The following is a 40458-nucleotide window of genomic DNA, read 5'->3' as shown; positions in this document are numbered from 1 at the left end:
CCGCCGTAGGCCTCCGGGACGTGCACCGCGTGCAGGTCGTTGGCGACCAGCGCGTCCAGGGCCTCCCGCGGGAACCGGCCCTCCTCGTCCACCGCCGCCGCGAACGGAACGATCTTCGCCTCCGCGAGGGCACGCACCGACTCCCGGAGCATGTCGTGCTCCTCGGAAGGCCGGTACAGGTCGAAATCGGTGGAACCCGCCACGCTCATCCACTCCTCTGCGTGCTAACTACCGTTAAGTAACCCAAAGGGTAGGGCGCGCCCGGGCCCCGGACCAGCGCACGACTATGCTCGGGCAGGCATTCCGCCCGACGTTCCCTGGAGTCCCGCATGGCCCTCAAGATCACCGTGATCGGCACCGGCTACCTCGGCGCCACCCACGCCGCGGCCATGGCAGAACTGGGCTTCGAGGTGCTCGGGCTGGACGTCGTCCCCGAGAAGATCGAGATGCTGTCCGCCGGACGGGTCCCGATGTTCGAGCCGGGCCTCGAAGAACTGCTCGCGAAGCACGTGGCCGGGATCGAGGGCTCCAGCGGCCGGCTGCGCTTCACCACCTCCTGGGAGGAGGTCGGCGCCTTCGGCGACGTGCACTTCGTCTGCGTGAACACTCCGCAGAAGCACGGCGAGTACGCCTGCGACATGAGCTACGTGGACGCCGCCTTCGCCTCCCTCGCCGGGGTCGTCCGCGCCGGAGCGTTGGTCGTCGGCAAGTCGACCGTGCCGGTCGGTTCCGCCGAACGGCTCGCGGGGCTGCTCCCGGAGGGCGTCGACCTCGCCTGGAACCCGGAGTTCCTCCGGGAGGGCTTCGCCGTCCAGGACACCCTGCACCCGGACCGGATCGTGGTCGGCGTGCGCGGCTCCGACGACCGGGCGGAGAAGACGCTCCGCACGGTGTACGCGGTCCCCGTGGGCGAGGGCTCGCCGTTCGTGGTGACCGACTTCCCGACGGCCGAACTGGTGAAGACGGCCGCCAATTCCTTCCTGGCCACGAAGATCTCCTTCATCAACGCGATGGCGGAGGTCTGCGAGGCCGCCGGCGGCGACGTCGCCAAGCTCGCCGAGGCCATCGGCCACGACGACCGGATCGGCGCCAAGTTCCTGCGCGCCGGCATCGGCTTCGGCGGCGGCTGTCTGCCGAAGGACATCAGGGCCTTCATGGCCCGCGCGGGCGAGCTGGGCGCCGACCAGGCCCTGACCTTCCTCCGCGAGATCGACTCGATCAACATGCGGCGGCGCGGCCAGATGGTGGAGATGGCCCGCGAGGCCCTCGGCGGGGGCACCTTCCTGGGCCGCCGGGTCGCCGTGCTCGGCGCCACCTTCAAGCCGGACTCGGACGACGTCCGCGACTCCCCCGCGCTGAACGTCGCCGGCCAGATACACCTCCAGGGCGGCCAGGTGACCGTCTACGACCCGAAGGGCACGGAAAACGCCCGCAAGCTCTTCCCCACCCTCGGCTACGCCTCCTCGGCCCTGGACGCGGTGCGCGGGGCGGACGTGGTCCTCCACCTGACGGAGTGGCGGGAGTTCCGCGAGCTCGACCCGGCCGAGCTGGCCGCGGTCGCCGCCACCCGCACGGTCCTGGACGGCCGCAACGCCCTGGACGGCGAGCGGTGGCGGGCCGCCGGCTGGACCTACCGGGCGATGGGCCGCCCCACCGCCTGAGCCGTGGGGACGAACGGGGAGGGGCGCACCGCCGGGCGGTGCGCCCCTCCGTCGTCCCCCTGCGGTCAGGCCGCGACCGGCCGGATCCGGTTCGTCCGGGACAGGAACTCCGTGTCGCGCAGCGCCCGGGTGGCATTGGCATGGGCGAGGCCGACCAGCTCCCGGGCGGTCCAGCCGCGACGGAGCAGTTCCGCGAAGAGCGGGACGTAGCCGAGGGCCGGGGCAGTGGTGTGGGAGACGCCCGTGCACTGCGGACCCGCCTCCGCCCGCACCCGGTCGAGGAGGTCGGCGGCAGCGGCCGGATCGTCCGTGACCGTGACCATGAGGACGGCGCCGTTCTCCCCGAGGAGCCGCAGGACGTCATCGGGGAGGGCCTCGGGGGTCGCCCGGGTCAGCAGGGCCGGGGCGCGGGTGACGGCGAGGGCGCGGCGGACCGTGTCCTGGTCGGCGCCGGAGAGGTCGACGGCCAGGCCGATGCGGTTCATCTCGCGCACCGCCTCACGGGCGAAGCGGTCGAAGCGGGTGAGGTTGACGGCCCGTACGCCCAGGGCGTGGTAGGCCCGCAGGGTGGCGGCGGAGCCGCCCAGCGCCGTCCAGCTGACCGGGCCGAGCAGGGCGGCGACGCGCCCGCAGTTGCGGGCGTGGGCCAGCTCGGTGGTGGTGTGGGCGAGGCGCAGGTCCTCGGGGCAGGCCGCGACGAGGGCGCGGACCGCGTCGATCCGCCGTAGGGTGCCGATGACGCCCTCGTCGGCCTCGACGTGCAGCGACCAGAGCTGGGCCCCGGCTTCCGCGACCCGGGCGGGCGGCAGGTCCTCCGGGTCGAGGGCCTTCGGGAGCTCCGTGTGGCCCTCGGTGACGGGCTGGGCGGCCAGGATGGCCCGGGCGCGGGCCGTCTCGTCGAGCGGCGGGGGTGGCTCTGGCGGGTCGGGCTCGCCGGCGGCGGCAGGGACGCTGGTGAGGGTGGGATGGTCGTCTAGCAGATCCGCCATGGTCTTACTCCGAACTCGGCGATGCAGTACCGCCCCGCCGAAGGCGACGGGGCAGTACCGTCCACCGTGCCACCGGCCCCCGCGTGGAGGCGCGGTGGGCTGGGCCGTCCGGGTGAGCGGCCGGTGCGGCGACCCCGGCGGCCCGGAGCGGTCCGGGCCGCTCCGCGACGCCCGCGGGACGCGTCCCGTTCAGTCCTTGGTGCACCAGAACCATGCGAGGCCGAAGCCGTACGCCTGGTCGATCAGTTGCTGGGTGCTCACCCCGTACACCGGGGTGAACCAGCGGACCTCCCGACGCACCGCCAGGCCCCCCGTGCCCGATTCGATCAGGGCGACCGCGCAGGCCGTCGCTCCCCGGGGGGCGTCGTCGAGCAGGATCCGGAAACCGGCCGACGGGGCCGTGACCGTCACCATCGCACCCAGGCTCCGGAAGTCCACCGCCCCTTCGTAGACGTAGGTGTAGACGAGCATCCGCCGGATGCGGGAACGGTGTTCGAGGTTCGTCCGCAAGGTCTCGCCGTCCGAGGAGGCGCCGCTGCGGTCGTCCTGGTCGAGTTGGACGTACGGCGGTGCGGTGAGCGCCCCGAAGGAGTTGCCGAGCGCCTGCACCACGTCCCGGCTGCCGTCGGCGAGTTCGACCAGACAGCCGAGGTCCAGGTCCGCGCCGGTCGAGGCGGACCAGTTGAGGTTGGCCTGGAGGATCCCCCGCCCCGCCACGAGCCCCCGGGGGACCCGCTCGGTCAGCAGGGTGTCGGGCCGCTGGGCGGGGTGCTCCTCGGCCCGGCCCGTCGGCCGGGCGTCGGGGCCGCTGTGCACCGGGCGGTCGCCGGTCAGCGGTTTGAGGCGGATGACTCCGCGACGGCGCTCGTCGCCCATGGCGACTCCCCCTCCTGGACGGTCACTTCACCTGTGCGCACAGTAGCGGCACGTGGGCTACGATGCCTTCCCGTCCGGGGGATCCGAGGGGTGCCGCACCAGCGCCGGGGGGCGCGGGGGCACGACGGCTCGACCCCCGTTTCCTTCACCTGGGGGTGGGCATGCCCGTTGGGGCTTCGGCAAATCGTCACCGGCTGGCCCAGGAGGTCGAGGACCTCTCGCGCGAGGCGGCCCTGGCCTCTCGGGCCGAGGAATTACGGCAACTCTCCGAGGCGTTGAGGGCCGCGAGCAGTGACACCCGCCCGTTGGACCCCTGGACCGACCTCGACCTGTTGCACGCCTACGCCCGCCCGGAAAGCATCGCCCACGGCGCCGTCGCGCACGAACACCCCGCGTGGAGCCGCCTGGAGGCGCTCCTCGGCGGTCTGGTCTTCGTCCCGCTCGCCCTCACCTGGATGGGTCTGACCCAAGCGTCCAGCGCCTACGGGGCGTTGACGGGGGTGGACCCGAAGGCCGCCTCCCGACCCTTCCTCCAGCTGTGGCAATCCGGCTTCGAGGGACACCTGACCGGCTTCTTCACCTTCGGGCACGTCGCCGGGACCGCGACCGGCGCCATCCTCGTCCTCCTCGCCCTGGTGCTGGTGCACGGATGGCGGCGCGCCGAGACCTCGCGCCGTGCGGCGGAGTCCGAGCGGCTCGCCGACGAGCTGATGCGCCGGCTCGTGCCCGTGCTGACCAGGGTGCAACTGGTGCTCAACTCCCACCGGCTCTCCTCCCCGCGCCGTTTCACCGCCGAGTTGACGCAGTCCGCCGAAACCCTGAAGCGGCTCGGAGACCGTGCGGCGACGACCACACAGGAACTGACGCAGGCGGCGCTGCTCGTCGGCAACTCGCTGGACAGCGCGGAGAAGCGACTGGCCGGCGTCGACGGTTCGGTCCGCCCGCTGGAGTCCGCCGCGACCAGGATCGAGGAGGCGGTGCGGGGCAGCGGCAAGGAGGTCGAGGCCGCGGTGAGCGGCAGCGGGGTCATGGTCCGCAAGGCCCTGGAGGACGTGCGGGGAACGAACGTCGAGGTGAAGGACGTCCTGGCGAAGGCCGGGGAGCGGGTGGAGGACTCCGTGACGGTGCTCGCCGCCGCGCAGCGCTCGTTCACCACCGGCATCGAGGTGACGGGCGACCTCTCGGCCCAGGTGCTCGGCAGGTTGACGGAGGTGGTGGAGGCCTCGGCACGCGGCAGTGCGGAGGCCCACGCCCTCATCGGCAGGTTCGCCGACCAGGCCGATGCCCTGGGCCTGGTGGCCGAACGGCTCGGGAAGTCCGTGGAGGCACTGCACTCCGCACTCGCGGACACCGGCGCCCACGACGCGGTGCCCGTGCTCACGGCACGACAGCAGGCCGGGGCGGACCGGACCGAGGTCCGGTGAGGGCCCCCCGGTTCAACGCCCTCCACCTGGCGGGCTGGCTGTTCGCGGACATGCTGCTCGTCCTCGCGCTGGTCGCGATGGGCGACCAGGGCGACCCGCTGGCGGCGGAGCGCGCGGGCACACCGACCGGCACCGCGGCTCCGACGCCGGCCCCTTCGAAGAGTGCCGCGCCCAAGGGGCCGCGCGCGGTGAACCGTACGCCGGTCAAGGTGTCCATCGACGCCGCCCCGGGAGACGGCGCCCGCATCCTGGCGCAGCTGAAGGCCGTGACCGCGCGGTACGAGGGGCGCCAGGCGGCGTTCGTCCTCACCTTCGGCCGCCACCCCGATCCCGGTCCCGGCGGCGCGTACGCGGGCGAGGTCAACTCGCTGCTCCCGAAGGCCCGTCCCGACATGTTCGAGGGCGCGACCACCCGCGACTTCTGGAAGGGCGGGACCTCTGGCGGGCACGCCGACATCGAGATCTACTTCTACACCTACTGAACGGCGGCCGACGTCCCGCCGAGGAGGACCATCCATGCAGATCCTTCCGTTCTACCTGCTGTGCGACGAGTCGGGTTCGATGGCGGGCCCCAACATCGACGCGCTCAACGACGCTCTGCCGAAGCTCCACGACGAGATCAGCACCAATCCGACCGTGGCCGACAAGACCCGCTTCTGCCTCATCGGTTTCTCCACCGAGGCCAACGTCCTCCAGCCCCTGGTCGACCTGAGCGACATCGAGGAGGTCCCGGCCCTCGCGGCCGGTGGTCTCACTTCGTTCGGCAACGCCTTCCGGACGCTGCTGCGCTGCCTTGAGGCGGACGTCGCCCGCCTCAAGGCCGAGGGCCACGAGGTGTACCGCCCGGTGGCCTTCTTCATGTCGGACGGCGTCCCGACCGACGACGACTGGCAGCAGGCGTACAAGGAGCTGTCGCAGTCGCGCTACTGCCCGAAGATCATCGCGTTCGGGGTGGGCGACGCCGAGGAGTCGACCATCGCGCAGGTGGCGAACTTCCGTGCCTTCATCCAGCAGGACCAGAACGTGTCGCCCGCCGCGGCCCTGCGGGAGTTCGCCTCCAGCCTGACCAAGTCCATCGTGCGCTCCGCCACCAGCATCGCCGCCGACGGCAACTCCGACTTCACGCTCTCCGTGGAAGAGACCGTGCCCGGCTTCGCGACCGTGTCGCTGGACAAGCTTTGAGGGCGGACGGCATGACGGAGCACGAGAACCGAGCGGAAGCCGTACCGGTCCACGGGCCGGCCCGGGAAGGGACCCCGCCCCCGGTCGCACCCGCGGCGGAGCCGACGGCACCGCCCGCCACCGCCGCGGAGCCCCGGGACGCCCCCGCCGCACGGCACACCGCCCCCTCCGGGCCGGCGGGAGACTCCCGCCCGCCGACCCTCGGTCCTCCCGCACACAGCGGGGCCAAGCCGCCGCTCTACCCCTCGGTGCCGCAGGGACGCCCGTGGGTCTCGGACGGCAACGCCGCCGCGTCGATCGTGCCCGACACCGTTCTGGACGGGGCCTCCCACGGGGCGCTGACCGTACGGGCGGCCTCCGTGCGCGGTGACGCCCACCGGTACCTGGGCGAGCCCCGGCAGGACTCGACCGCGGTGGCCTTCGTCGGGGAACCCGCCACCGGCCGGCTGATGGTGCTCGCCGTCGCGGACGGGGTCGGTTCGCAGCGGCTCTCGCACGTCGGGTCGACCCAGGCCTGCCGGATCGCCGTCTGGACCCTCGCCCTCCACGCCGGCGAGGTCCACGACGCCCTGGCGGCCGGACGCGAGGACCGCTTCGCCGAGGTGGCGGAGCAGACCGTGGAGCGGGTCGCCACCCGCCTGCTGCACCGCGCCCAGAAGAGCGACACCGACCCCCTCGCGTACTCGACCACCCTCCGCGTGCTCCTCGTCCCGCTCGATCCGGAGGTCCGTGCCCGCGGCCTCATCACGGTCGGGGACGGCGGCACCGCCCTGCTCCGGGACGGGACCTGGGACCTGGCACCCGGCGGGGCGGCCCGGGAGTCCGGGGACGGCGTCATCGACACCCGTACCGCCGCTCTGCCGGCGACCCGCACCGCTTCCGCCCGGCTGCTGACCACCCGCCCCGGGGACGTCCTGGTCCTCTCCACCGACGGCCTCTCCACTCCGCTGGCGGGCGAGCCCTCGATGCGGGAGTTCCTCGGGGCGGCCTGGAGCGGTGGTGCCCCGGAACCCGCCGACTTCCTCTGGCAGTTCCAGTACCGGGTGAAGTCCTACGACGACGACCGCACCGCGGCGGTGCTGTGGGAGGCACGGACGTGACGGTGCACGACGGCACCGACACCGAGCGGTCCGACCTGAAGCTGCTGGGGGAACTGGCGACCGGTGGCCAGGGCAGGGTCCATGCGGTGGGCGGGCCCGGAGGGCTGCTGTTCAAGGAGTACCTGGACCCCCGGAAAGTGGACGGGGAGGCCCTGTCGGCCCTCGTGCTGCTGCGGCAGGGGCTGGGCGGGGAGGACCGGCAGCGGCTGGACCGGGACGCCGCCTGGCCGCTGTGCCGGGTGACGGACGGCGGCCGGGTGACCGGCTTCCTCATGCGCCGGGCGCCCGCCACGATGACCTGGCGGTCCTCGAAGGGGGACGAGAGGCTGATCGAACTGTCGTACCTGCTGCGCCCGCCGAAGGCGGCCTGGCAGGCGGTGCGACAGCCCACGCCGTCCGAGCGGCACGCACTGGTGGTGGCACTCGTGGAACTCCTCGGCTGGCTGCACGCGATGGGGCTGGTGATCGGCGACCTCTCGCAGGCCAACGTGCTGTGGTCGCTCGCGCCGAGACCGGGCCTGCACCTGTTGGACTGTGACGGCGTGCGGATCACGGGACGGCCACCGGTCCTCGCCCAGGCCGACACCCCGGACTGGTGGGACCCGAAGGCGCCTCCCGGGGTGGTGAGCGTCGACAGCGATCGCTACAAGGCGGCGCTGATGGTCGGCCGGATCCTCGCTCAGGACGCGTACGTCGCGCCGGGACGGCCCTTCTCGCCGCTGGCGGGGGTCCTCGACGAGCGGCGGACGGCCGCGGTGCAACGGCTGTGGGGGCTGGCGGACGGCCCGTACGGGAGCCGGCCCGACCTCGGCCAGTGGCGCACCGCGCTGGCCGGTCGGGACACGATCAAGTTGGTCGCCTCCACACCGGCGCTCCGACCGACCGTCGACCGCTCGCTGTTCGACGGCGGAAGGGACCGCCGGCGGGGAACCATCCGGTTCCGCGACGCCCCGTAGCTCGCGGAGGGGCCCCGGTCGTGCGGGGCCCCTCCGCGCGGACGGTCACGAGCCGTCGAGCGCCTCGATGGTGGCGTTCGACGGGGCCGTACGGCCGCTCAGGTCGCGGGAGACGGCTTCCGCGTCCCGGAGGACGCGGACCGCGTTGGACCAGGTCAGCTTGGCCAGGTCCGGGTGGGACCAGCCGCGGTGCAGCAGTTCCGCGATCAGGTGGGGGTAGCCGGCGACGTCATCGAGACCGGCCGGGGTGAAGGCGGTGCCGTCGTAGTCGCCGCCGATGCCGATGTGGTCGATGCCGGCGACCTCGCGCATGTGGTCGAGGTGGTCAGCGACCGTGGCCGCGGTGGCGATCGGGCGCGGGTTCGCCTCTTCGAAGGCGCGGTGCAGCGCCATCGCCCCGGCCGTGGTGTCGAGGTGGTCGAAGCCGTGCGCCCGGAGGTTGTCGTCCGCCCGCGCGGTCCACTCGACGGCCGCGGGGAGGATGAACTTCGGCACGAAGGTGGCCATCGCGACGCCGCCGTTGGCGGGCAGCCGCTCCAGGACGTCGTCCGGAACGTTGCGCGGGTGGTCGCAGACCGCCCGGGCCGAGGAGTGCGAGAAGATCACCGGCGCCGCCGTGGCGTCGAGCGCGTCCCGCATCGTCGTCGCGGCGACGTGGGAGAGGTCGACGAGCATGCCGGAGCGGTTCATCTCGTGGACGACCTGCCGGCCGAAGGCGGAGAGGCCACCGACCCGGGGCCGGTCGGTCGCCGAGTCCGCCCAGTCGTTGTTGTCGTTGTGGGTGAGCGTCATGTAGCGGACGCCCAGGGCGTGCAGCGCGCGCAGGGTGGCGAGGGAGTTGTTGATCGAGTGGCCGCCCTCGGCGCCCTTCAGGGAGGCGATGCGGCCCTGCTTCCGGGCCGCCTCCATGTCGTCCGCCGTCAGGGCCGGGGCCAGGTCGGCGGCGTACCGGTCGAGGAGCTGGTCGACGACGTCGATCTGCTCCAGGGTCGCGCTGACCGCGTGGTCACCGGCCAGCCGGCAGGGCACGTACACCGACCAGAACTGGGCGCCGACGCCGCCGGCCCGGAGCCGGGCGAGGTCGGTGTGGAGCGCCCCGGTCTGGTCGGTGCCGATGTCCATCCGGTCCAGGTCGTAGCGGACGTGCTCGCGCAGCGCCCACGGCAGGTCGTTGTGGCCGTCGACCACGGGCGACGAGGCCAGGAGCTCCCTGGCCTCGTCGAGACGGTCGGCCGCGCTCACTTGGCGAAACCGAAGGACGCCGCGCCCTCGACCTTGGTGCGCAGCCGCTTGCCCTTCTCGGTGGCCTGGTCGTTGAGCTCCTGCTGGAACTCGCGCATCCGGGCGAGGAGGTCGGCGTCGTGCGCGGCGAGGATCCGGGCCGCGAGCAGGCCCGCGTTGCGGGCGCCGCCGACGGAGACCGTGGCGACCGGGACGCCGGCCGGCATCTGCACGATGGAGAGCAGCGAGTCCATGCCGTCGAGGTACTTCAGCGGCACCGGGACGCCGATGACGGGGAGCGGGGTGACGGAGGCGAGCATGCCCGGCAGGTGGGCGGCGCCGCCGGCCCCCGCGATGATCGCCTTGAGTCCGCGGCCCGCGGCCTCCTCGCCGTACGCGATCATTTCGCGCGGCATCCGGTGTGCGGAGACGACGTCGACCTCGTACGGGATCTCGAACTCGTCCAGGGCCTGTGCCGCGGCCTCCATCACGGGCCAGTCGGAGTCGGACCCCATGACGATGCCAATGATCGGGTTACTCAACGATCGTTCCTCGCAGATAGCCGGCGGCGTGACGGGCGCGCTCCAGCACGTCGTCGAGGTCGTCGCCGTAGGTGTTGACGTGGCCCACCTTGCGACCGGGCTTCACGTCCTTGCCGTACATGTGGATCTTGAGCTGCGGGTCCCTGGCCATGCAGTGCAGGTAAGCGGAGTACATGTCCGGGTAGTCGCCGCCGAGGACATTGCACATCACGGTCCACGGTGCGCGCGGGCGCGGATCGCCGAGGGGCAGGTCGAGAACCGCCCGAACGTGGTTGGCGAACTGCGAGGTGATCGCGCCGTCCTGGGTCCAGTGGCCCGAGTTGTGCGGGCGCATCGCCAGTTCGTTGACGAGGATGCGGCCGTCCGTGGTCTGGAACAGCTCGACGGCGAGGTGGCCGACGACGCCCAGCTCCTGGCCGATCCGGAGCGCCAGCTCCTGGGCCTGCCCCACCAGCTCGTCGTCCAGGTCGGGCGCGGGCGCGATGACCGTGTCGCAGACGCCGTCGACCTGACGGGACTCGACGACCGGGTAGGCGACGGCCTGCCCGTGCGGGGAGCGGACGATGTTCGCCGCGAGCTCGCGGACGAAGTCGACCTTCTCCTCGGCGAGGACCGGGACGCCGGCGAGGAAGGGGTCGCGGGCGTCCTCCGGCTTGCGGACGAACCAGACGCCCTTGCCGTCGTAGCCGCCGCGCACGGTCTTCAGGATGATCGGGAAGCCGCCGACCTCGGACGCGAAGGCCTCCGCGTCCGCCGGGTCGGTCACGATCCGGTGGCGGGGGCTGGGCGCACCGATCCGGTCGAGCCGGGCACGCATCACCCCCTTGTCCTGGGCGTGCACGAGCGCGTCCGGGCCGGGCCGGACCGGGATGCCGTCGGCCTCCAGGGCGCGCAGGTGCTCAGTGGGGACGTGCTCGTGATCGAAGGTGATCACGTCGCAACCGCGCGCGAAGTCACGCAGCGTGTCCAGGTCGCGGTAGTCACCGATCACGACCTCGCCGGCCACCTGCGCCGCGGAGTCCTGTGGGGTGTCGCTGAGGAGCTTGAACTTGATGCCGAGGGGGATGCCCGCCTCGTGGGTCATACGGGCGAGCTGCCCGCCTCCGACCATGCCTACTACGGGGAACGTCACCCTCTTAGGGTATCCGCACCATCAGGGAACACTCGTCCGGCTGTGTTTTGGCACAAGATCCGAGCGGTTCCGGCGCGGACGGGGGAGAGGTTCTCCACAGCTTTGAGCGGTCCACGGGTGGGTGAAGGGGGCGCTGGTTAGCATGGTTGGGTTGACGTCGCCCGGACGTCACCCGGACGGACGGGACAGAGCGATCACCATGAGTGAACCCGGCGTGCTGCGCACGCGACTCCAGGGGCTCTTCCGCGAGGTCGCCAAGTTCGGGGTGGTCGGCGGCCTCGGCGTGCTGGTCAATCTCGGCGCCTTCAACCTGGTCCGGAACATGACGGAGATCCCGGTGGTGCGGGCGAGCCTGATCGCCACCGCGATCGCGATCGCCTTCAACTACGTCGGCTTCCGCTACTTCACGTACCGCGACCGGGAGAAGTCCGGGCGCACCAAGGAACTGACGCTGTTCCTGCTGTTCAGCCTGGTCGGCCTGGTCATCGAGAACGGCATCCTGTACGCGGCGACCTACGGCTTCGGCTGGGACGGGCCGCTGGCGAGCAACTTCTTCAAGTTCTCCGGCATCGGCATCGCGACCCTCTTCCGCTTCTGGTCCTACCGCACCTGGGTGTTCCGGGCACTGCCCGCGAAGGAAGCCGTCCAGACCGCCGAGTCCTTCCTGGAGCGGGCCCCGCGGCAGGCGACCCGCCGCCAGCCCGACCGCGTCTGACCCCGGCGCCGGGGCCGGGTGGCCGTCGGGCGGCGCCCGACGTCGACCGACGGCGCCCGATGTCGACCGGGTCGGGGCCGGGTGGTCGCCGGGCGGGCGTTCACCGGGCGGGCGTTCACCGGACAGGCGTTCACCGGACGGGGCGCTCCCCTGCTTCGTCCTTGACGCTCCTGACCTCCCGGCTCAGGAAGAGCGCGAAGACCGGCGGCTGCTGCTGGAGCAGCTCCAGTCGGCCGCCGTCCGCCTCCGCCAGGTCACGGGCCACCGCAAGGCCGATGCCCGTGGAGCTCCGACCGCTGACGGCCCGCTCGAAGATGCGTGCGCCCAGGTCGGCGGGGACGCCGGGGCCCTCGTCGGTGACCTCGATCACCGACTGGTTGCCGGTGACGCGGGTGCGCAGGGCGACCGTGCCGCCGCCGTGCATCAGCGAGTTCTCGATCAGGGCGGCGAGGACCTGGGCGACCGCGCCGGGGGTGCCGACCGCCCGCATCCCCTGCTTCCCCGAGTGGACGATGGCCCGCCCGGCGCTGCGGTAGGCGGGCCGCCACTCCTCGATCTGCTGCTTGACGACCTCGTCCAGGTCGAAGGCGACGGCGGAGCCGGTGCGGGGGTCCCTGGCATTGGTGAGGAGCCGCTCGACGACGTCCGTGAGCCGCTCCACCTGGGTGAGTGCGATCGTCGCCTCCTCCTTGACCGTGTCCAGGTCGTCGGCGAGGGCGACCTCCTCCAGGCGCATGGAGAGGGCGGTCAGCGGGGTGCGGAGCTGGTGGGAGGCGTCGGCGGCGAGCCGGCGCTCGGCGGTGAGCATCCGTGCGATGCGCTCGGCGGAGGCGTCGAGGACGTCCGCGACCCGGTCCAGCTCGGGCACCCCGTACCGCTTGTGCCGGGGACGCGGGTCTCCTGAGCCGAGGCGCTCGGCGGTCTCGGCGAGGTCGGTCAGCGGGGACGCCAGCTTGTTCCCCTGTCGCACGGCGAGGAGGACGGCGGCGACGACCGCGAGGAGCGCCACCGCACCGATGATCAGCAGGGTGCGGCCGACCTCGGCGGTGACCACGGAGCGGGACTCCTCCACGACCACGGTCTCGCCGCGCTCGCCCTCGGCGAGGCCGCGGATCACGTCCCCCTCCGGGCGGGTGCCGATCTCGATGGGGTTGCGGCCGGGGATGCGGATCTGGGCGTACCTCTTGGCACCGCTCTGCTCGGCGAGGATGTCCGGGTTGACCGGCTCGCCGCCGATCAGCCGGCTGTCGACGATGGAGACGATCCGCAGCGCCTCGGAGTCCACGCTCTCCTGGGCGCTGTTGGAGATGGTGCGGGTCTCGACCAGGACGAGGGAGAAGCCGAAGACGGCGATGACGACGAGGACGACGGCGAGCGTGGAGTTGATCAGGCGGCGGCGCACGGTGCGGTGCCTTCCGGGGCGGGGTACGGGGCGCTCCCGAGCGTACGGGGCGACCGTCCCGCCGGGCCGGGGCCACGGAGCCGGGGGCTCGCCGTGCGGGGTGCGGGGCGGCACCGTCGGGCCGGGGGCGCGCGACGGGCGCCCCGGGACCCCTGCGGGATCACCCGGCAGGGCTCGCCGCCCGCTCCGACCGACCCGGTGGACCGCGGTGCGGGGCCGCCTGTCTCAGCTCTTCTCGAAGCGGAAGCCGACGCCGCGGACCGTCGCGATGTAACGGGGGTTGGCCGCGTCGTCGCCGAGCTTCTTGCGGAGCCAGGAGATGTGCATGTCGAGGGTCTTGGTGGAGGACCACCAGGTGGTGTCCCAGACCTCGCGCATCAGCTGGTCGCGCGTGACGACCCGACCGGCGTCCCTGACCAGCACCCGGAGCAGGTCGAACTCCTTGGCGGTGAGCTGGAGCTCCTCGTCCCCCATCCAGGCGCGGTGGGACTCGACGTCGATCCGCACGCCGTGGGTGGTGGGGGCGGCGACGGGCTCGGTGGAGCCGCGCCGGAGCAGGGCCCGGACCCGGGCGAGGAGCTCGGCGAGCCGGAAGGGCTTGGTGACGTAGTCGTCGGCGCCCGCGTCGAGCCCCACGACGGTGTCGACCTCGTCCGCCCGGGCGGTGAGGACCAGGATGGGGACCGCGTGGCCTTCGGCGCGCAGCCTTCGGGCGACCTCCAGGCCGTCCATGCCGGGCAGGCCCAGGTCGAGCACGACCAGGTCGACGCCGCCCTGGAGTCCGGTGTCGAGGGCGGTCGGCCCGTCCTCGCGGACCTCGACCTCGTACCCCTCTCTCCGCAGGGCGCGGGCCAGCGGTTCCGAGATGGATGCGTCGTCCTCGGCGAGCAGTACACGGGTCATGGGGTGATGGTAGTCCGCGCGGCGCCGGAGCCGGGGCGGGATCCGTCGGGCCGGAATGACGCCTGGGGATCGTGTGGACATCCTGCACATGACCTTCGAATGTCCTTGTCCGGTTCCACACCTACCTGTGATCCATCTCTCAAGTCCTTTCATATCCGGCACTGTCGTGTCGTATGGTGTCGAGACGTCAGTCGCGGTAAACAGGGACCTTTGGCCAGCTTCATCGCCAAGGTCCTCTTTCTGCGTGAGGCCGGCTCCGCCGAAGCCTCAAGACGGTGAAAGACCTGTGGGTCGGGTCCCGGGACGCGAAGACGCATGTTCCGGGGCGTGGATCCCGGCGGAATCACACGAATCCACCGGTGCCGGCCTCCCCCACCGGGCGCACCACGCTCACAAGGCGTGCGTCCCGACAGAGCAAGGATCGACATGGCGTCCAGCCTGACGACGACTTCGACCGGAACCCCTGGCTCCGGGAAGACGTTCTTCGGCCACCCCCGTGGTCTGGCCACCCTCTTCATGACCGAGATGTGGGAGCGCTTCTCCTACTACGGCATGCGGGCCCTTCTCGTCCTGTACCTGGTCTCCGGCGGCGCGGACGCCGCGACGGGCAGCCAGGGCGGCGGCCTCGCCATGACGGCGGCCACGGCCACGGCCATCTACTCGGTCTACGTGTCGATGGTCTACCTGATGGCCATGCCCGGCGGTTGGTTCGGCGACCGCGTCTGGGGCGCCCGCAAGACCGTCACCATCGCCGGTTTCGTGATCATGGCCGGTCACGCCTCGCTGGCCATTCCCGGCCAGGCGATGTTCTTCGTCGGCCTGGCGCTGGTCGCCGCCGGCTCGGGCCTGCTGAAGGCCAACATCTCCACGATGGTCGGCCACCTCTACGACGGCCCGGACGACCCGCGTCGTGACGGCGGCTTCACGCTCTTCTACATCGGCATCAACCTCGGCGCCTTCCTCGCCCCGCTGGTCATCGGCACCGTCGGCGAGAAGCACAACTGGCACCTGGGCTTCCTGATCGCGGCCATCGGCATGGCCCTGGGTCTGGCCCAGTTCCTGTTCGGCACCCGCCACCTGAGCGAGAAGAGCAGCGTGGTCCCGAACCCGCTCTCCGCCGACGAGCGCAAGTCGATGCTGGTCAAGGTCTGCGCGACGGCCGCCGTCATCGCGGCCTTCTACGGCGGTGTCGTCGCCGCCGGCCTCTACACCCTGAACTGGGCGCTGGTCCCGATCACCCTGGCCGGCCTGATCATCCCGATCGCCGTGATCGTCCGCATCAAGCGGGACAAGGACCTGACCAAGACCGAGCAGTCCAAGGTCTCCGGCTACATCTGGTTCTTCGTGGCCGCGGCCATCTTCTGGATGATCTACGACCAGGGCGGCTCGACCCTGTCCCTCTTCGCGGACAGCAAGACCGCCGACCACATCGGTCCGCTGAGCTTCCCCGCCACCTGGTTCCAGTCGCTCAACCCGCTGTTCGTCATGGCGCTGGCCCCGGTCTTCGCCTGGCTGTGGCTGTGGCTCGCCCGCCGCAACCAGGAGCCGAGCACCATCGTGAAGTTCTCGATGGGTCTCCTCGGCATCGGCGTCTCGTTCTTCGTCTTCCTCGCCCCGATCGGCATGGCCTCCGGCGACGCCAAGGTCAGCCCGATGTGGCTGGTCAGCATCTACATGATCCAGACCATGGCCGAGCTGTGCCTGTCCCCGGTCGGCCTGTCGCTGACGACGAAGATGGCCCCGAAGAAGTACGCCTCGCAGATGCTGGGCGTGTTCTTCCTCGCCGTCACCGCCGGCGACTGCACCACGGGTCTGCTCTCCCTCGCGGGCGTGGACCTGAACGGCACCGGAATCATCGCGCTGCAGGCAGCGGCGGCGACCCTGGCCGCCTTCGCGATCTTCATGTACCGCAAGAAGGTCCGGGCGCTCATGGGCGACGTGCACTGACGTCCCCCGCACGCGGCCGGAGGGCCGTCGCACCGATCCGGTGCGGCGGCCCTCCGTCGTTCCCACCCGGTCACCTGCGCAGCCGCGCCCACGGGGTGAAGGTGAACACCGCGCCGCCGACCAGGATGATCGTGCCCGCGACCAGGGCGAGCGCCCGCAGGGCGCCGTCGTTCTCGGCTCCGGTCTCGGCGAGGTTCCCGCCGGAGGCGCCGCCCGAGCCCGAAGCGGAGCCCGTACCGCCGGCGGAGCCGCCCGAGGCCCCGCCGGCCTGCTTGCTCGTGTCCAGCTCCAGGGAGGCCTGCACGGAACCCTTGACCTGGCAGGGGATGACGATCGGTGAGCCGCCGAGCGAGACGCTGATGGTGAGCGCTCCCGGGCTGAGGGTGGACCTGCCCGTCGCCCCCGGCGTGTAGGTGCCCTTCATGTCGGACAGGTCGACCGGCTTGCCCGCCTCCAGCGGGGCCGCGTTGGCGGGACCCGTGACCTTCACCGTTCCGCTGTCGGCGCCCCCGATCTTGACGTCCATGGAGGGCTTGAGGGCTCCGGCGGGCAGGGCCGCGGGGCTGTTCATGACGCCCTTGGCGGTCTTGACCGTGAGCTCGTAGCCGCCGCCGTTCTTCTTGGCGTCGATCGTCACCTTGGAGGCGATCGACGCGGGGCCGGGGGGCTGGCAGGAGAACTGGACCGCGACCTGGGTGCCGGGGAAGTCCGTCTGCCCGCCACCCCCACCGCTGGAACCGCCGGAAGCCCCGGAAGCCCCGGAAGCCCCGGAGCCGCTGGTGCCGCTGGTGCCGCCGGAGGAACCCGTACCGCCGGAAGCCGTGGAGCCGCCCGAGGAGGTGGTGGTCCCGCCGGAGGAGGTCGACCCGCCCGAAGCCGCGCCTCCCGAGGAGGTCGACCCGCCGGAGGAGGTCGACCCGCCGGAGGCCGTGGTACCGCCGGAGGCCGTGGAGCCTCCCGAGGAGGCACCCCCTCCCCCGTCCGTCACCTTGATCGTCGCGCCGACCGGCACCGTTTCCTTGGGGGAGCACTTGGTGTCCGTCGACAGGGGCTTGGACACGTTGATGGTGTACTTGCCGGGCGTCAGCGTGACCTCGCCCGCCTTCTCCAGCTTCAGCCTCCCCTTCATGTCGGGGAGCAGCATCGGGCTGTTCTTGGGGATCGGCGGGTTCTGGCGCGGCCCCTCCATCGCCACGGTCCCGTCCGCCGCGCCGCCCACCGCAAGGACCCCGGTGGGCTTCACCGTGTCCTTGCCGAGGTCGAGCACGTCCGGGTTCTTCGAAGCGGCCTGGACCGTCTTCCACACGATCTCGACCTCGTCGCCGACCTTGGCTTCCGCAGGCGCGGTGATCAGCACCTTCGTGGTGCCCTGCACGGGCGGAAGCCCCGAGATCGGCGGCGGGACGCACTCCGTGGCGTACGAGGTCTCGGCCGCCCGGGCGGGGCCGGCGGCGCACAGGATTCCCGCACCGCCGAGCACCAGCGCCACCCCGGCCGCGCTCATCCTCCGTTGCGTACTCACGCATGTCCCTTCGTCGTCGGGCTGCTGTTCTCTGGCGCTGACGGTGCGGAGTCAGGGCTGAACCACGGCAGGGCCGCGATCGTCCCCCCGTCCCCCGGGTCCACCGGCGGGGCGGGGGTACGGGTACGGGCCCGGCGGCGCGGGCGCGGTGCGGTCCGGGGCCCGGGGCTGCTGGGCCCGGGGGTGCGGGCGGCTCCGTGGGCGGGCCGCATGCGGTCGACCAGGGCCATGCCGATCCGGAACAGGGCGGCGGGCACCACGACGGCGAGGAGCACCCAGAAGAACGTCACGCCCCAGGGCCTGCCGACCCCCCAGGGCTGCTCGACGAGGACCTTGCCCGCGTACTTCACGGACACGCGGTAATCACCGTGGGCGCCGGCCGCGAGCTCCGCGGGAAGACGGACCAGGGCCTTTCCGCCGGGTTCGATCGTGCCCCGCCAGGGGCGTTCCTCGTACTGGGGCGCGAAGACGCCGTGGCTGGTGCCCACTTCGAAGACGGGGTCCTCGACGGGGGTCGGGCCGAGGTTGCCGACGGTGAAGACGACCTCGCGGCGCGGGGGCGCACCGAACCAGACGAGGAGGCCGCTGGAGCCGTCGAGCCGCACGGCGGCGAGGACGGCAAGGCGGCCGTCGCCGGTGGCCTCGGGGAGCGGAGCGGTGGGGTGTCCGGCGACCGTGAACTCCTTGTCTACGGAGTCCTGTTGGCCGGTGACTCCGGCGACGTGCACCACGCAGGGGCAGGGCTCGGGCGGTTCGGCGACGGGGAGCTTGGTGCTGAACGCGCCCCGGGAGTCGACGGTGGCGGCCCGACCCGCGGTGTTGGCACAGGAGTTGGTGCCGCCGATGACCCCCCGGTCCGGGGCGCCCCGGCCGCAGATCAGGATCATGAGCAGCGCGCCGGGTTTCCAGCCGCTGCCGCTGACGGTGAGCTCGCCGCCCGTGCCGCCCTCCGTCGCGGAGAGTTCGACCACGGGCCCCGGTGCCGCCGTCGCGGGGACGGTCGGCAACAGTACGAGGGCGAGGGCGGTGAGGAGGGCTGCGGCCGTGCGGATCGCGTTCATGGTGTCGCTCCCCCCGGGGATCGTCGGGCGCGGGACCCGATGCGGCGCCGTGCCGCGTGTCCGACGCCGCCCGCGGCCGCCAGGAGCAGCACGGTCGCGCCGGTGGGTGCGGGGCCCGGGGCGAAGGCGGCCCGGACCCGGGCGGTCGAGGGGGCCGCGCCCGGGGCGGTGGCCGTGAGCCGGACGGTGACCGAGTCGAGGGCGGGCGGATCGGGCCAGGGCTCGGTGCGGGCGGCCCGCTCGCCGGGGCGGAGGACGAGCTGCAGGGAGCGCTCCGGGCGGTCGAGGACGGTGCCGAAGAGCCCTTCGGCACGGACCGCGAGGCGGGGTGCGAGGACCGTGCTGCCGCGGTTGACCAGGGTGTACCGGAGGCTTCCGGCGACTTCGTCGAAGCGGACGTCCTCGACGGTGAGTGCCGCGAGGCGGGGGCCGCTGACCCTCAGCCGCAGGTCGACGCGCACCTCGCGACCGGCGGCCTCGGCCCGCACGGTGCCGCGGTGCTCGCCGGGCGGGGCGTCGGCGGCGAGGGTGACGGCGAAGGGCACGTCGGCCCGGGTCCTGGCGGGCACGGTCACGGTCGGCTCGGCGAAGGACACCGGGGCGCCCTGCCCGGTGAGGCGCACGGTGAGCGGGGCCCCGCCCGGGTTGGTCAGCGACAGGGTGTCCTGGAGGACGCTGCCCGCCGGACCCTCCAGATAGGCGTACGGCCGTCCGGCGGCGGGGGTCGCCGTCCAGTCCTGGGGGGCGGGGGGCGCCGCCGCGACCGCGAGCAGGGCGGTCGCGGCGGCCACCAGCCCGGGGCGGTTCGCCTTCCGGCGCACGGCACGGGCCGTCGCCTGGCGATCGGGACGGGCAGCCGTCCGCATCAGCGTGCCGTGCGCCGGGTGAGCCAGAGGACTCCGGCCGCGCCGGTCAGCAGGACGGTGCCGCCGAGGGTGCCGAGCGCGACGGCGGAGTCGAGCGGGCCGGTCCTGGGGAGTTCGCCACCGGTGCCGCCGGTGCCGCCGGCGGCGGGGGGCGGGGTGTCGCTTCCCGTGCCGCCGATGACACCGGTGACCTGGAGTGCGAGCGACGGTCGGGGGGTGTTCTTCGGGGTGCAGACGGCCGCGTCCATCCCGAGGGCGTGGACGGTGAGGGTGCCCGCCGTGAAGGTGACCTCGCCGTTCTGCTTCGGGGTGAACGTGCCGGTCAGGGTGCCGATCTTGATGGGGGTGTCGGGCGGGATGGCGGCCGTGTTGGGGGTGCCCTTGACCTTCAGCGTGCCGCTCGCGGCCCCGCCGAGGAGGAGGTCGGCGCGGGGGGTCATGACTCCTTTGGGGAGCTCGACCGGGCTGTCGGACACGCCCTTCTCGAAGGACATGGTGATCGTGTAACCGCTGCCGCTCTTGACGGCCTTGATGTCGACGGGCGAGACGGCGCTCTTGGGGCCGATCTTCGTCTCGCAGGCGTAGTCGACGTCGATGACGGCCGCGCGGGCGGCTGGTGCGCCGGCCAACACGGTCGTGCCCGTCACGACGGCCGTGGCCGCGAGCGCGGCGCCCGTCCTCCTCCGCTTCGACACCTTGGACACCGCGAACACCCCTCACCGCAAGACAACTGACGGTCTTTCAGATTGGGCGTCAAGGTACGCCTCCGGCCGTGCGGAGGGAAGGCAGGGGAACGAGTGGACTTGTGGATCCCCCCTTCCCGCCGGAAGGGGCGCACCCGGGGAAAGCCGGGCGACGGCCCTACGCCGGCGAGGCCAGCTCGGCCCAGACGGTCTTGCCGGGCGCACCGGGCATCCGGTCGATTCCCCAGTCCAGACAGAGGCGCTGCACGATGAACATGCCGTGCCCGCCCGGGCGGCCCGACCGGTGCGGGGTCCGCGGCGCGGGCTGCCCCGCGCCGCGGTCGGTGACTTCGAGGCGAAGCGTCCGGGGCATCCGCAGCACGCGCAGCCGCTCGGGCCCCTCGGCGTGCAGACAGGCATTGGTGACGAGCTCGGAGACGACGAGCAGGACGTCCTCGGCGGCGGCCCTGCGGTCCGCGGTGCCGGCCGGCAGCCAGCCCCAGGCCTGGAGCGCCGAGCGGGTGAAGTCCCGGGCGAGCGGGACCGTACCGCTGGTCTCGCCGAGGGCGAGCGTGCGGACGTCGCCATCCTGGTCCATCAACGCTTCACCTCACCGATCGACGGGACAGAGGGGGACAGGACGCACGGCGGGACCGTGCGGGACGGTGCGGAGTGCGGGGTCAGCCGGGGAGGGCCGTGTCGAGCGTCTCATGGACGATGAAGACGGCGTCCGCGCCCGTGATGTGGAACACCCGGGCGACCGCCGGCCGCATGCCCACCAGATGGACCCCGCCACCGCCGGCGGTGGCCCGCAGGCGGGCACCGAGCAACACGTTGAGCCCGGTCGAGTCGCAGAACTCCAGGCCCGAGCAGTCGACGACGAGCCGTGAACGGCCCGCGTCCAGCGCACCGTCCAGGGGGTCGCTCAGCAACTCGGCCGTGTGGTGGTCGAGCTCGCCCACCGGGGTGAGGAGCACGCTCTCGCCCACGTCCCGGACCTCGACCCGCAGCCGCGCGGGCGGCGCGCTGCCGATGTGCTCGCGGTCCATGGCCGTGCCCTCTTCTCGCTCTCGCGGATGCCGCCGGATGTGCCCCGAACCCTACAAGCGCGACACCCTTCGATGCACGCGAGGTACTTCACATATCGGCACGCAGCGGATTATTGGCACTTGCAACCATCAGGGTCTTCCGGGTAGGGCTAGAAGGGAACGTCCGACCCGGCCGGCTTTGGAGGCGCCGCAAACCGCAGCGAGCAGCACCAGAAGGAGACCCATGTCACCCCGGCTCGACGCCCCGCGTACCCTCGACGCGCCGTCGGCAGCACTTCCCCCCTCACCCGTCGTCGACCTTCCCGACCAACTGCACGGCACGCCGCTCGACCGGGTCGCCCCGGCCGATGCCCGTGCCCTGTCGAAGGAGCTCTTCGCCCGGCTCTCCGAGCTGGAGGAGGGCACCCACGACCACGCGTACGTCCGCAACACCCTCGTCGAACTCAACCTCGCCCTGGTCCGGTTCGCCGCCGCCCGGTTCGGCACCCGCAGCGAACCGATGGAGGACATCGTCCAGGTCGGCACGATCGGCCTGATCAAGGCGATCGACCGCTTCGAACTGACCCGCGGCGTCGAGTTCCCGACCTTCGCGATGCCCACGATCATCGGCGAGATCAAGCGCTTCTTCCGTGACACCTCGTGGTCCGTGCACGTGCCCCGCCGGCTCCAGGAGCTCCGGCTCGAACTCGCGAAGGCCGGTGACGCGCTCGCCCAGCGACTCGACCGCGCCCCGACCGTCGCGGAGCTCGCCGAAGAGCTCGGCATCACGCCGGAAGAGGTCGTCGAGGGCATGACCGCGAGCAACGCCTACACCGCTTCCTCGCTCGACGCCCAGCCCGACGAGGAGGACGGCGCGGGCGGCGAGGCGGCCCTCGCCGACCGGCTGGGCTACGAGGACAACGGGCTCGCGGGGATCGAGTACATCGCCTCCCTCAAGCCGATGATCGCCTCACTGCCCGCCCGCGAGCGACAGATCCTCTCCCTCCGCTTCGTCTCCGGGCTGACCCAGTCGGAGATCGGCGCGGAGCTCGGCATCTCGCAGATGCACGTGTCCCGGCTGCTCGCCCGCACCCTGGGGCGGCTGCGCCGGGGGCTGACTCTGGAGGAATGACCTCCCTCCGCCTCCCGAAGCCGCCAAGAGGCTTGCGGAACGGGCCCGTTCACGGTCTGCCGACCCTGAGCGGGCCCGTTCCTTCGCCCGCTGCGCTGCGCAGCGGGCGAAGGAACGGGAGCCAGGAGCGGGCCGTCCGCACGGACCCGGGGCTTCGGGGGACCGCACGGCTCCTGCGTACGCAGAACCGGAAGACCGGTTGCACGAGCGGCTCGGGGACCGGGCAGCCCTCGCCCACGTCGATCACCGGCAAGGCGAAGGCCCGGAGGACGGCGCCCTGGCTGTCGGAGACGCCGAAGCCGATGGCGAGCCCCCGGGCGCGCGGGAGGTCACCGGCCTGGTCGACGTGTACGAAGAAGACGGTGTGGTGCGGGGCGGAGCCGCGGCGGTCCGCACCGGGGGCGTCCGACCCGGGGGCGTCCGTGTCGGGGGCGTCCGTGTCGGGGGCGTCCGGCCACGGCCCTCGCCAACCGCTGTCCGTGGTGCCGTCGCCGTCGGACCGGACGAACCCCGGCCCGCCGACCGCACGGCCGGCGGCCATCGCCGATAACCGGTGGCCACGGGTCGGAACGGGCCGTTACCGTCGGCCCTCCCCGGCAGCCGGATCCGACGGCCGCCCACGTCCTGGAAGGCCCACCGCGATGACCGGCCGCACCCGCCCGACGACGACCCTGTGGCGCCCCACCGGTCCCGTCGAACTGGAGCTGGTCCGGGGACTCGACTGGCGCGCCTGGCCGCCCCGGCTACCGGAGCAGCCGATCTTCTACCCGGTCCTCAACGAGGAGTACGCGGTGAAGATCGCACGGGACTGGAACGTCAAGCACAGCGGCGCCGGCTATGTGACCCGCTTCGAGGTCGACGCGGAGTTCCTCCGCAGGTACCCGGTCCGGCAGGCGGGCGGGCGGACGATCCTGGAGCTGTGGGTGCCGGCGGAGGACCTGGACGAGTTCAACGCGCACATCGTCGGCGAGATCCGCGTCGTTCACGAGTTCCGCTGACGGGACGCCGGCCCGGGCGGCGCGGGGGCTCAGGACCGGCGCGCGACGTCCGGGCAGCGGACCTCCGGGGAGCCCCCGTACGGATCGAGGTCGGTGCGGGTGCCGTCACGGCTGCCCGCCAGGCACAGTGCGCCTCCCATGACGCGCAGGTCGAGGGTGAACTCGACCCTCCCGTTGACTTCCCGGGGGCCGTCCAGGCGGTGGTCGACGTCGTACCCGATGCCCCGGAGGGCCTTCTCGACCTCGGCCGGGGTGCGGGCCGCGGCGCCGTCCAGGGCCTGGGCGATGCGCTTGCCGTGGAGGGGTGCCGTGCACTTCTCCACCGCGCTCAACACGGTCTCCTGCCGGGCGCGTTCGAAGCTCCAGGCGCTTTCGGAGGGCGGGGCGGACTCCGGGAGGGGGAGGTCGGACGGGTGACCGGTGGGCGGCTGCGGCCCGTCCGGGCCCCTCGGGGGCGGCACCGCGGGGAGGCCCTCCGCGCAGGGTTCGGCGACCTCCGCGACGAGCTGCACGAAAGCGAGCTCGGCCGCCCGCTGTCCGGGAGGGAGGCCCGGGTCGTCGGCGGGGTCCGGAACGGGTGCGGTGGGGGTCCGGGACACCGTGGAGGGGGCTGCGGGGGCCGCCGGGTCCGTGCGCCCCGCCCCTTCCGTCCCGCAGGACGTGAGGGCGAGGGCGCACAGGGCCACGAGCGCCGGGCCGCGGCCGGCCCGTTCCTTCCGGAGGGGAGTTCGCGTCATGGGGGCAGTCTGGACCGTGGTGGTCCGCCCCGGTCGGGCGCCCCCGGTCGGGCGCCCCCGCTCCCGGCCCGTGCTCAGACCACCCGCACGCCCGCGCGCCAGACCTCCGCCACCAGGGGCACGCCGGGGCGGTAGGCCAGGTGGACGTGGGACGGGGCGTCCAGGACGGTGAGGTCGGCGCGGGCGCCGACGGTCAGGCGGCCCACGTCGGTGCGGCGCAGGGCCGCCGCGCCGCCGGCCGTGGCGGACCAGACCGCCTCGTCGGGCGTCATGCCCATGTCCCGTACGGCAAGGGCGATGCAGAAGGGGACCGAGGAGGTGAAGGACGATCCGGGGTTGCAGTCCGTGGACAGGGCGACTGTCACGCCCGCGTCCAGGAGGCGGCGGGCGTTCGGCCACTCGGCACGGGTGGAGAACTCGGCGCCCGGGAGGAGCGTGGCGACCGTGTTGCCGGACGCCAGCGCGTCCACGTCCGCGTCCGTGAGGTGGGTGCAGTGGTCGGCGCTCGCCGCGTCCAGTTCCACCGCCAGCTGGACGCCGGGACCGTAGGTGAGCTGGTTGGCGTGCACCCGGGGGTGGAGGCCCCGGGCCTTGCCCGCGGTGAGGATCGCGCGGGCCTGGTCGCCGTCGAAGGCGCCCTTCTCGCAGAAGACGTCCACCCAGCGGGCGTACGGGGCGCAGGCGTCCAGCATCTCGCCGGTCACCAGCTCCACGTAGGCGGCCGGGTCGTCCGCGTAGTCCGGGGAGACGATGTGCGCGCCGAGGTAGGTGACCTCGTCGGTGTGCCCGGCCGCGATGCGGAGGGCGCGGGCCTCGTCCTCGACGGTCAGGCCGTAACCCGACTTCGTCTCGAAGGTGGTCGTGCCCTGGCGCAGCGCCTCTCCCATGAAGCGGGCCACGTTCGCCGAGAGCGCCTCGTCGCTCGCCGCGCGGGTGGCCGCCACCGTCGTCCGGATGCCGCCCGCCTTGTAGGGCTGGCCGGACATGCGGGCGTTGAACTCGGCGGTGCGGTCGCCCGCGAAGACGAGGTGGGAGTGGGAGTCGACGAAGCCGGGGATCACGGCCCGGCCGCCGGCGTCGACCCTGTTGTCAGTGGCGGGTGCTTTGCTGGATTCACCGACCCAGACGACGCGGTCGCCGTCGATGACGACGGCCGCGTCCTGGATCAGGCCCAGGGAACTGCCATCGCCGAGGGAGGGATCGTTGGTGACCAGGTTGGCGATGTTGACGACGGCGGTGGCGGTCGTCGCCACGGCACTGTTCGCGCTCGTGGGGGCGGGCGTCGCCGCCGGGGTGTTCGTTGCCGCGGGGCCGGTGTTCATGAGGGGTGTCTCCTTCAGCCGCGGAGCGCGGCGATCGAGTCCGCGAGGGCCTGGCCGACGTCCGGCACGGTGGCGTGGACCCCGTCCCGTACGACGTGACGGCCGCCCACGACCGTGTGCCGCACGTCCGCGGCCGACGCTGCGAATACCGCCGTCTCGGCTGCCAGACGTGGCTCCGGTCCCGCTGTCCTGACGGTGTCCAGGGCGATCGTCGTGAAGTCGGCGAGGGCGCCCTGCTCCAAGGTGCCTGCATCGGCCCAGCCGAGGGCCGCGTGGCCGTCCGCCGTCGCCGCGCGCAGCAGTGCGGCGGCCGTCCAGTGACCGCGGGTGCGGGTGCGGAGGCGTTCGTTCAGCTCCATGGCCCGCGCTTCTTCGAAGAGGTCGATGACGGCGTGGCTGTCGCTGCCCAGGGAGAGCGGGGAGCCGGCCTGCTGGAGGGCCACTGCGGGGCCGATGCCGTCCGCGAGGTCGCGTTCGGTCGTGGGGCACATGCAGGTGCCGGTGGTCGAGGCGCCGATCAGGGCGATGTCGCCGTCCGTCAGATGGGTGTTGTGGACGCCCGTGGTGCGGGGGCCGAGGACGCCGTGCTCCGCCAGGAGCTGGGTGGGGGTCATGCCGTGGGCCGCCCGGCAGGCGTCGTTCTCGGCGGTCTGCTCCGAGAGGTGGACATGGAGCGGCGTGTTCCGCTGGGTCGCCCACTGGGCGACCGTGGCGAGCTGGTCCGCGGGGACGGCGCGTACGGAGTGGATCGCCGCGCCGATGCGCACGCCGTCCCGCTCCTTGAGCTCCGAGACCCGTTCCGCCCACCGTTCCGCCGTGCCGTCGGTGAAGCGGAGCTGGTGCTGCTCGGGGGCCGCGCCGAAGCCGGAGGAGAGGTACGCGGTGTCGAGCAGGGTGATCCGGATGCCGGCCTCCCCGGCCGCCGCGATCAGCGCCTCGCCCATGGCGTTGGGGTCGGCGTACGCGCCCCCGCCGGGCGCGTGGTGGAGGTAGTGGAACTCTCCGACCGAGGTGATGCCCGCGAGCGCCATCTCCGCGTACACCGCACGCGCGAGGGCGAAGTAGCTGTCGGGGGTGAGGCGCTGGGCGACGGCGTACATGGTCTCGCGCCAGGTCCAGAACGTTCCGGAGCCGATCTGGACCGTACCGCGCAGGGCCCGGTGGAAGGCGTGCGAGTGGGCGTTGGCCAGGCCGGGGACCGTGAGGCCGCGGAGGACGACGGCTCCCGCCGGGGGCGTCTCCACCCCGGTGTGCACGGCCTCGATCCGGCCGGCGGAGGAGCCGCCCGTGGACACGGTCAGGACGACGCCCGACTCGACCTCGGTGGCGAGCCAGGCGTGTTCCAGCCAGTACGTCGTCAGCGACACGCCAGCTCCTCCAGTACGTCGGCGAGGGCCAGGACCCCGGCCACGCAGTCGTCCTCGGCGGCGGATTCGGCCGGGGAGTGCGAGACGCCGGTGGGGTTCCGCACGAACAGCATGGCGGTCGGGATCGATGCGGACAGGATGCCCGCGTCGTGTCCGGCGCCCGTACCGAGGACCGGGACCTTCCCCGAGGTGCCCAGGATCCGGGACAGCTCGTCGCGCAGGGCGTGCGAGAAGTCCACGACCGGGGTGAAGGACTCCCGGACCACGGCGAGGTCGATGCCGTGGCGGTCGGCGTAGGCGCGGGCCGCGGCCTCGACGCCGGCGACGACCTTGTCCAGGGAGTCCTGGTCGGCGGCGCGGGCGTCGAGCCAGCCGCGGACCATCGACGGAATGGCGTTGACGCCGTTCGGCTCGACGGCGATCTTGCCGAAGGTGGCCACGGCTCCGGCGAGTTCGGCCTCGCGACGGGCGGCGAGGACGGTCTCCGCATAGGTGAGCATCGGGTCGCGGCGGTCGACGAGCCGGGTGGTGCCGGCGTGGTTGGCCTCGCCCGCGAAGTCGTACCGCCAGCGGCCGTGCGGCCAGATGGCGGAGGCGATGCCGACGGCGTCGCCGGACAGGTCGAGGGCCCGCCCCTGCTCGACGTGGAGCTCGACGAAGGCGCCGATGCGGGCGAGCCGCTCCGGGTCCGCACCGATGGTGGACGGGTCGTGGCCGGCCGCCTCCATGGCCTGCGGGAGGGTGGTCCCGTCGGCGTCGCGGAGCTCGTACGCCTGCTCCTTGCTCAGCCGGCCGGCGGTGAGGCGGGAGCCGACGCAGGCGAGGCCGAAGCGGGCGCCCTCCTCGTCGCCGAAGTTGACGATGGCGAGGGGCCGGGTGAAGGAGGCCCCGCGGGCACGGAGTTCGTCGAGGGCGGCGAAGGCGGACACCACGCCGAGGGGGCCGTCGAAGGCACCGCCGTCGGGGACGGAGTCCAGGTGGGAGCCGGTGACGACGGCGTCACCGGCCGTCGGGTCGCCGAGCCAGGCCCACTGGTTTCCGTTGCGGTCGGTCTCGACGTCCAGGCGCCGGGCCTCGGCCTGCATCCGGAACCAGAGGCGGCAGTCCGCGTCGGCCGGGGTCCAGGCATAGCGGCGGTAGCCACCGGAGGCGGCGCTGCGGCCGATGGGCCGCAGCGACCGCCACATGGCGTGGAAGCTCTCGCTCACGCCTGGTCCTCGGCGTCGCCCTCGCGCATCGGGACGCGGACGCCGCGCTCGTCGGCGACCCCCTCCGCGATGTCGTAGCCGGCGTCGACGTGTCGGATGACGCCCATGCCGGGGTCGTTGGTCAGGACGCGGCGGATCTTCTCGCCGGCGAGCTTGGTGCCGTCGGCCACGGAGACCTGGCCGGCGTGGATGGAGCGGCCCATGCCGACGCCGCCGCCGTGGTGGAGGGACACCCAGGAGGCGCCGGAGGCGACGTTGACCATGGCGTTGAGCAGCGGCCAGTCGGCGATGGCGTCGGAGCCGTCGAGCATGGCCTCGGTCTCGCGGTACGGGGAGGCCACGGAGCCGCAGTCCAGGTGGTCGCGGCCGATGGCCAGCGGGGCGGCGAGCTCGCCGGAGGCCACCATGTCGTTGAAGCGCTCGCCGGCCTTGTCGCGCTCGCCGTAGCCGAGCCAGCAGATGCGGGCGGGCAGGCCCTGGAAGTGGACGCGCTCGCCGGCCATCTTGATCCAGCGGTGCAGCGACTCGTTCTCCGGGAAGAGCTCCAGGATCGCCTTGTCGGTCTTGGCGATGTCGGACGCCTCGCCGGACAGGGCGGCCCAGCGGAACGGGCCCTTGCCCTCGCAGAACAGCGGCCGGATGTAGGCGGGGACGAAGCCGGGGAAGGCGAAGGCGCGGTCGTAGCCGGCGAGCTGGGCCTCGCCGCGGATCGAGTTGCCGTAGTCGAAGACCTCGGCTCCCGCGTCCATGAAGCCGACCATGGCCTCGACGTGCTTGGCCATCGACTCGCGGGACCGCTGGGTGAAGCCGGCCGGGTCCTTGGCCGCGGCGTCGGCCATGTCCTCGAAGGCGATGCCGACGGGGAGGTACGAGAGCGGGTCGTGGGCCGAGGTCTGGTCGGTCACGATGTCGATCGGGGCGCCCTCGGCGAGCAGCTGCGGGAGCAGCTCGGCCGCGTTGCCGAGGAGGCCGATGGAGAGCGGGCGGCGGGCGTCGCGGGCCTCGGTGGCCAGCTGGAGCGCGTGGGCCGGGCTGTCCGCCTTGACGTCCAGGTAGCGGTGCTCGATCCGGCGCTCGATGGCGCGCGGGTCGACGTCGATGCAGATCGCGACGCCGTCGTTCATGGTGACGGCGAGCGGCTGGGCGCCGCCCATGCCGCCGAGGCCGGCGGTGAGGGTGATCGTGCCGGCGAGGGTGCCGCCGAACTTCTTCGCGGCGACGGCGGCGAAGGTCTCGTAGGTGCCCTGGAGGATGCCCTGGGTGCCGATGTAGATCCAGGAGCCGGCGGTCATCTGGCCGTACATGGTGAGGCCGAGCTGCTCCAGGCGGCGGAACTCCTCCCAGTTGGCCCAGTCGCCGACCAGGTTGGAGTTGGCGAGGAGGACGCGGGGGGCCCACTCGTGGGTCTGCATGACGCCGACGGGTCGACCGGACTGGACGAGCATCGTCTCGTCCTGCTTGAGGGTGCGCAGGGTGCGGACCATGGCGTCGAAGGAGCGCCAGTCGCGGGCGGCCTTGCCGGTGCCGCCGTAGACGACGAGCTTGTCGGGGTGCTCGGCGACCTCGGGGTCGAGGTTGTTCTGGAGCATCCGGAGGGCGGCTTCCTGCTGCCATCCCAGGGCGCTCAGTTCCGTACCGCGGGCCGCTCGCACGGGGCGGGGTCCTGACATGGCGGTGCCTCCTCGAATGTCGTTTAGATATTCACATCCTCGCTTGATGAATAGTTGTAGTCAACAGGGCGTGTCGGACCCCGCGATCGAGGAGGATGGGCCCCATGGCCCCCCACCGTCGCGATCTCGTCGTTCGAGCTTCCGTCGACCAAGGACTCCTCTCCGCCGCCGAGCCGGTCGTCGCCCTGCTCGACACCGCCGGCATCAGCGCCTCCGCAGCAGCCCTGACCAGCGCTTTCGCCGCCGTGACCGATGCCCGGGTCCTGCACGCCTTCGCCGTGAAGGCGGCCCCCCTGGTCCCCGTCCTGCGCCTGCTGGACGAGGCGGGACTCGGTGCCGAGGTCGCGAGCCCCGGCGAGCTGGCCCTCGCCCGCGCCGCGGGCGTCCGGCTCGACCGGACCGTCCTCGACTCCCCCGCCAAGACCCCCGCCGAACTCCGCCAAGCCCTCGCGCTGGGGATCGCGGTCAACGCCGACGGCTTCCAGGAACTCGCCCGCCTCGACGCGCTCCTCGCCTCCGCCCCCACCGCCTCCACCCTCGGGCTCCGGGTGAACCCCCAGCTCGGAGCCGGTTCCATCGACGCCCTCTCCACGGCGACCGCCACCTCCAAGTTCGGCGTGGCGCTCCGCGACGAAGGCGCCCGCGAGGCCGTCGTCAGAGCCTTCCTGAAGCGCCCCCGACTGACCCGGCTGCACGTCCACACCGGCTCCCAGGGCATCCCGCTCGCCCTCATGGCCGAAGGGGTCGGGGAGGCCTACGCACTCGCCGAGGAGATCAACGTCAAGGCCGGTCGGCAGCAGGTCGACACCGTCGACATCGGCGGCGGCCTGCCGGTCGACTTCTCCTCCGACGAGGAGGCGCCGGCCTACGCGGAGTACGCCCGACTGCTCGTCGACACCGTCCCGGGGCTCTTCGACGGCCGCTACCGGCTGATCACCGAGTTCGGGCGCTCCCTGCTCGCCAAGCACGGCTTGGTCCTCACCCGGGTGGAGTACACGAAGACCTCCGGCGGGCGCCCGATCGCCGTCACCCACGCGGGCGTGCAACTGGCCACCCGCACGGTCTACGCCCCCGGGTCCTGGCCGCTGCGCATCCTGGCCTATGACGCCGAGGGCCGGCCCCGGGCCGGGGAGGAGGTCGTCCAGGACGTGGCGGGCCCCGCCTGCTTCGCCGGGGACCTGCTCGCCGCGGGCCGCGCGCTGCCGCTGCTGCACCCCGGGGACGTCGTGGCGGTCCCGGACACCGGCGCCTACTCCTTCGCGCACCACTACGCGTACAACAGCCTGCCGCGGCCCGGGATCCACGGCTTCACGGTGGACGGCGACGGTGCGGTGACCTTCACGACCGTGCGGAAGCGGCAGACGCTCGACGAGATCGTCGCCGAGGCGGGCGGAGCGCAGGCGGACGCACTGGTCCGAGGGAGCAGCCCCTCCGGATAGCGGTCGGGCCGCGGCCCGACCGCACGCCCGGCTGCGGCACGGAAACCGGTGCGGAGGGGGTCGGCGCGGGTCGGTGCGGAGGGGGTCGACGGGGCGCGCGCGGAGGCCTTCGGGGCGCACGGGCCACGGAGACGTGCGGACGATCGTTCGGACTGTTCAGATCAATTCCCGTCAGACACCGGCATGTTCCGATGGAAAATGCCAGAACGCCTCCCCCGGATCGAAACGTTCAGTAGCGTCACCGTCACTGCCGCACGTTCGCACGCCGCATCGGGAGGGGAATCCGCGTGCCCGGAATCGACGAGTGCCTGCTGGAGACCATGACCCTGCCGGGGGCCCTGGGCGCCTCCCTGGTGGACTGGAGCAGCGGGCTCGCTCTCGGCACGATGGGCGACTCACCGGTCGGCGACCACGAGACGACGGCGGCGGAGACCGCCGAACTGGCGCGTTCCGCGGCCGAGTTCGACTCCTTCACTGCCGTCGGGGACGGACTCCACGACGAGCCGGCCGTCGAGGACCTGATCGTCACCACCCGTGCCGGCTACCACGTCCTCCGCTTCGTCCAGACCTCCTTCGACAGCAGCGTCTTCCTCCACGTCTGGCTCGACCGGGACAGCGGAAACCTCGCCCTGGCCCGCATGCGCCTCCGCGACATCGCCGAGCGGTTGGTCCTCGGATGACCCGGACGATCGTCTCCCCGATGCTGGTCCGGCTCGCCGCCGAGAAGGCGACCGGCGCCCTGCTGCGCGACCACGGCACGCTCTACCTGGTCGACGGCCGGGTCGTGCACGCCGAGTCCCCCGTGGCCCCCGGCGTCGACGTCCTGCTCACCACCGGCGGTCGACTGGCCCGGGAGGGCTGGGACGAGGCCGTCGACCGGGCCGGGGCGCACCGCGCGGTCGGCCGCTTCCTGGTCGACAGCGGCCGGCTGCACGACGGCGAGTTGGAGATATGCCACCTCGGCGCCGTCTTCGACGCGGCCTTCTTCGCCCTCGCCCCGACCAGCGGACCGACTCGCTTCCGGTACGGGGTGGGGCACTGGTTCGGGACGGTGCGACCGGTCTCCGCCGAGGCCGTCGAGCGCGAGACCCTGCGCCGCCGCGAACTCCTCGACGCCGTCTGGCCGTACGCCTCCCTGGACACCGCCCCGGTCGTTCCGCGCCCCGCCGCCCCAGGCCAGATCATGGGGGCGCGACAGCGCTCCCTGCTGGCCGCCGCCGACGGGAGACGGACCCCGGCGGAGTTGGCCCGCCTGCTCGGCCGTCCCGCCTTCCACACGCTCCTCGACGTACGGCGGCTGGCCGCGGCAGGACTCGTCGAGACCCCGCTCGACCCGCTCCCCGAACCCGTACCACCACCGTCGACGCCCCTGTCGGCCCTGCCGGTGACCGATCCCGACGTCGCCCTGTTGCGCCGGCTCCGTGACGCCCTGGAGGCACACCTGTGATGAGGCGTGCCCTGCGCATGCGCGCCGAGAGGAGACAGCTCATGACGGCAGAAGCCGAGGTACTCAGCGAGCTCAGACGACTCCGGGCGCGACTCCCCCAGCTCACGGGGGCCCTGGCGGCCAGCGCCGACGGGCTCGTGCTCGCCCACGACACGCTGAACGGCGAGGCGGAGAACGTGGCGGCACTGACCGCTGCCGCGCTCGGCGTCGGCCAGCGGCTGACCGATTCCACCGCCCAGGGCGACTTCCGCGAACTCCTCGTCCGCGGCGAGAACGGCTACGTCGCGACGTACGCGGCGGGCGGCTCGGCCGTCCTGACCCTGCTCGCCGAGCCCCGGATCAACGTGGGGCGGCTCCACCTGGAAGCCCGCCGATCGAGCACCCGGATAGGGCAGCTCGTCGACGGCGCGCTGGAACGCAAAGACCTGAACCACTGACGCAGGAACAGCACACCGAGAAGGAAGAAGTACGACACCATGGCGAACACCGAGGCAGCCCTCAAGGAAGCGGCCAGCATCGAAGGCGCGATCGGCGCGGCCCTCGTCGACTACACCAGCGGCATGGCCCTCGGCACGATCGGCGGCGGCAAGGAGCTCGACCTGAACATGGCCGCGGCGGGTAACACCGACGTGGTCCGGGCCAAGGTCCGGACGATGGAGATGCTCGGACTCGGCGAGGAGATCGAGGACATCCTGATCACCCTCGGCACCCAGTACCACCTGATCCGACTGCTCAAGGGGCGCGGCAACAACGGCCTGTTCCTCTACCTGGCCCTCGACAAGGACCGCGCGAACCTGGCGATGGCCCGCCACCAGCTGAAGAAGATCGAGAACGGGCTGGAGGTCTGAGCGGACCGCGGCACTAGTCGACGAACAGGTTCCGCGCCGCCGCCTTCGCATCGAACTCCTCAAGGCGCGCCTGCGCATCGGGGAGTTCGTCGGCCATGGCCTCCAGGAGGACCCGGCCGAGCATCATCGGCGCGCAGGCGGTGTCGAAGGCGAGGCCGGTGCCGACGGCGGCCGGGATCAGCAGGTCGCTGTGTGCGGCAACGGGCGCGAACGCCGACTCGGCGACGGTCACGACCGCGAGCCCGGCCGCCCGCGCGTACTCCAGCGCCTCGACGACCTCGCGGGGGTGACGGGGCAGGGCGAAGCAGAGCAGCGCCGTGGCCCCGGCGCGTACGGCCGCGTCGATGCGGTCCGTGAGCATCGAGCCGCCCTCGTCGAGCAGTCGGACGTCGGGGTGCACCTTGGCGGCGAAGTAGGCGAAGCCCCGGGCCTGTGAGGACGCGGCCCGCAGCCCGAGCACGGGCAGCGGGCGCGATCCGGCGAGGAGCCGGCCGGCCCGCTCGACGGGTGCGGGGTCGGCGAGCAGCCCGGCGAGGTGCTGGAGGTTGTCGATCTCGGCGAGCACGGCCTGCTGGTACTCGTTGAACGCCTCGGCCTCGCCCTCGACGGCGCCGGGCTCGGGCGGTGCGACCTCGCGCAGGTGGCGGCGGAGGGCCGGGTACCCGTCGAAGCCGAGGGCGACGGCGAACCGGGTGACGGACGGCTGGCTGACTCCGGCGAGCTCGGCGAGTTCGACGCTGGAGAGGAAGGGGACGTCCCCGGCCCGCCGCACCATGCAGTGCGCGATCCGTCGCTGCGTCGGCGTCAGTCGGTGCCCCTCGAAGAGCGTCTGCAGCCGACCGGCCGGGCTGTCGCTCATGCCGCCCCCTCTCGCCTATTCACTGCCAAATTTCCTGCATAAGGATATGCACATCAGCCCGAACGGGCGAGGGCCCGTCCGAGCCCCCGCCGGCTCCCTCAGGTTTCGCCGAAGGTCCGCCGGTAGGCGCCGGGGGTGGTACCGAGGTGGGTCCGGAAGCGGCGGCGCAGGTTGACCGCCGAGGCGAGTCCGACCTTGGTGGCGACGGCCTCCACCGGAAGGTCGGTCCGCTCCAGCAGCACCCGTGCCGCATCGAGGCGCTGGGCGAGGAGCCACTGGCCCGGGCTGGTGCCGAGTTGTTCGGCGAAGCGCCGGGCGAGGGTGCGGCTGGACAGGCCGGCGCGTTCGGCGAGGTGATCGAGGGTCAGCTTGGCGTCGAGGCGGGAGGCGACCCATTCCAGCAGCGGCGCCAGTGACTCGTCCGCCCTGGCCGGTGCCGGAGGTGTGGCGTACTGGAGCTGGCTGCCCTCCCGGTGCGGCGGCAGGACCATGCGCCGGGCGACCCCCGCGGCGTACGCCGCCCCGTGGTCGGAACGCACCAGGTGCAGGCACAGGTCGATGCCCGCGCCGGTGCCGGCACTGGTCGCCACGTCGCCGTGGTCCACGAAGAGCACGTCGGGATCCACGTGTACCCGGGGGAAGGCGGTGGCGAACCGGTCGGTGCTGCGCCAGTGGGTGGTGGCGCGGCGCCCGTCGAGCAGTCCGGCCCGGGCGAGGACGAACGCCCCCGTGCAGATCGCGACGATCCTCGCCCCTCGCCCGTGGGCGTCCCGCAGCGCCTCGACGACGTCCGGCGACACGGTCGCGTCGGGTGGCTGCCAGCCGGGAACGACCACGGTGTCCGCCTCCTGCAGGGCGGACAGCCCCGCCTCGACGAGCAGGGTGTAGCCGGCGCCGGTCGGCAGGGGTCCGGGCCGCTCGGCGCAGACCCGGAAGTCGTAGTGGGGCGACATGTCCGGCGGGGCGGTGCCGAAGACCTCGGAGGCGCAGGCCAGCTCGAAGGGCGACTGCGGCGGGTTCAGCAGGGCCACCACCCGGTGAAGCGACATGGCGGAAATGTACCTGAGGGTGTCATTCCAGTCTCTCGGCCGGACGATCATGCATCGGCCAGAGTGGACCCATGAACGAGATCATCGAATCGAAGGTGCTGCGGACCGAGGTCCGGGTCGACGGCGTGCCGGCCAGTTATCTGACCGTGGAGCAGGACGGCCCGGTCGTGCTGCTGCTGCACGGCACCTACTGGAGCCGGGTCTGGCTCCCGGTGATGGAAGGGCTGGGCGCGGCGGGGCTACGGCCCGTCGCGGTCGACCTCCCCGGCATCGGGCGCTCGGGCGGCGAACTCACCCTGGAGACGGGCACGGTCCCCGCCCTCGCGGACTGGGTGGCTCGTTTCGCCTCTGCGCTGGGGCTCTCCGGGCCGATCGCCGTGGCGGGCCATGACATCGGCGGCGCCATCGCCCAGCACCTCCTCGTCCACGACCAGCTGGAGGTGTCCCGGTTGGCACTGGTCAACTCGGTCACCTACGACTCCTGGCCGGTGCCCGGCGTGGCCCGGTTCCGCGACCCCGAGGTCGTCGCCGCGACCACCGCCGACGAGCTCCTCACCGCCCGTCGACGCGCCATGACGCAAGCGCTGGGCGGTGCCGCCACCGAGGAGCTGATCACGGACTACCTGGCCCCGTGGACCGAGGAGGGGGTCCGCCGCTCCTGGATGGCCCTGGTGGGCGCTGCCGACAACCGCTACACCCAGGAGGCCGTCCCCGCCCTGCGGCGGAACACGACGCCCAAGCTGCTGGTCTGGGGCGAGGACGACGGCTTCCAGAAGGTGGCGTACGCCGAGCGGTTCGCCGCGGAGATGCCGCACACCACGCTGATGCGCGTCCCGGACGCGGGTCACATCCCCATGGAGAACGCGCCCGGCCCGATCGCCCGCGCGCTGGCCGACTTCTTCACGGCGTAGGGGCGGGGTCGGTGTCGTCAGGGCCGTCCGGCGTCCGCTCCGGCCCTGCGCGCCGCACCGTCCGCACGCGACCGTCCGCACGGCCGGGCCGCCGGGGGCACGGCCCCGCACGACGTCGGGCCCCCGCTGCTGCGGGGGCCCGACACAAGGGGAGCGAGGTCGTCGCGGGGACCGCCGCACCCCCGGAACCGGGGGGCGGGACGACGGCGGTCCCCGCGAGGGACGCGGGCCCGGGTCAGGGCCGGCCTCCGCGTCCGCGGCGTCTGTGGAGGCCCGGGAGCCGCTCCGGAGGTCCGTGACGCCGACGACCACCAATGTGCCGGAGCCGTGTTAAGCGGGTGCTGCGGGTACGTGTCGCCCCCGTACCAGTTGCACGAACGGCCGCTCGCGCTACTTCGTGCCCCCGTTGGCCAGGAAGGCCAGCAGGTCCTGACGGCTCACGACGCCGGTCGGCTTGCCCTCGACCAGCACGATCGCCGCGTCGGCGGAACCGAGGACGGACATCAGGTCCGCGACCGGCTCGCCGGACCCGACCTGCGGCAGCGGCGCGCTCATGTGCCCCTCCAGCGGGTCCTCCAGGGAGGCCTGCTGGGTGAAGAGGTGGTCGAGCAGCTCCCGCTCGACGACGGAGCCGATGACCTCGGCGGCCATGACGTCGGGGTGGCCGGCGCCGGGCTTCACGATGGGCATCTGGGAGACGCCGTACTCGCGCAGCACCTCGATGGCCTGGCCGACGGTCTCGTCCGGGTGCATGTGGACGAGGGACGGCAGACCGCCCTCCTTGTGGCGCAGCACGTCGGCGACGGTGGCCGAGGAGGTGTCCTCCAGGAAGCCGTAGTCGGCCATCCACTCGTCGTTGAAGATCTTCGACATGTAGCCGCGGCCGGAGTCCGGCAGCAGGACCACGACGACGTCGTCGGGGCCGAGCTCGCGGGCGACCTCCAGGGCGGCGACGACGGCCATGCCGCAGGAGCCGCCGACGAGGAGGCCCTCTTCCTTGGCGAGGCGGCGGGTCATCTGGAACGAGTCCTTATCGGACACGGCGACGATCCGGTCGGTGACGTTCCGGTCGTACGCAGTGGGCCAGAAGTCCTCGCCGACCCCCTCGACCAGGTACGGGCGACCCGAGCCGCCGGAGTAGACGGAGCCCTCCGGGTCGGCTCCGATGACCTTCACCTTGCCGCCGCTGACCTCCTTGAGGTAGTTGCCGGTGCCGGAGATGGTGCCGCCGGTGCCGACGCCCGCGACGAAGTGGGTGATCTTCCCCTCCGTCTGCTCCCAGAGCTCGGGGCCGGTGGTCTCGTAGTGCGAGCGCGGGTTGTTCGGGTTCGAGTACTGGTCGGGCTTCCAGGCCCCCGGCGTCTCGCGGACGAGCCGGTCCGAGACGTTGTAGTACGAGTCGGGGTGCTCGGGGTCCACGGCCGTGGGACAGACCACGACCTCGGCGCCGTACGCACGCAGCACGTTGATCTTGTCGAGGGACACCTTGTCGGGGCAGACGAAGATGCACTTGTAGCCCTTCTGCTGGGCCACGATCGCCAGGCCGACGCCGGTGTTGCCGGACGTGGGCTCGACGATGGTCCCGCCGGGCTTGAGCTCGCCGCTCTGCTCGGCCGCCTCGATCATGCGCAGGGCGATCCGGTCCTTGACCGACCCGCCGGGGTTGAAGTACTCGACCTTCGCCAGGACGGTCGCTTGGATGCCCGCTGTGACGTTGTTGAGCTTCACCAGCGGGGTGTTGCCGACGAGGCTGATCATCGAGTCGTGGAATTGCACCGTAATCTCCGGGGTCTCCGTAATGGTGTGGCCAGCGTATGCGTAGTCGGAGCGGGTTACGGGGCAGTTAGACCCTGAACGGCTTGAAGGAGGTGACGGCCCCATGTCGAGGGCGAGGGTGGCGCGGCGGATCGCGGCCGGTGCGGCGTACGGCGGCGGGAGCATCGGACTGCTCGGCGTGGCCGCGGTGGGGGTCCTCCTCACCGAGGCGCAACTGGCGAAGCGCACGGTCTACGGCGCCCCGGCGCCGCTGCCACCGGGGGCGGACGGTCTCTACGGCCGGGCGTTCGGCACGACGGACCCGCTGCGGCTGGCCCTTCTGGGTGATTCGACGGCCGCGGGCCAGGGGGTGCGCCGCTCGGGCCAGACGCCGGGGGCGCTCCTCGCCTCGGGCCTCGCGGCGGTGGCGGAGCGGCCGGTGGTGCTGCGGAACGTGGCCCTCTCCGGGGCGCGCTCGGACGATCTGGAGCGCCAGGTGTCCCTGCTGCTCGCGCAGCCCCTCGGCCCCCCGGACGTCTGCGTGATCATGATCGGGGCGAACGACGTCACCCACCGGATGCCGCCGACGGAGTCGGTGCGGCTGCTCGCGTCGGCGGTGCGGCGGCTGCGGACGGCGGGCGCGGAGGTGGTGGTCGGGACCTGCCCGGACCTGGGCACGATCGAGCCGGTCTACCAGCCGCTGCGTTGGCTGGCGCGACGGGCTTCGCGGCAGCTGGCGGCGGCGCAGACGATCGTGGTGGTGGAGCAGGGCGGTCGGACGGTGTCGCTGGGGGACCTCCTCGGACCGGAGTTCGCGGCGAATCCGCGCGAGATGTTCGGCATCGACAACTTCCACCCCTCGGCGGAGGGGTACGCGACGGCGGCGATGGCCATGCTGCCGACGCTCTGTGCGGTGCTCGGCGTCTGGCCGGAGCCGGACCGCCTGGAGCCGGAGCGGCGGGAGAACATGCTCCCGGTGGCGAAGGCGGCGGCGGAAGCGGCACAGGAGGCCGGCACGGAGGTCACGGGCGCCCGGGCGCCCTGGGCCCTCCTGAAGCACCGCCGGCGGAGGCGGCTGCCGGCCGCGGAGTCCCCGACGCCGACCCCGGAGGACGCCCAGGCGTAGGAACCCCGGTGAGGGGCGGTACCGCTCGGCGCGCGACGGAGGCATCATGGACTGAGCGACCGCTTAGAAAAGAGGTCCGCGTCACACCGCCGGGGCGATGACCCGTGCGGTACGTACGGGTAACTTCCCTTTCAGTCCGCTCACTCCGCACCCTCATGGAGCCGTGATGCCCGAAGCCGTGATCGTCTCGACCGCCCGCTCGCCCATCGGCCGGGCCTTCAAGGGCTCCCTCAAGGACCTGCGACCGGACGACCTCACCGCGACCATCGTCCAGGCCGCCCTGGCCAAGGTGCCCGAGCTGGACCCCCGCGACATCGACGACCTGATGCTCGGCTGCGGCCTCCCCGGCGGCGAGCAGGGCAACAACCTGGGCCGCATCGTGGCCGTGCAGATGGGCATGGACCACCTGCCCGGTTGCACGATCACCCGCTACTGCTCCTCCTCGCTGCAGACCTCCCGGATGGCGCTGCACGCGATCAAGGCGGGCGAGGGCGACGTCTTCATCTCGGCCGGCGTCGAGATGGTCTCCCGCTTCACGAAGGGCAACTCGGACTCGCTGCCCGACACGCACAACCCCCTCTTCGCCGAGGCCGAGGCCCGCACCGCCGCGGTCGCCGCCTCCGAGGGCTCCACCTGGCACGACCCGCGGGAGGACGGCCTCGTCCCCGACGCGTACATCGCGATGGGCCAGACCGCGGAGAACCTGGCCCGCTGGAAGGGCATCAGCCGCCAGGAGATGGACGAGTTCGGCGTGCGGTCGCAGAACCTCGCCGAGCAGGCCATCAAGAACGGCTTCTGGGAGCGCGAGATCACCCCGGTGACGCTGCCGGACGGCACGGTGGTCTCGGCGGACGACGGCCCGCGCGCCGGCGTCACCATGGAGGGCGTGCAGGGTCTCAAGCCCGTCTTCCGCCCCGACGGCCTGGTCACCGCCGGCAACTGCTGCCCGCTGAACGACGGCGCCGCCGCGCTCGTGATCATGTCCGACACCAAGGCGCGCGAGCTGGGCCTCACCCCGCTGGCCCGGATCGTCTCCACCGGCGTTTCCGGCCTCTCCCCCGAGATCATGGGCCTCGGCCCGGTCGAGGCCTCGAAGCAGGCCCTCCGGCGCGCCGGCCTCACCATCGGCGACATCGACCTGGCCGAGATCAACGAGGCCTTCGCCGCCCAGGTCATCCCGTCCTACCAGGAACTGGGCCTGGACCTGGACAAGGTGAACGTCAACGGTGGCGCCATCGCCGTCGGCCACCCCTTCGGCATGACCGGCGCCCGGATCACCGGCACGCTGATCAACGGCCTCCAGTTCCACGACAAGCAGTTCGGCCTGGAGACCATGTGCGTCGGCGGCGGCCAGGGCATGGCGATGGTCATCGAGCGGCT

41 protein-coding genes are annotated in these 40458 nt (G+C 72.8%); 18 read left to right on the top strand and 23 right to left on the bottom strand.

What is annotated here, in order from left to right; translation table 11 throughout:
• On the bottom strand, positions 1 to 209 hold a 209-nt coding region (locus ACFW22_RS20810; RefSeq protein ID WP_386406670.1), incomplete at its 3' end, for an acyl-CoA dehydrogenase family protein.
• 120 nt (positions 210 to 329) lie between these two features.
• On the opposite strand from ACFW22_RS20810, the gene ACFW22_RS20805 reads away from it, so the two are divergent.
• Positions 330 to 1661, top strand: a complete 1332-nt coding sequence (locus tag ACFW22_RS20805) for a UDP-glucose dehydrogenase family protein (RefSeq protein ID WP_386406667.1) — start codon at positions 330 to 332, stop codon at positions 1659 to 1661.
• A gap of 65 nt (positions 1662 to 1726) precedes the next feature.
• Here the strand turns inward: ACFW22_RS20805 and ACFW22_RS20800 are convergent, their stop codons facing one another.
• Together ACFW22_RS20800 and ACFW22_RS20795 are read right to left on the bottom strand one after the other, a co-directional pair.
• Complete coding sequence (locus ACFW22_RS20800) at positions 1727 to 2650, bottom strand: membrane dipeptidase (RefSeq protein WP_386406664.1); 924 nt, start codon at positions 2648 to 2650, stop codon at positions 1727 to 1729.
• Positions 2651 to 2839: 189 nt separating this feature from the next.
• Positions 2840 to 3526, bottom strand: coding sequence for a tellurium resistance protein (locus ACFW22_RS20795; RefSeq protein ID WP_386406661.1), 687 nt, complete (start codon positions 3524 to 3526; stop codon positions 2840 to 2842).
• A gap of 161 nt (positions 3527 to 3687) precedes the next feature.
• On the opposite strand from ACFW22_RS20795, the gene ACFW22_RS20790 reads away from it, so the two are divergent.
• From ACFW22_RS20790 to ACFW22_RS20770, 5 genes are read left to right on the top strand one after another with little or no spacing between them, the layout of a single operon-like run.
• A complete protein-coding gene (locus tag ACFW22_RS20790) occupies positions 3688 to 4950 on the top strand; it encodes a methyl-accepting chemotaxis protein (protein WP_386406658.1) in 1263 nt (420 codons plus the stop codon).
• A complete protein-coding gene (locus ACFW22_RS20785; RefSeq protein ID WP_386406655.1) occupies positions 4947 to 5432 on the top strand; it encodes a hypothetical protein in 486 nt (161 codons plus the stop codon). Before ACFW22_RS20790 ends, ACFW22_RS20785 begins: the two co-directional genes overlap by 4 nt.
• A 34-nt stretch (positions 5433 to 5466) precedes the next feature.
• Positions 5467 to 6132, top strand: coding sequence for a VWA domain-containing protein (locus ACFW22_RS20780; protein ID WP_386406652.1), 666 nt, complete (start codon positions 5467 to 5469; stop codon positions 6130 to 6132).
• 11 nt (positions 6133 to 6143) lie between these two features.
• A complete protein-coding gene (locus ACFW22_RS20775; RefSeq protein WP_386406649.1) occupies positions 6144 to 7232 on the top strand; it encodes a protein phosphatase 2C domain-containing protein in 1089 nt (362 codons plus the stop codon).
• On the top strand, positions 7229 to 8188 hold the full coding sequence (locus ACFW22_RS20770) for a hypothetical protein (RefSeq protein ID WP_386406646.1): 960 nt from the start codon (positions 7229 to 7231) through the stop codon (positions 8186 to 8188). The genes ACFW22_RS20775 and ACFW22_RS20770 overlap by 4 nt, the downstream gene beginning before the upstream one ends.
• A 45-nt stretch (positions 8189 to 8233) precedes the next feature.
• On the opposite strand, the gene ACFW22_RS20765 is transcribed toward ACFW22_RS20770, so the two are convergent.
• From ACFW22_RS20765 to ACFW22_RS20755, 3 genes are read right to left on the bottom strand one after another with little or no spacing between them, the layout of a single operon-like run.
• Positions 8234 to 9430, bottom strand: coding sequence for a dipeptidase (locus ACFW22_RS20765; RefSeq protein ID WP_386406643.1), 1197 nt, complete (start codon positions 9428 to 9430; stop codon positions 8234 to 8236).
• A complete protein-coding gene (gene purE / locus ACFW22_RS20760; protein WP_384881259.1) occupies positions 9427 to 9924 on the bottom strand; it encodes a 5-(carboxyamino)imidazole ribonucleotide mutase in 498 nt (165 codons plus the stop codon). Before purE ends, ACFW22_RS20765 begins: the two co-directional genes overlap by 4 nt.
• A 19-nt stretch (positions 9925 to 9943) precedes the next feature.
• On the bottom strand, positions 9944 to 11083 hold the full coding sequence (locus ACFW22_RS20755; protein ID WP_386406640.1) for a 5-(carboxyamino)imidazole ribonucleotide synthase: 1140 nt from the start codon (positions 11081 to 11083) through the stop codon (positions 9944 to 9946).
• Between the two features lie 199 nt (positions 11084 to 11282).
• On the opposite strand from ACFW22_RS20755, the gene ACFW22_RS20750 reads away from it, so the two are divergent.
• On the top strand, positions 11283 to 11798 hold the full coding sequence (locus ACFW22_RS20750) for a GtrA family protein (protein ID WP_386406637.1): 516 nt from the start codon (positions 11283 to 11285) through the stop codon (positions 11796 to 11798).
• A gap of 130 nt (positions 11799 to 11928) precedes the next feature.
• On the opposite strand, the gene ACFW22_RS20745 is transcribed toward ACFW22_RS20750, so the two are convergent.
• Together ACFW22_RS20745 and ACFW22_RS20740 are read right to left on the bottom strand one after the other, a co-directional pair.
• Complete coding sequence (locus tag ACFW22_RS20745) at positions 11929 to 13200, bottom strand: ATP-binding protein (RefSeq protein WP_386406634.1); 1272 nt, start codon at positions 13198 to 13200, stop codon at positions 11929 to 11931.
• 225 nt (positions 13201 to 13425) lie between these two features.
• Positions 13426 to 14103 carry a response regulator transcription factor gene (locus tag ACFW22_RS20740; RefSeq protein ID WP_384881238.1) on the bottom strand — a complete coding sequence of 226 codons (678 nt, stop codon included), beginning with the start codon at positions 14101 to 14103 and terminating at the stop codon, positions 13426 to 13428.
• 426 nt (positions 14104 to 14529) lie between these two features.
• On the opposite strand from ACFW22_RS20740, the gene ACFW22_RS20735 reads away from it, so the two are divergent.
• Positions 14530 to 16050 (top strand): peptide MFS transporter, encoded by a 1521-nt coding sequence (locus tag ACFW22_RS20735; RefSeq protein WP_386406630.1) that lies wholly within the window; start codon positions 14530 to 14532, stop codon positions 16048 to 16050.
• 70 nt (positions 16051 to 16120) lie between these two features.
• Here the strand turns inward: ACFW22_RS20735 and ACFW22_RS20730 are convergent, their stop codons facing one another.
• The 6 genes from ACFW22_RS20730 to ACFW22_RS20705 all read right to left on the bottom strand — a co-directional run bounded on the left by ACFW22_RS20730 (position 16121) and on the right by ACFW22_RS20705 (position 21231).
• The gene (locus tag ACFW22_RS20730) at positions 16121 to 17554 is read right to left on the bottom strand and encodes a hypothetical protein (protein ID WP_386406627.1); all 1434 of its coding nucleotides are present in this window, start codon (positions 17552 to 17554) and stop codon (positions 16121 to 16123) included.
• A gap of 14 nt (positions 17555 to 17568) precedes the next feature.
• A complete protein-coding gene (locus ACFW22_RS20725; RefSeq protein ID WP_386406624.1) occupies positions 17569 to 18633 on the bottom strand; it encodes a hypothetical protein in 1065 nt (354 codons plus the stop codon).
• Positions 18630 to 19499: a hypothetical protein gene (locus tag ACFW22_RS20720; RefSeq protein ID WP_386406621.1), complete on the bottom strand. Its 870-nt coding sequence runs from the start codon at positions 19497 to 19499 to the stop codon at positions 18630 to 18632. Before ACFW22_RS20720 ends, ACFW22_RS20725 begins: the two co-directional genes overlap by 4 nt.
• Positions 19499 to 20194 carry a peptidase gene (locus ACFW22_RS20715; RefSeq protein WP_386406682.1) on the bottom strand — a complete coding sequence of 232 codons (696 nt, stop codon included), beginning with the start codon at positions 20192 to 20194 and terminating at the stop codon, positions 19499 to 19501. Before ACFW22_RS20715 ends, ACFW22_RS20720 begins: the two co-directional genes overlap by 1 nt.
• A gap of 166 nt (positions 20195 to 20360) precedes the next feature.
• Complete coding sequence (locus ACFW22_RS20710; protein WP_384881229.1) at positions 20361 to 20780, bottom strand: ATP-binding protein; 420 nt, start codon at positions 20778 to 20780, stop codon at positions 20361 to 20363.
• 82 nt (positions 20781 to 20862) lie between these two features.
• Positions 20863 to 21231: an STAS domain-containing protein gene (locus ACFW22_RS20705; protein ID WP_386406617.1), complete on the bottom strand. Its 369-nt coding sequence runs from the start codon at positions 21229 to 21231 to the stop codon at positions 20863 to 20865.
• Between the two features lie 223 nt (positions 21232 to 21454).
• On the opposite strand from ACFW22_RS20705, the gene ACFW22_RS20700 reads away from it, so the two are divergent.
• Positions 21455 to 22342, top strand: a complete 888-nt coding sequence (locus tag ACFW22_RS20700) for an RNA polymerase sigma factor SigF (RefSeq protein WP_386406614.1) — start codon at positions 21455 to 21457, stop codon at positions 22340 to 22342.
• A gap of 49 nt (positions 22343 to 22391) precedes the next feature.
• Here ACFW22_RS20700 and ACFW22_RS20695 read toward each other — a convergent pair whose 3' ends face one another.
• Positions 22392 to 22883, bottom strand: a complete 492-nt coding sequence (locus ACFW22_RS20695; RefSeq protein ID WP_386406611.1) for a hypothetical protein — start codon at positions 22881 to 22883, stop codon at positions 22392 to 22394.
• Between the two features lie 100 nt (positions 22884 to 22983).
• On the opposite strand from ACFW22_RS20695, the gene ACFW22_RS20690 reads away from it, so the two are divergent.
• Positions 22984 to 23340, top strand: a complete 357-nt coding sequence (locus ACFW22_RS20690) for a hypothetical protein (RefSeq protein ID WP_386406608.1) — start codon at positions 22984 to 22986, stop codon at positions 23338 to 23340.
• Positions 23341 to 23369: 29 nt separating this feature from the next.
• Here the strand turns inward: ACFW22_RS20690 and ACFW22_RS20685 are convergent, their stop codons facing one another.
• From ACFW22_RS20685 to hutU, 5 genes are all read right to left on the bottom strand, one after another.
• Positions 23370 to 24077, bottom strand: a complete 708-nt coding sequence (locus ACFW22_RS20685) for a hypothetical protein (RefSeq protein WP_386406605.1) — start codon at positions 24075 to 24077, stop codon at positions 23370 to 23372.
• Between the two features lie 74 nt (positions 24078 to 24151).
• Positions 24152 to 25399, bottom strand: coding sequence for an imidazolonepropionase (gene hutI / locus ACFW22_RS20680; RefSeq protein ID WP_386406602.1), 1248 nt, complete (start codon positions 25397 to 25399; stop codon positions 24152 to 24154).
• Positions 25400 to 25413: 14 nt separating this feature from the next.
• Positions 25414 to 26766: a formimidoylglutamate deiminase gene (locus tag ACFW22_RS20675; RefSeq protein ID WP_386406599.1), complete on the bottom strand. Its 1353-nt coding sequence runs from the start codon at positions 26764 to 26766 to the stop codon at positions 25414 to 25416.
• Positions 26757 to 27953 (bottom strand): allantoate amidohydrolase, encoded by a 1197-nt coding sequence (locus ACFW22_RS20670; protein WP_386406679.1) that lies wholly within the window; start codon positions 27951 to 27953, stop codon positions 26757 to 26759. Before ACFW22_RS20670 ends, ACFW22_RS20675 begins: the two co-directional genes overlap by 10 nt.
• A 17-nt stretch (positions 27954 to 27970) precedes the next feature.
• A complete protein-coding gene (gene hutU, locus ACFW22_RS20665) occupies positions 27971 to 29644 on the bottom strand; it encodes a urocanate hydratase (protein WP_386406596.1) in 1674 nt (557 codons plus the stop codon).
• A 95-nt stretch (positions 29645 to 29739) separates the two neighbouring features.
• Here hutU and ACFW22_RS20660 point away from each other — a divergent pair, with 95 nt between their 5' ends.
• From ACFW22_RS20660 to ACFW22_RS20640, 5 genes are all read left to right on the top strand, one after another.
• Entirely contained in the window at positions 29740 to 31083 is a 1344-nt protein-coding gene (locus ACFW22_RS20660) for a diaminopimelate decarboxylase (RefSeq protein WP_386406593.1), read from the top strand.
• Between the two features lie 287 nt (positions 31084 to 31370).
• Positions 31371 to 31763 carry a hypothetical protein gene (locus tag ACFW22_RS20655; RefSeq protein ID WP_386406590.1) on the top strand — a complete coding sequence of 131 codons (393 nt, stop codon included), beginning with the start codon at positions 31371 to 31373 and terminating at the stop codon, positions 31761 to 31763.
• On the top strand, positions 31760 to 32530 hold the full coding sequence (locus tag ACFW22_RS20650; protein WP_386406587.1) for a transcriptional regulator: 771 nt from the start codon (positions 31760 to 31762) through the stop codon (positions 32528 to 32530). Before ACFW22_RS20655 ends, ACFW22_RS20650 begins: the two co-directional genes overlap by 4 nt.
• The gene (locus tag ACFW22_RS20645) at positions 32530 to 32967 is read left to right on the top strand and encodes a roadblock/LC7 domain-containing protein (RefSeq protein ID WP_386406584.1); all 438 of its coding nucleotides are present in this window, start codon (positions 32530 to 32532) and stop codon (positions 32965 to 32967) included. Before ACFW22_RS20650 ends, ACFW22_RS20645 begins: the two co-directional genes overlap by 1 nt.
• Before the next feature lie 39 nt (positions 32968 to 33006).
• Entirely contained in the window at positions 33007 to 33378 is a 372-nt protein-coding gene (locus tag ACFW22_RS20640; protein WP_386406581.1) for a hypothetical protein, read from the top strand.
• Positions 33379 to 33391: 13 nt separating this feature from the next.
• Here ACFW22_RS20640 and ACFW22_RS20635 read toward each other — a convergent pair whose 3' ends face one another.
• Together ACFW22_RS20635 and ACFW22_RS20630 are read right to left on the bottom strand one after the other, a co-directional pair.
• Positions 33392 to 34237, bottom strand: a complete 846-nt coding sequence (locus tag ACFW22_RS20635) for a MurR/RpiR family transcriptional regulator (protein ID WP_386406578.1) — start codon at positions 34235 to 34237, stop codon at positions 33392 to 33394.
• A 98-nt stretch (positions 34238 to 34335) separates the two neighbouring features.
• Complete coding sequence (locus ACFW22_RS20630; RefSeq protein ID WP_386406575.1) at positions 34336 to 35286, bottom strand: GlxA family transcriptional regulator; 951 nt, start codon at positions 35284 to 35286, stop codon at positions 34336 to 34338.
• Between the two features lie 71 nt (positions 35287 to 35357).
• On the opposite strand from ACFW22_RS20630, the gene ACFW22_RS20625 reads away from it, so the two are divergent.
• Positions 35358 to 36197, top strand: coding sequence for an alpha/beta fold hydrolase (locus tag ACFW22_RS20625; RefSeq protein ID WP_386406572.1), 840 nt, complete (start codon positions 35358 to 35360; stop codon positions 36195 to 36197).
• Between the two features lie 390 nt (positions 36198 to 36587).
• Here ACFW22_RS20625 and ACFW22_RS20620 read toward each other — a convergent pair whose 3' ends face one another.
• On the bottom strand, positions 36588 to 37973 hold the full coding sequence (locus tag ACFW22_RS20620) for a cystathionine beta-synthase (protein WP_386406569.1): 1386 nt from the start codon (positions 37971 to 37973) through the stop codon (positions 36588 to 36590).
• 118 nt (positions 37974 to 38091) lie between these two features.
• On the opposite strand from ACFW22_RS20620, the gene ACFW22_RS20615 reads away from it, so the two are divergent.
• Together ACFW22_RS20615 and ACFW22_RS20610 are read left to right on the top strand one after the other, a co-directional pair.
• Positions 38092 to 39078, top strand: a complete 987-nt coding sequence (locus ACFW22_RS20615; protein ID WP_386406676.1) for an SGNH/GDSL hydrolase family protein — start codon at positions 38092 to 38094, stop codon at positions 39076 to 39078.
• Between the two features lie 166 nt (positions 39079 to 39244).
• Positions 39245 to 40458, top strand: a 1214-nt coding sequence (locus ACFW22_RS20610; RefSeq protein ID WP_386406566.1) for an acetyl-CoA C-acetyltransferase, incomplete at its 3' end; no start/stop codon positions are given.

The organism is Streptomyces sp. NPDC058872 (genome assembly GCF_042743065.1).
Taxonomy (GTDB): domain Bacteria; phylum Actinomycetota; class Actinomycetes; order Streptomycetales; family Streptomycetaceae; genus Streptomyces.
The sequence above is the reverse complement of the archived record's forward strand: the minus strand, read 5'-3'. Positions and strand labels throughout refer to the sequence as shown.

Bases quoted from the DNA above. Each gene is read 5' to 3' on its own strand.
- ACFW22_RS20735 (WP_386406630.1), top strand. From the start codon at position 14,530: ATGGCGTCCAGCCTGACGACGACTTCGACCGGAACCCCTGGCTCCGGG.
- purE (WP_384881259.1), bottom strand. From the start codon at position 9,924: ATGGGGTCCGACTCCGACTGGCCCGTGATGGAGGCCGCGGCACAGGCC.
- ACFW22_RS20725 (WP_386406624.1), bottom strand. From the start codon at position 18,633: ATGAACGCGATCCGCACGGCCGCAGCCCTCCTCACCGCCCTCGCCCTC.
- ACFW22_RS20750 (WP_386406637.1), top strand. From the start codon at position 11,283: ATGAGTGAACCCGGCGTGCTGCGCACGCGACTCCAGGGGCTCTTCCGC.
- ACFW22_RS20720 (WP_386406621.1), bottom strand. From the start codon at position 19,499: ATGCGGACGGCTGCCCGTCCCGATCGCCAGGCGACGGCCCGTGCCGTG.
- ACFW22_RS20635 (WP_386406578.1), bottom strand. From the start codon at position 34,237: ATGAGCGACAGCCCGGCCGGTCGGCTGCAGACGCTCTTCGAGGGGCAC.
- ACFW22_RS20670 (WP_386406679.1), bottom strand. From the start codon at position 27,953: ATGTGGCGGTCGCTGCGGCCCATCGGCCGCAGCGCCGCCTCCGGTGGC.
- ACFW22_RS20705 (WP_386406617.1), bottom strand. From the start codon at position 21,231: ATGGACCGCGAGCACATCGGCAGCGCGCCGCCCGCGCGGCTGCGGGTC.
- ACFW22_RS20630 (WP_386406575.1), bottom strand. From the start codon at position 35,286: ATGTCGCTTCACCGGGTGGTGGCCCTGCTGAACCCGCCGCAGTCGCCC.
- ACFW22_RS20795 (WP_386406661.1), bottom strand. From the start codon at position 3,526: ATGGGCGACGAGCGCCGTCGCGGAGTCATCCGCCTCAAACCGCTGACC.
- ACFW22_RS20805 (WP_386406667.1), top strand. From the start codon at position 330: ATGGCCCTCAAGATCACCGTGATCGGCACCGGCTACCTCGGCGCCACC.
- ACFW22_RS20710 (WP_384881229.1), bottom strand. From the start codon at position 20,780: ATGGACCAGGATGGCGACGTCCGCACGCTCGCCCTCGGCGAGACCAGC.
- ACFW22_RS20640 (WP_386406581.1), top strand. From the start codon at position 33,007: ATGGCGAACACCGAGGCAGCCCTCAAGGAAGCGGCCAGCATCGAAGGC.
- ACFW22_RS20790 (WP_386406658.1), top strand. From the start codon at position 3,688: ATGCCCGTTGGGGCTTCGGCAAATCGTCACCGGCTGGCCCAGGAGGTC.
- ACFW22_RS20690 (WP_386406608.1), top strand. From the start codon at position 22,984: ATGACCGGCCGCACCCGCCCGACGACGACCCTGTGGCGCCCCACCGGT.
- ACFW22_RS20650 (WP_386406587.1), top strand. From the start codon at position 31,760: ATGACCCGGACGATCGTCTCCCCGATGCTGGTCCGGCTCGCCGCCGAG.
- ACFW22_RS20800 (WP_386406664.1), bottom strand. From the start codon at position 2,650: ATGGCGGATCTGCTAGACGACCATCCCACCCTCACCAGCGTCCCTGCC.
- ACFW22_RS20625 (WP_386406572.1), top strand. From the start codon at position 35,358: ATGAACGAGATCATCGAATCGAAGGTGCTGCGGACCGAGGTCCGGGTC.
- ACFW22_RS20700 (WP_386406614.1), top strand. From the start codon at position 21,455: ATGTCACCCCGGCTCGACGCCCCGCGTACCCTCGACGCGCCGTCGGCA.
- ACFW22_RS20660 (WP_386406593.1), top strand. From the start codon at position 29,740: ATGGGCCCCATGGCCCCCCACCGTCGCGATCTCGTCGTTCGAGCTTCC.
- hutI (WP_386406602.1), bottom strand. From the start codon at position 25,399: ATGAACACCGGCCCCGCGGCAACGAACACCCCGGCGGCGACGCCCGCC.
- ACFW22_RS20740 (WP_384881238.1), bottom strand. From the start codon at position 14,103: ATGACCCGTGTACTGCTCGCCGAGGACGACGCATCCATCTCGGAACCG.
- ACFW22_RS20780 (WP_386406652.1), top strand. From the start codon at position 5,467: ATGCAGATCCTTCCGTTCTACCTGCTGTGCGACGAGTCGGGTTCGATG.
- ACFW22_RS20645 (WP_386406584.1), top strand. From the start codon at position 32,530: ATGAGGCGTGCCCTGCGCATGCGCGCCGAGAGGAGACAGCTCATGACG.
- ACFW22_RS20695 (WP_386406611.1), bottom strand. From the start codon at position 22,883: ATGGCCGCCGGCCGTGCGGTCGGCGGGCCGGGGTTCGTCCGGTCCGAC.
- ACFW22_RS20685 (WP_386406605.1), bottom strand. From the start codon at position 24,077: ATGACGCGAACTCCCCTCCGGAAGGAACGGGCCGGCCGCGGCCCGGCG.
- ACFW22_RS20730 (WP_386406627.1), bottom strand. From the start codon at position 17,554: ATGAGCGCGGCCGGGGTGGCGCTGGTGCTCGGCGGTGCGGGAATCCTG.
- hutU (WP_386406596.1), bottom strand. From the start codon at position 29,644: ATGTCAGGACCCCGCCCCGTGCGAGCGGCCCGCGGTACGGAACTGAGC.
- ACFW22_RS20775 (WP_386406649.1), top strand. From the start codon at position 6,144: ATGACGGAGCACGAGAACCGAGCGGAAGCCGTACCGGTCCACGGGCCG.